Below are 43,009 nucleotides of genomic sequence, written 5' to 3' on the forward strand. Positions count from 1 at the left end.
CCGGATCCGGACTCCTGGTCCCCCGACGACGTCCGCCCCATGCGCGACGCCGTCGCCGCCCGCATCCGGGAAGAACTGCTGCAGCCATAGGGACTAACGGGCCCGACATGAAGCGAAACCAAAACCACGACACCGAGCGCGGCTGTTCACACTCAGCCGATCGCCCGGTGGTCGGTGGGACGACTGAACGCCACGGAGGTGCGGAACGCGATCGTCGATGCCGTGATCACGCCCGATGTCAAGATGCACGCCAGCACCACGAGCTGGAATCGCCCCGCCTCCAGCGGGGAAGCGCCGGCGAACACCGCGCCGACGAAGGCGCCGGGCAGTACGACGATGCCGGTGGTCCGGGTCTGGTCGATGGTGGGGATCAGGGCGGTGTGCACACTGGAGCGGGCCAACGGGGCGACGGCCTGGCGTGGTGTCGCGCCGAGCGAGAGCCAGGCCTCCACCTCGTCCCAGTGGTCGATGATCGAGGCGTCCAGCAGGCGGGAGGTCAGGGCCGCGGTGGTCATGGCGTTGCCGATCACGATGCCGCCGATGGCCAGCAGGTAGCGGGCGGAGAACTCGATCGCTCCGGTGCTGAAGACCACGGTCATCACCGCCGCCGGGCCCGCGGCGACGGCGACGGCCAGGACCGGGATCATCCGTCCGGGTGCGTGCGCCCGGCGGGCAGCCGTGTACGCCGCCGCGCCCAGCATCACCACCAGGGCGATCGCGACCAGGCGCAGGTCGGTGATCACCCCGCCGAGGATGGCGCTGAGCAGCATCAGCTGGACGGCGGCCCGCAGGATCGCCGTGACCACCTGGCGCGGCCCGGGCACGCGCAGGGCGGCGAGGCCCACGCCGGCGAGGACGGAGAGCACCGCGACGGCCAGGATCGTGGGCGCCCAGCTCTGCAGCGTGGCGGCGAGCACGGGCGCCGTCAGACCAGCAGTTCGAGCACGGGCTCGAGATACTCGCGGGTGGCCTGCTCGTCGCCGAGCAGGGTGTGCGCGACCAGCAGCCGGTCCGGTTCGACGAACCACGCCCGCTTCTCGGCCAGGGGCAGTTCGATGATCTGCAGCCGGAACGGGCGGGCCGAGCGGTCGACGTCCAGCTCACGCTCCTCGACGAGGCGCTCCAGGATGCGGTGCTGGTCCAGGGCGTCCCGGGTGTCGGCCACCTGCCGGTACTCGGCGACCCGCTCTCGTGACCACAGCAGGGCGGACCCGAAGTGGGCCTGCAGGTAGCGGCGCAGGGCCGGGCTGCCCGCGAACTCGGCGAACGAGGGCGGGGTGAGCCGGTCGACCGCGTGCTCCGCCCCGAGGCACAGGCCGTGCCACCACAGCTCCCACTCCCCGCGCAGCGCGTCGACCCCACCGGTACCGGCGGTCAGCCGATGCGGATCGGCGTGCCGGACCCCGGGCAGCAGCGGGGACAGCTGCGGGTGGCCGCACGGGCCCAGTCCCGCCGCGTCCCGGATGTACAGGGCGAGGACCAGCATGGGTGCCGTGTCCACGGTGATCGTCCATCCCGCCTGCGGCGTCGTCACGGGCACCTCGTCTTCCTCGACTGCGGTCATCTGCCGTTCTGCGGTCACCTGCCGGCTGCGGTCACCTGCAACCGTCGCCGCGCAGCCGTCGTCTCCCCCGGGCCTCCCCGGCCTTCCCGGACCGTCCCGGGCGGGGACCGTCCTCAGGATACCGAGCCGCCCGCGGGCGGGGCAGGGGAAGGCCGCGCGGGCGGTGACGTCCCCGGTGCGAGCCGGGTGCTGCCCTACGCTGGACGGATGAAGATCCTCGTCACCGGCGGCGCCGGATACATCGGCTCGCACACGGCCCTCGCCCTGCTCCAGGCGGGGCACGACGTCGTCGTGCTGGACAACCTGTCCAACTCCAGCCCGGAGTCGCTGCGCCGGGTCGGCGAGCTGGCGGGCCGGGACGTCGAACTGCACCGGGCAGACCTGACGGACCCCGGCGCGCTGGATGCGGTGTTCACCGGTGCCGGGATCGAGGCGGTCATCCACTTCGCGGGGCTGAAGGCGGTGGGCGAGTCGGTCGCCGAGCCGCTGCGGTACTACACGAACAACACGGTCGGCACCGTCAACCTGCTCACCGCCATGGACGCACACGACGTGCGGACCATCGTCTTCTCCTCCTCCGCCACCGTCTACGGCGCGACCGAGGAGGTGCCCCTGACGGAGAAGCTGCCGCTGGACGCCATCAACCCGTACGGCCGCACGAAGGAGCAGATCGAGGACATCCTGTCCGATCTCGGTGCCGCGGACAGCCGGTGGCGGATGGCCCTGCTGCGTTACTTCAACCCGGTCGGGGCTCACGAGTCCGGCCGGATCGGGGAGGACCCGACCGGGGTGCCGAACAACCTGCTGCCCTTCGTGGCGCAGGTCGCGGTCGGCCGGCGGGAGAAGGTCCGCGTGTTCGGGGACGACTACCCGACGCCAGACGGCACCGGGGTGCGGGACTACATCCACGTCGTCGACCTCGCCGCCGGGCACCTCGCCGCCCTGGACTACCTCGCCGACCGCGGCGGGGTGCATCGCTGGAACCTGGGCACCGGGCGCGGCTCCTCGGTGCTCGAGGTGATCGAGGCGTTCGGCCGGGCGGCGGGCAAGCCGGTCCCGTATGAGATCGCGCCGCGGCGTCCCGGTGACGCGGCCGTCAGTTACGCGGACCCGTCGGCAGCCCTGGCGGACCTGGGCTGGTCCGCCGGCCGGGACCTGAACACCATGTGCGCCGATCACTGGCGCTGGCAGTCACAGAACCCGAACGGCTACGCGGACGCCTGACCTTCCTTTCGCCAGCACGGCGGCGGGCTCCGGTGATTCACCTCGCCGGGGCGGAGGTGGATGTCGGTGACGCAGACGACGACGCGGTAGGGCCGGCCGGCCGCTGCGAGACGGTGACCGCCCACTGCTGATCCGTCCGCGCCGTCACCATCACGGCGAAGGCGTGCAGATTCACGGTCGGCGCCGGTGCCGCCGTCTCGAACGGGGGCACGTCGATGGTCTCCGCGACGAAGGTCGGTTCGGCGCCACGGTGACAGGGGACCTGCATGACTCGGATGGCGTAGAGGGCGACCTGGACGCTCCCGGTGCCCCGGCACGCCGCCTGCATGGTGACGAGTCCCTGGGGCACATCGCGGAACGGTACCTGGCCGACGCCGGTGCGCAGGCTCGCGGTGACCAGGACCTTCTCCCCCGGCGGCGTCGGGGCGATCAACGGGTAGACGACACCGCCACCGTCGGCACGCGCGGATTCCGTCCCGGCGCTCGTCGGCAGGGCGCCGGGTCGACCCGGCGCGACCGCGGCGGCGCTCCGGCTGTTCGACGCGGTGGTGTCCGCGGGCGGTCCCGGTGTGCAGCCGGCCAGGACGCCCGACAGGGCCGCCGCCACCACGGCCGCGATGACCGGGACCGATGCACGCCGTCGTTGCTTCCCCATGACCGGATGCTACCCGGTGGTAGGTCGTCGGTTCGGACCTACGAACGGAGCGTGGGACTTTTCTCAGGCCGGGTGCGGTACAACGGGCAGCGATGAGCCGTAACGTCGTACCCACGACGTGCGCCAGCCCGGAGCGGCGCTCCGACGAGGGAAGGGAACAGGGTGCGCGAAACGCGTCAGACCGTGTCCAGGAGGGTCGTGCTGGCCTCCGGCCTGGGGCTGGGCGCCGCAGCGGCGGCCGCCCTGTTGCAGCGCGGCCGGGTCCGGGACGGCCACCGCCACGACGACGTCGACGCCCGGTTCCAGCAGTGCGACGCCGGTCGGGCCGACCTCGTCGACCGCCGTCTCTTACCCGACCGCCACGCCCGCGCCCACGACACGCCTGCCCACGACGGGACTGCCCAGGATGCCGCCGGTCAGCGACCCGCACAACGTCTACGCCGCCGCGGGGGCGGGCATGCTGGCGCGGGCCGTGCGGGGGGACAAGCCGCTGGTCTACGTCCCTCACAGCGTCTCCGGTGACGTATGGGTCATCGATCCGGCCACCTTCAGGGTGGTGGCCAGGCACCCGGTCGGTACCGAGGTGCAGCACGTGGTGCCGTCCTGGGACCTGCGCACCCTCTACGCGATCGACGACGTCGGCAATCGCATGCTGCCGTTCGACGCCCGCACCGGACGACCCGGCAAGCTCATTCCCGCTGACGCCCCGTACAACCTGTACTTCACGCCGGACGGACGGTCCGCGATCGTGGTCGCCGAGGCGTTGCGTCAGCTCATCTGGTACGACCCCCGCACCTGGCGGAAGCAGCACGTGCTCCACGTGCCGACCTGCGCCGGCATCGACCACGCCGATTTCACCCCGGACGGCCGGACCGCCGTGTTCACGGCCGAGTTCTCGGGGCGCGTTGCCGTCGTCGACGTCGCTTCCCGTAAGCTGCTGCGCACTCTCGACATGCCACGGCGCAACACCCACATGGGGCCTCAGGACATCAGGGTCGCCCCGGACGGGTCGGTGTTCTACATCGCCGACTCCGACGAGGGCGGCCTGTGGGTGCTCGACGGGCCGGCCACCAAGGTCCGCCGTTTCATCCGGACGGGCGCCGGAGCCCATGGGCTCTACTACTCGCGTGACGCCACCCGGCTCTTCGTCAGCAACCGGCTGGAGGGCAGCATCAGTGTGTTGAACCCGTACACGGGCGCGATCCTGGCGAAGTGGCGGATCCCCGGGGGCGGCAGCCCCGACATGGGCAATCTCACCGCCGATGGCTCCCAGCTGTGGCTCTCCGGTCGCTACGACGACGTGGTCTACGTGCTCTCCACGCGGGACGGCGCACTGATCCGCAAGATCCCGGTCGGGCGGCAACCCCACGGCCTGTGCGTGTGGCCGCAGCCTGGCCGGTACTGCCTGGGCCACACCGGTCTGACCCGGTGATGGGTCGAGCCGCGATGCCCGCCAGCAGAGCCGGACGACGCCCGCTGCCGGCCCCACGGGCGGTCCTGACCCTGGTCCTGGCGCTGACACTGACCGCCTGCAGCGCCCAGGGATCGGGCCCCACCGGCACCACGGCGGCGGTGACCACATCCGCGGGGCCGGTCACCACTCCCCCGGCTTCCCCCACTTCTCCGATTGGCGCGGCTCCCCCCGCTTCCCCCACTTCTCCGACAGCGTCGCCCGCCACCACCTTCACGGCCGCGCTGGCACCGTGGCGCCTGCCCGCTCCGGTCTCCAGGGCGGTCGCCCTGCCCGACGGGAAGGATCTGCTGCTCCTCGGCGGGCTCACGACGTCGGGCACCTCAACCGCCGACGTGATCCGGGTCGATCCGGCCACCGGTCGGTCGAGCCGTACCGGGGCCCTCGTCCAGGGGGTGCACGACGCCGGCGGTGCCGTCCTGGGCGGCGAGTCCGTCATCTTCGGCGGGGGCGCCGGGTCGGTGCACGACGCCGTGCAGCGGCTCGGGTCCGGGGCGGGAGAGTCCGCCGTCGTCGGCCGGCTCCCTCATCCGCGCGCTGACCTGTCGGTCGCGACGGACTCCCGCGGCGTGGCGTACCTGGTGGGAGGCGCGGGCGGTGCCGGCCCGGACGCCACCATTCTGCGCACCAGCGACGGGAAGCTGTTCCGTCCGCTCGCCGACCTGCCGCGGCCGGTGCGCTACGCGGCGACCGCCGTCTCGGGGACGGAGCTGTGGGTGTTCGGCGGCAGCGACGGCAGCACGGCGACCTCGGCCATCCAGCGCGTGAACACCCGCACGGGCGCCGTCGCCGTCGTCGGCCACTTCCCCGTGTTCATCGAACAGGCGGTGGCGGTGGTCCTCGGCGGCACGGTGCTGATCCTCGGTGGACTGACCGACGGGCACCCCAGTTCCGCCATCTGGCGGCTGGACCCCGCCACCGGCCGAGTCACCAGGGCCGGAAGCCTCCCGGTCGCCGTGGCGATGCCCGCCGCCGTCGTCGCCGGCCGGACGGCCTACCTGCTCGGCGGTGAGGGGACCGCCGTCATGGACACGGTGATCGCGGTGCGCCCGGGCGGCGGGGCCGGGCCTCAGTCGAGCGGGTAGTTGCGCTCCGGGGCACCGACGTAGAGCTGGCGCGGGCGCCCGATCTTCGTCGTCGGGTCCTCGATCATCTCGCGCCACTGGGCGATCCAGCCCGGCAGCCGCCCGAGGGCGAACAGGACGGTGAACATCTTCTCAGGGAAGCCCATCGCCTTGTAGATCAGGCCGGTGTAGAAGTCGACGTTGGGGTAGAGCTTGCGCTCGATGAAGTAGTCGTCGGCCAGCGCCTTCTCCTCCAGGCGCTTGGCGATCTCGAGCAGTTCGTCGTTGCCGCCGAGCTTGCCGAGCAGCTCGTCCGCGGTCGCCTTGACGATCTTCGCGCGCGGATCGTAGTTCTTGTAGACGCGGTGGCCGAAGCCCATCAGCTTGACCCCGTCCTCCTTGTTCTTCACCTTCTCCATGTAGTCCTCGGGCTTGATGCCCTCGGCCTGGATCCGGCGCAGCATGTTCAGCACCGCCTCGTTGGCGCCACCGTGCAGCGGCCCGAAGAGCGCGTTGATGCCCGCGGAGACGGACGCGAAGAGGTTGGCGTTGGAGGAGCCGACGAGGCGGACGGTCGACGTCGAGCAGTTCTGCTCGTGGTCGGCGTGCAGGATCAGCAGCAGGTCCAGCGCCTTGACCAGTTCCGGGTCGAGGTCGTAGTGCTCGGTCGGCAGGCCGAAGCACATCCGCAGGAAGTTCTCGACGGAGTTCAACGAGTTGTCCGGATAGAGCATCGGCTGACCGATGCTCTTCTTGTGCGCGTAGGCGGCGATCACCGGCACCTTCGCCAGCAACCGGAACGTGGAGAGTTCGACCTGCTCCTTGTCGAACGGGTTCAGCGAGTCCTGGTAGAAGGTGGACAGCGCGGAGACGGCCGAGGAGAGCACCGGCATCGGGTGCGCGTCCCGCGGGAAACCGCCGAAGAAGCCCTTGAGGTCCTCGTGCAGCATGGTGTGCCGGCGCAGCCGGTTGTCGAACGCCGCCAGCTCGTCGGCGCTGGGCAGTTCCCCGTAGATCAGCAGGTAGGTGACCTCGAGGAACGAGGAGTGCTGGGCCAACTGTTCGATCGGGTAACCCCGGTACCGCAGGATCCCGGCGTCGCCGTCGATGAAGGTGATGGCCGACCTGGTGCCGGCGGTGTTCATGAACCCGATGTCGTAGGTGACGTCCCCGGTCGTCCGGAGCAGCTTGGACACGTCGAGCCCGGCGTTCCCCTCGGTCACGTCGACGCGCGGCAACTCCATCGAGCCGGTGCCGTAGTCCAGCGTCGCGCCGTTGCCTTCAGCCACTGTTCCTCCTCGCGAGGTGGTCGGACGCACGGCGGAAGCGTCTGGCCCGCACCGGCGTCGTGTTCGTGTCCAAGCTACCCGCCCGCGGTTCCTCCGACCGAATCGCTCTCGCCCCCACCGACCCGCCGCGACGGCGTTCCGACGGCCGGGGCCGCCGGCCACGAATCGGCGGTCAAGAACCGGCGGCGTGCAGCCGGTCGGCCGCGCCCTGCACCCGCCCGGTCGCGGCGGTCAACGCCACCCGCACGTACCGCGTGCCGGCCGTCCCGTAGAACACCCCGGGGCCGGCGACGATGCCGAGCTCGGCGAGACGCCCGACGGTCGTCCAGGCGTCCTCCCCGGCCGTGCACCACAGATACAGGCCCGCCTCGGAGTGCTCGATCCGCAGCCCGAAGGCTTCGAGCGCGGGCCGCAGGATCTCCCGCCGCCGTCGGTAGACGTCCTTCTGGGCGCTGACGTGCTCGTCGTCGTCGAGCGCGACCGTCATCACGGCCTGCACCGGCGCCGGCACGATCATCCCCGCGTGCTTGCGCGCATTGATCAGGTTCGGCATCAGCTCCGGCGCCCCCGCGAGGAACGCGGCACGGTAGCCGGCCACACTGGACTGCTTGCTCAACGAGTAGGCGACGAACAGGCCGCTGAGATCGCCGTCGGTGACGCGCGGATCCAGCAGCGACGGCACCGATTCCCCACCCCGGTGGGTGTCCCAGCGGTCCCAGCCCAGCTCGGCATAGCACTCGTCGGAGACGACGACGGCGCCCAGAGCGCGGGCCGCCGCGACGACCCGGCGGAGGTGCTCGGCGTCGATCACGGCGCCGGTCGGATTGGCCGGGGAGTTCACCCACACCATCCGCACTCGGGCGCGGACCGCCTCGTCGAGCGTGTCCAGGTCGTCCGCCGCGACCGCCTCGGCCCCGGCCAGGCGGGCACCGATCGCGTAGGTGGGGTAGGCCACCGTCGGATGGACGACGACGTCGCCGGCGCGCAATCCGAGCAGCAGGGGCAACCAGGCGACGAGTTCCTTGGAACCAACCGTGGGCAGCACGGCATCAGGTGGCAGGCCCGTGACCCCGCGGCGGCGCGCGAACCAGCGGACGACGGCCTCCCGCAGCTGGGGCGTGCCGTGGGTCGCCGGATAGCCCGGCGCGTTCGCGGCGTCGGCGAGGGCTGTCCGGATGAAGCCGGGGGTGGCGTCGACGGGAGTGCCGACGGACAGATTGACGACGCCGCCGGGGTGGCTCTCCGCGGTGGCCTGGTAGGGGGCCATCGCCTCCCAGGGGTACTCGGGCAGATCCAGCCCGAAGCCCCGGACCTCGGACGGCGCTTCCGTCACAGGTCGACGTCCTGGTTCTGCGGGGGCAGAGCGGCGATCATCGGGTGGTCGGTGTGCGTGTTGCCGAGCTTGGCGGCGCCGCCGGGCGAGCCGATCTCCTCGAAGAACTCGACGTTCGCCCTGTAGTAGTCGGCCCACTGCTCCGGGATGTCGTCCTCGTAGTAGATGGCCTCCACCGGGCAGACCGGCTCGCAGGCACCGCAGTCGACGCACTCGTCGGGGTGGATGTAGAGGGATCGTTCACCCTCGTAGATGCAGTCGACAGGACACTCCTCCACACACGCCTTGTCCTTGATGTCGACGCAGGGCTGCGCGATGACGTATGTCACGTCTGACCTCTCCTCGTGTACCGTCGGTCGCCGCCGCGTCCGCACTGGATCGACCAAAGCTCTGTTGACCGGGACGTTCGACGGCTCCCGCCAGTCTACTGCCGGCACCGGCACCGGAGATCGAGCCCGGCAGCGGCGTGACGGCGCTCACTCCGGTGGCTAGCGTGGTGTCATGAGCACCTCTCCCGCCCAGTTGCTGTCCACGCTGCCGCTCGGCACTCGCGTCGTGGTCCGCTACCGGATCGAGGCCACCGGGCACCGGGCGACGGACGCACTCGGCGAGATCGTCGGCCGGGAGATCGACACCTGCACCGTCCGCACCCGGTCCGCGGGGGACATCGCCATCCCGCTTCGCGACGTCGTCGCCGCCAAGCCGGTGCCCCCTCCCCCGGCGTCGCGCCGGCGCTGAGTGACTCTCACCCGCGTAAGGCCGGCACCTTGGCCCTCCTCCCTGCACTCCCCTGGCCCGCGCTCCCCTCGCACTCTGGCCCGAACAACGGTCCCACTGTTCGGGCTGGAGCGCCCTGGCCCGAACAAGAGCCCCACTGATCGGGCTGGGGTGCGAGATCGAGCCCGCCCTCGTCCGGCCGGCTGCGCGATCAGCGGCGGGTGTGCCGATCCAGTGTCTGGCGCACGAGCGACACGAACGCCTCCGGGTCGTGCACGACCATCTCGTAGGTGACGCGGAGCACCGGAACTCCCTGCCGGGTCAACAGGTTCCACCGCCGTCGATCCTCACGGTAGGCCCGGCGGTCGCTGTGGAACTGCGCGCCGTCCACCTCGACACCCACCGTGCCCTCCACCATCAGGTCGAGGTGGCCCACGCCGTCGATCCGGACCTGGCACTGCACGGTGAAGCCGGCGCGGCGCAGTAGACACCGGGCCAGGGTCTCGATCATCGACCCGGACTCGGGATGCACCTGATCCAGGACCCGGCTGGCCCAGGACGGCCGCGCCCCGGCGAATCTGCGTCGCAGTCCCGGCAGGCTGACCCTGCCGAGCACGACGGCCGACTCGATCAGCACGAGTGCCTCGATCTCCGGCAGACACCGGCAGCAGCTCAGCAGCGCGTCCGCCAGCTCGTAGTCGCCGCTCGTCCGATGCACCACGCAGTCCGGGAGACGGAGGCCCCGGCTCACGCCAACGTGCGGCATCGACGGATCACGCCACTTCCACAGACCCATCTGGTGGGCCAACGTGACGCAGGCGATGCGACCTCCCCGCTGCCGCAGGTCGACGACCACCGGGTCCGCCGTCGGAAGGGCCAGCAGCCCCCGATCCACCCGTACCAGATCGCCGTGCCGGACCCAGCGATCGACCGCCGCCCGCGTGGCCCCGGCGTCGCGCAACTCGCTCCACCGCACGACGCCGCCCTGGGCGGCCAGCACCTCCGACACGGTCATGGACGACATCCTCGAGCATCCGAGAGCCTTCGCTCGGGCGCCCAGATGCGACCGGTGGACGACGGAGCCCGGCACGCCCGCCTGTGGAGGGAGAAGCCGGTGCAACGTCATCGGCGACGGACGCTCGCACTCCAGCCCGATGATCGGTGCCGCTGTTCGGGTCAGAGCACTCTGGCCCAGATGGCGGCCGCACTGTTCGGGCCCCCGCGCGAGGCCAGCGCGGGCCCCCGTGCAAGGCCAGCGCGGGCCTCCGCGCGAGGCCAACTCGGGCCTCCGGGCGAGGCCCGAGCGGGCCCTCGTGCGAGGCCAGAGACGCACCCCGCACGGTGACGTCAGCACGGCAGCCGACGCATTCCCCACAGCGGTGAGAAGAACAGCGGGAGGCAGGCGGTCGCGGCGCCGACGACGCCGATCACCATGGTCGGCACGATGCCGATCGCGCCACCGAGCCAGCCACCCAGCAGCGCGCCGATGGGCATGACGCCCCAGACCAGGCATCGGATCGAGGCGTTCATCCGGCCCAGCAGCACCGGTGGGCACACCCGCTGCCGCATGCTGACCTGCAGCACGTTGTAGACCAGCACCAGCGCGGAGAAGCCGAACTCCGCCACGCAGAGCACCGCGATCTGGGACCAGGCCGTGGGCATGGCCACGGAGAGCGGCATCAGCGCCATCACCACGGCGGACGCGAGCATCGTCAGGGGCAGTGCGGTGCCCTCCCCCACCCGGTCGCCGACGCGGGCGGCCAGGGTGGCCCCGAGCACGCCACCGACCGCCCCCATCGTCATGACCAGCCCGAAGGCCGGCGCACCGAGCGCCAGCTCGCGCAGAACGAGGAGCGGGTACAGCGTCGCGGCGAGCGTGGAGAAGAAGTTCGAGATGCCGGTCGCCGTCGTGATCCTGCCGATCAGCGGGTGCCGCACCACGAAGCTCAACCCCGCCCGGATCTGCCCCACGAGTGACGCCTGCTCGGGCGGGTCCGGACGCCGTTCCCGGTCGCGCACGGTGGTCAACGCGATCGCCGAGACGAGATAGCCGACGGCCTCCGCGACGAACAGGACGGGCACACTGATCACGCTCAGCAGCACGCCGCCGATGCCGGGGCCACCGAGCCGCGCCACCTGTGCGGTCGCCTCCAGTTTCCCGTTGGCGTCCGCGACCCGGCCGGCCGGCACCAGGATCGGCACGAAACTCTGGTACCCGACGTCGAAGAAGACGGTGGCGGTGCCGACGACGGCGGCGACGGCGAGCAGGTGCCAGAAGTCCAGGGCCCCGGCCCACCCGAGCACCGGGATGGCCAGCATCGCCAGGGCGCGGACGACGTCCGCCACGATCATCGTGCGGCGTTTGCGCCACCGATCCACCCAGGCCCCGGCGGGCAGCCCGATCAGCAGGAAGGCGGCGAACTGCACGGCGTCGAGCAGCCCCACCTGGAAGGCGGTCGCGTCGAGCACGCTGACCGCGAGCACCGGCAGCGCGATCCGGCCCACACTCGCGCCGAGCTGACTGACGCCCTGGCCCGCCCAGTACCGCAGGAAGTCGCCGTCGTGCCACAGCGAACGGTCCGGCGCGGCGACGTCGGTGCTGTCATCGGGTCGCACGTCCGGCATCGGGTCCGACTCCGACGTCGATGCCGGCCGGACGTTCTCGAGTCCCATGCCGTCAGCATCAGCTACTGATTGGCAGTTGTCAATCAGTGAGTGGTGCTGACTGAATGAGGTGCATGGACGCCGACGACGAGGCCCGGACCCGGGGGCGGGCGCTGAGTTCGCCGTTGCGCATCCGCATCCTGCGGTACTGCCTGCACGAGGCCCGGACCAACAAGGAGATCGCCGAGCGGTTCGACCTGAACCCGGCGACGAGCCTGCATCACGTCCGGACGCTGGCCGACGCCGGGTTCCTGGCCGCCGAACCGGAACGACGCGGCACCAGAGGCGCCCGCGAAGTGCCCTACCTGGCCACCCGCCTGTCGTGGCGCACGCCGATGCCACCGGGCACCACCCTGGTCGACGCGTTCCTCGCCGACCTGGAGGGCGTGGCCCCGGACCAGCTCGAGACCGTCCGGCTCGGCATCAAGCTGAACGAGGCGCACCGACGCGAGCTGCTCGATCGGATCGAGGACGTCCTGCAGGAGTACGCGGCGATGCCGGCCGACGACGACGGCGAGCCCACGTCGATCTTCTTCGCCCACCACCCCGACCTGACCGCTCGCAACCGCTGAGCACCACAGCCGGGCCGTGCACGTGCGTCAGCCGGCGCCGGGCAGGCTCACCTCGAGTCGTCCGTCGACCACCCGGGTGCTGAACCGCGGCTGCGGAGCGGTGGCCGGACCGTTGACGACGGCTCCGCTGCGCAGGGAGAACGTCGACCCGTGCCACGGACAGGTGACGCAGGGTCCCTCGCCGGGCTTCGCCGTCGTCACTTCGCCCTCGTGCAGCGGCCCGGAGAGGTGACTGCACGTGTCCGCGAGGACGAAGACGGCGTCGGAGGACTCCTGCCGGAGCACGACGACGGGGACCTCACCCACCGCGCGGCGGGTCAGCGTGCCGGTCGGGAGGTCATCGACCGGTCCGAGCGAGTGCCACCCGGGTTCGACGCGGTGCGGGACGTCCTCGGCGTGATTCGGGCCGGCCGCCTGCCGGAAGGAGAGATGCCCACCGAGGAAGCCGCCGAGGCCGGCGATGCCGAGGCCGGCGAAGGAGAGCGCCTTGCCGAGGCCGTGGCGTCCGGACCGCCGGGCCAGCCACGAGACCGAGTAGAGGCCGACAGCCGTGAAGTTCGCACTGGCGTGCACCACCGCGACGCGCATCTGCTGCGGGTGCAGGGCGGCGAAGTCGGTGTAGCCGGCGGCGACGGCCGGTACCGTCGCCAGCACGCCGGCACCGACGAGGCGCCGCGAGGCGTCCTCGGACCCGGGCACCAGGTCGAGGAAGGCCGCGGAGAACCAGGCGCCGAGCGGCACCTGCACCAGCGGCGGGTGCAGCGGGTGCCCCTGCGGCACGCCGTGCAGCAGGTCGCGGAGCCATTGCGGCTTGATCAGTGCGTGGGACAACTTGTGTTCGAGGTCGACGACGGGGTCGAGCCAGGTGGCGTCCTCGAGGGCGTCGATGACGGCGATCGGAGCGACGGTCTTCATGCGGCCCTCCTGGTGAGCGTGGAAACCCTCATTCTGCCGTCTGAGCGCCGCCAGGGGAACCGTCTCCGACCGAATCAGGATCCGCTTCCCGTATATCAGCGGTGGGACCGCCGGAGGCCGCGTGCGGTGAGCAGTACGGCGACGACGGTCGCGACGCCCGCGCCGTACAGCCAGACGTTCCCCGCCAGGGCGACACCGGTCGGCCGGGCCGTCTGGGTGACGATCAGTGGGACACTGCCCCCACCGGCCAACAGCCAGTTACCGGTGAAGGCGACGGCCCCGGTGACGGCCGCTGCCCAGACGGCGCGAGTCCACAACCCGACGGCGGTCGCCGCGCTGGCGCAGAGCACGACCGCGAGCAGGGCACCCCACGGCAACGGCGTGGTGCCGGCGTACCCGACGTGCCCGTGCAGCACGGTGCCGAGCCAGCACACCAGCAGGCCGACCACCACTGCGGCGACGCCCGCCAACCACCGGGCCGGACGCGGCGTCGCGCCCGCACCGCCCGGACCGCCGGCAGCGCTGACAGCGCCCGCACCGCCGGCACCGGCCGGGGTGATCTCCCGGAACCGCTCGACCGGGGAGACGTCCTGCCAGATGCCGTTGGAGAGGGCGAAGCGGCCGCCCTCGACGACGGTCTGGGTGCCGTGCGCGGCGATCGCGGCTCGCTTCGCGTCGGCGTCGCCGGTCACCTCGACCAGCCGGCCGGTGGACGAGCCGACGTCGCCGGCGGTCACCCAGGCACGGACGGGGAACTCGCCGTCGATCTGGCGCAGCGCGGCGACGGTGACCTGGTGGGCGCGGACGTGGTCCGGATGGCCGTAGCCGCCGTCGTCGTCGTAGGTGATCACGACGTCCGGCCGGATCACCCGCAGCAGGGCGGCCAGGTCGGCCGCCGCTGCCTCGAGTGGCTGCTGGGTGAAGCTGTCGGTGGAGACCTCAGGGGCGGGCTGAGCCCGGCCGTCCTCGCCCCAGCTCATCCCGGAGTCACGGTAGGCCCGGGGCGGCGCACCTGGGTCGAGGGCGGGCGCGGTACCGAGCAGGAAGCCGCTGTGCACGCCGAGCACCCGGGTCGCGGTGGCCAGCTCCGTCAGCCGCAGCTGCGCCAGCGCGGCGCCGTCGTCGACGGACTCGGGGAGCCCGACCTGCAGGTGCCGCAGGTCCGCGGGGATGACCTCGCCGAGCTCACCGCGGGTGCAGGTGAGCAGGAGCACGCGGTGCCCGGCGTCGGCCAGGGCCGCCATCGTGCCGCCCGTGGCGATCGACTCGTCGTCGGGGTGGGCATGGACGAACAACACGGTCGCGGGCGCAGCGACCCCGGCGAGCAGGTCGGCGATACCGGAACGAGCGCCGGCCGGCTCCTTCCGCACCTGTCAGGCCCGGGCTCGGGCGCGAGCGGCCTTGAGCCGGTCGTTGACGTCGAGGATGACCTTACGGATCCGGATGGCCGCGGGGGTGATCTCCACGCACTCGTCCTCGCGGGCGAACTCGAGGGACTCCTCGAGGGTGAGCCGGCGCGGCGGCGTGAGGTTCTCGAACGAGTCCGCCGTGGAGGAGCGCATGTTGGTGAGCTTCTTCTCCTTGGTGATGTTCACGTCCATGTCGTCGGCGCGGGAGTTCTCCCCGACGATCATGCCCTCGTACACCTCGGACGTCGGCTCGACGAAGAAGCTGCCGCGCTCCTGCAGGTTGATCATCGCGAACGGGGTGACGACGCCGGCCCGGTCGGCGATCATCGAGCCGTTGGTGCGGTACTCGATCTCACCGGCCCACGGCTCGTAGCCCTCCGCGTAGGACGAGGCGATCCCTGCGCCGCGGGTGTCCGTCAGGAACCGAGTGCGGAAGCCGATCAGGCCACGGGCGGGGACGATGAACTCCATCCGGACCCAGCCGGTACCGTGGTTGGCCATGTTGACCATCCGGCCCTTGCGGGCGGCCATCAACTGGGTGACCGCGCCGAGGTACTCCTCGGGCACGTCGATGGTCATGTGCTCCATCGGTTCGTGCACCTTGCCGTCGACCGTGCGGGTGACCACCTGCGGTTTGCCGACGGTCAACTCGAAGCCCTCGCGGCGCATCTGCTCGACGAGGATGGCCAGGGCCAGTTCCCCGCGGCCCTGCACCTCCCAGGCGTCCGGGCGCTCGGTCGGCAGCACCTTCAGGGAGACGTTGCCGACCAGCTCCTTGTCGAGGCGGTCCTTGACCTGCCGGGCGGTGACCTTGGCGCCCTTGACCTTCCCGGCCAACGGCGAGGTGTTGATACCGATGGTCATGGAGATCGCCGGATCGTCGACCGTGATCAGCGGCAGCGGCCGCGGGTTCTCCAGATCCGTCAGCGTCTCGCCGATGGTGATGTCCTCGATGCCGGCGACGGCGACGATCTCGCCCGGGCCGGCGGCGTCGGTGGAGACCCGCTCGAGCGCCTTGGTGGCGAGCAGCTCGGTGACCTTGACCGTCTTCAGTTCGCCGGTGTGGCGGGCCCAGGCGACCTGCTGGCCCTTGCGCAGGGTGCCGTTGAAGATGCGCAACAGGGCGAGGCGGCCGAGGAACGGGGAGGCGTCCAGGTTGGTCACGTGCGCCTGCAGCGGGGCCTCGGGATCGTAGGACGGCGCCGGGATGTGCTCGACGATGGTGGCGAACAGCGGCTCGAGGTCCGGATTCTCCGGCGCGGTGCCGTTGGCGGGCTGCTCCAGGGACGCGGCGCCCACCTTGGCGGCGGCGTAGACGACGGGCACATTCAGGACGGCGTCCAGGTCCAGGTCCGGCACCTCGTCGGCGAGGTCCGAGGCCAGGCCCAGGAGCAGGTCCATGGACTCGCTGACCACCTCGGAGATCCGGGCGTCCGGGCGGTCGGTCTTGTTCACGACGAGGATGACCGGCAGCTTCGCGGCGAGCGCCTTGCGCAGCACGAACCGGGTCTGCGGCAGCGGACCCTCCGAGGCGTCGACGAGCAGGACGACGCCGTCGACCATCGACAGGCCCCGCTCCACCTCGCCACCGAAATCGGCGTGGCCCGGGGTGTCGATCACGTTGATGGTGATGGTCTCGTCCTTGGCGGCGGGGCCGCTGTAGAACACCGTGGTGTTCTTGGCGAGGATGGTGATCCCCTTCTCCTTCTCCAGATCACCGGAGTCCATCACCCGGTCGGCGACCTCGCCGTGGGTGGAGAAGGCACCGGTCTGCCGGAGCATGGCGTCCACCAGCGTCGTCTTGCCGTGGTCGACGTGCGCGACGATGGCGACGTTGCGCAGATCCTCACGGACGGCGCGAGTAGTGGTGACGGTCTCAGACATGCGGGATGACTCGTTTCGGTGAAAGTACGTGTTGATCCCCCCGGAGCTGACCGGGGGACAAGAATGAGTGACGAAAGTGACGACGCCCGGGCGCGGCAGGCGTACCGACGTACCATTCTAGACCCGCGAGAGGGGGGCCCGCCGTGGTCGCTGTCACGCGAGCCGGATCCCGGGCGGTGGCTTCAGTCGGTAGGGCGGTCGGCCTCGTGCTGGTGTCCGCGCTCGTCCTCACCGGCTGCGGTGGTGGAACGGGGCCGTCCGGGATCTCCGGGGCGCAATCTGTCCGTGCAACCGCCGACCGGCCGGCCACGTCGGCCGGCCCCCCGTCCGGTGGGACCTCGGCAGAGGTCCCCGGCGCGGACGGCCCGCCCCTGGTGTGCCAGCCGAGCGAGCGGTCGCCCACCCAGCTGGCCACCAATCCGTACACGGGTGGGCGGGAGCGCGTCGTCGCCGACCCGGCCCGGACGGCCATCCTGGTCGGGGATTCGCAGGCGTCGGGGGTGAAAGGCGTGCCGACGACGGCGACGTGGCCCGTGCTGGCGCTGCGCTCCCTCGGTTACCAGGTGTGCGCCCTGGTCGCCGCCGGCATGGGCTTCACCGGGGAGGCGTTGACCGGAGCGTACGCCGGCGCGCTGGCGACCCGATGGATCCCTCCGCACGGGTCGCTTCCGTTGATCGTCGTCGAAGGCGGGGGCAACGACGCGGCCGCCGGGGTGCCGCCCGGCACCGTGACCGCCGCCGCCGGCAAGCTCGTCCGCTCCCTGCGGGCGGCCCAGCCGGGCGCCCGCATCGTCGTCGTCGGGCCCCTCTCCGGGTCGTCACAGCCCGAACGACGCCGGTCCTCCCGGGCCGCGGTGGACCGGGCGCTGCAGGCGGCGGCGCCCACGTGGGGCGCCCGGTTCGTGGCCGCCCGGAACCTGCTCGACACGGGGACCGTACCCATGCTCGACGCGGTGCATCCGACCGCCGCGGGACACGCCGTGCTCGCCGGGCCGCTGGCGACCCGGCTCCGCGCGGCCGGCGTCCTCCCGGCGGCCGGCTGACTTCCCCGCCTCACCGCGCTGAGCGATGACCCGAGTTAGCCGGTTCCGCCCGAGAGACAGGCTCAAAGAGCCCGGCTTTCGGGCGAAACCGGCTAACTCGGCCCTCAGCGGGGTCGGTTTCGGGCGAAATCGGCTAACTCACGCTTGGAGGAGTCTCGGCTTCGGGCAGAACCGGCTACGCGGCGTCGGGCGGCAGGAGCAGCTTCCCGCCGGGGATCGCGTCGAGCAGGGCCCGGGTGTACTCCTGCTGCGGCGCGTCGAACACCTCGTCGGTGGTCCCGGTCTCGACCAGCCTGCCCTTCTCCATGACGCACACGCGGTCCGCGATCTGGCGGACCACGGCGAGATCGTGGGTGATGAACAGGTAGGTGAGGCCGAGCCGCTCCTGGAGTTCGGCGAGAAGGTTGAGCACCTGCGCCTGCACCAGCACATCGAGGGCGGAGACCGCCTCGTCGCAGATGATCACCTCGGGATCGAGGGCGAGGGCACGGGCGATGGCGATGCGCTGACGCTGGCCGCCCGAGAGCTCGTTCGGGTAACGCTGCATCGCCGACTGTGGCATCGCCACCTGATCGAGCAGCTCCCGGACCTTCGACTCGCGCGAGGCACGGTTTCCGACGCCGTGCGTGCGGAGGGGCTCTTCGATGGTGCGATAGATGTTGTACATCGGGTCGAGCGAGCCGTAGGGGTCCTGGAAGATCGGTTGCACCCGGCGGCGGAAGGCGAAGAGCTGACTCCGGTTCAGCGAGGCCGTGTCGACTCCGTCGAACGCGATCCTGCCGGACGTGGGTTCGAGCAGCTGGAGCACCATCTGCGCGACGGTGGACTTCCCCGACCCGGACTCCCCCACGATCGCCGTCGTCGTACCGCGGCGCACGCGGAAGCTGACGTCGTCGACCGCGGTGAAGTTGCTGCCCCGACCCAGGCCGGTCCGCAGCCGGAACACCTTGGTCAGGTTCGCGACCACGAGGGCGTCAGCGCCGGCTGCCCCGGCGCCGGCCTCGGCCGGGAGCTCGCCGGACTCGACCGCCTCCGCAGCGGTGGATTCGGCTCGGGCGGCCGCGTGGTCCTTCGCCTGCGCCGAGGTGGTCAGCAGATCCGCCGACCCGCCCTCCTGCGCCGCCTGGATGCGCCGGGACGCCAGCGAGGGGGCCTTGGCCACCAGCCGACGAGTATAGGGGTGCAGGGGGTTGCGCAGGATCTCCAGCGACGGACCCGCCTCGACCACACGGCCCTGATACATGACGACGACCTTGTCGGCCCGCTCGGCGGCGAGCCCCAGGTCGTGGGTGATCAGCAGCACGGAGGTGCCCATCTCGGTCGTCATGGTCTGCAGGTGGTCGAGGATCCGGCGCTGGACCGTGACGTCCAGGGCGGAGGTGGGTTCGTCCGCGATCAGGAGCTTCGGCGCGCACGAGAGTCCGATGGCGATCAGAGCGCGTTGCCGCATGCCGCCGGAGAACTCGTGCGGGTACTGCTTGGCCCGGCGCTCGGAGTCGGGCAGACCCGCGTCGGCCAGGACGCGGGCGATGTCCTCCGGCTTGCTCGGCTTGCCGTTGGCGCGCAACGTCTCGCGCACCTGGTAGCCGATCTTCCACACCGGGTTCAGGTTCGACATCGGATCCTGCGGAACCATGCCGATCGTGTTGCCGCGCAACTCGATCATGCGCCGTTCCGACGCCGGGGCGATGTCCTCGCCGTCGAGCAGGATCTGGCCCGAGGTGACGCGCCCGTTGCCGGGCAGCAGGCCGATGGCGGCCAGTGCCGTCGTCGACTTGCCCGAACCGGACTCCCCGACGATGGCCAGCGTCTCCCCGGGCATGATCGTCAGGTGCGCGTCACGGACGGCCCGGACCTCGCCGGCCCCGGTCGTGAACGTGATACCGAGATCCCGGATCTGCAGGATCGGGCGCCGACCCGGATCCTCGTCGTCGACGAGGGCGGGCGGGTCGGCGGTGATGGTGGTCTTCTCGGTCATCGGGTCCTGCTCTTCGGGTCGAGGGCGTCGCGCACCGCGTCGCCGAGCATGATGAAGCTCAGCACGCAGATCGACAAGGCCACGGACGGGTAGATGAGGATCGTCGGGTTGGTGCGGATGGACTGCTGCGCTGCGGCGATGTCGTGTCCCCAGGACATGACGGACTGGGGCAGCCCGATGCCGAGGAACGAGAGCGTCGCCTCCGCGACGATGAACACGCCCAGCTCGAGCGTGGCGAGCACGATCACGGGTGCGATGGCGTTCGGCAGCACGTGCCGCACCAGCGCCCCGAAGCGCGAGACCCCGAGTGATCGGGCGGCGGTGACGAAGTCGGCGTTGCGCACCTCGATCACGGCACCCCGGGTGAGCCGCGCCATCTGTGGCCAGCCGAGCAGAGCGATCACCAGCACGACCGTCCAGACGCTCTGGTTCTGGCGGAACAGCGGGAGCTGGGTGACGACGAGCGCACCGAGAACGAGCGGGAGGGCGAAGAAGATGTCGCCCAGGCGCGCCAGCACCGCATCGAGCCAACCGCCGTAGTAACCGGCGAGCGCTCCGAACGTCACCCCGATCACCAGGACGCACAGGACCGCGAGCACCCCCACGGTCAGCGACGCCTGGGTCCCGTAGATGACCCGCGAGTAGACGTCGCAGCCCTGGAACGTGAAGCCGAACGGGTGCCCGGCACGCGGACCAGCCTCGGAGTTCTCGAGCAGGCAGTTCTGGTTCGGCGGAACCTGGGTGAAGACCCCGGGGAATAGCGCGATGAAGACGAGCGCGAGGATCATCAGGGCGGAGACGATGAACAACGGCCGGCGACGCAGCTTGCGCCAGGCGTCGCTCCACAGGCTCAGCGGTGCGTCCTGGACGCGCAGGGCGTCGGTGTCACCGAGGTCGTCCTCGTCGAAGGAGGCGACGAAATGGTCGTCGAGACGGTCATGCTTCATAGCGGATCCTCGGGTCGAGCCAGGCGTACAGGAGGTCGACGAGCAGGTTCGCGAGCACGAACACCAGCACGAGGACACTCACGATCGCGACGACGGTGGGGCCTTCGCCGCGCAGGGTCGCCTGGTAGAGCTTGTTGCCCACGCCGGGCACGTTGAAGATTCCCTCGGTGACGATCGCGCCGCCCATCAGGCCGCCGAGGTTGGCACCGAGGTAGGTCACGACGGGGATCGCCGAGTTGCGCAGGATGTGCGCGAGGACCACCCGCGGGCGGGAGAGGCCCTTCGCCGTGGCGGTGCGCACGTAGTCGGCGTTCATGTTCTCGATCACCGAGGCACGGGTGAGCCGCAGGACATAGGCGAACGAGACGAGGCCGAGCACGATGGCCGGCAGAATCAGGTTCCCCCAGTTCGCCTGTCCCCCGACCGTCGGTTTGACCCAGCCCAGGGACACGCCGAAGACGAGCTGGAAGACGAAGCCGAGCACGAAGGTGGGGACGGCGATGACCACGAGGGAGGCGACCAGAACCGTCGAGTCGAAGAACCCGCCGCGGCGCAGGCCGGCGACGAGGCCGAACAGGACCCCGAAGATCGCCTGGATCGCGATCGCCTCGATCGCGAGCATCGCGGTGACCGGGAAGACCCGCGCGAGCGTCGCGGCGATCGGCTGCTGGGTGAAGTCGACGCCCAGATCCAGCGTGAACAGGCTCTTGAGGAACAGCCCGTACTGGACGAAGAACGGTTGATCGAGGTTGTACTGGGCCCGCAGCGCGTCGATGACGGCCTGCGGGGGCTGCCGATCCCCGAAGAGGGCAGCGATCGGGTCGCCCGGGAGGGCGAACACCATGAAGTAGACGAGCAGGGTGGTCCCGAGGAATACCGGGATGACCTGGAGGAGCCGTCGGAGGATGTAGCGGGTCATCGCAGTCCTCCCGAGTCCCGGGGAGAGGGACGTGTCATGCAGCAGAGCCTTCCGTGGGAATGCCGAGGGCCCGGCGGTGGCCGGGCCCTCGGCACCGATCAGTGAGCGGTGGGTGTTACTTCGCCTGGATGTCGTAGTAGAGGATCTGGCCGTTCCAGCCCGACTCCGCCTTGACCACGTTGTTGCTCCACACGATGGCGCGGTTCTGGTCCCAGAGCGGCAGGCCCGGCAGGTCCTGGAAGAGGATCTCCTGTGCCTGGTTGAACTTGGCGTTGGCCTCCTCGGTGGTCTTGGACGCGAGGCCCTCCTTGAGCAGCTTGTCGAACTGGGGGTTCGAGTACTTCTCGTAGTTGGAGGAGGCCCCCGTCGCCCACACCGGGCCCAGGAAGTTGTACAGGGACGGGTAGTCGCCCTGCCAGCCGGCGCGGGCAAGACCGGGCAGACTCTGCGACTTGCGCAGGTTCAGAAGCTCGGCGAACTTCGCGAACGGCTGGATCTGGGCCTGGATGCCCAGGTTGTTCTTGAAGTTGTTCGCGACCGCGTCGACCCATTCCTTGTTGCCGCCGTCGGTGTTCGACCCGATCAGCAGCGGCTTGGAGGCGTCGTACGGACGGATCTTGTCGGCCTGCGCCCAGAGGTCCTTGGCCTTGTTCGGATCGTAGGACAGCACCTCGCTGCCCGGGATGTCCGCCGTGAATCCGTCGATCACCGGCGGCGCGAAGCCCTTCGCCGGCGTGCGCGTCCCGCTGAAGACGACCTTCGCGATCTCCTCACGGTTGATCGCGTACGAGAGCGCCTGACGACGCAGCTTGCCGGCCTCGCCCTGGAAGTTCGGGTTGTATCCCGGGATGTTCAGGGTCGAGTTCGCCGCGACCGGCTTGGACGCGTTCCGGTCCTGGAAGTCGGTCGTGTAGGTCTTGAGCGCGTTCGAGGGCAGCACATCCGTCACATCCAGGTTGTCCGCCTGGAGGTCCGTGTAGGCCGGCCCGGGATCGGTGTAGAACTTGAACGTGATCCCACCGTTCTTGGGCGCGCGCGGTCCGGTGTAATCCGGGTTCTTCACCAGGGAGAGCGACTGGTCGTGGACCCACGAACCGGTGGCCTTGGCCATCTTGTAGGGGCCGTTGCCGACCGGGTTCTCGCCGAACGCCTTCGGGTCCTTGAGTGCCTCCGGCGGGAGCGGGTAGAACGCCGAGTACCCGAGTCGCAGGGACCAGTCCGCTTCGGGCTGGGCCAGCTTGACCTGGATGGTCGAATCGTCCTTCGCCGTGAGCCCGGACATCGTCTTGGCCGTGGGCGCGGGGGTGGACGTGGTCTTGCCGTCGGCCCCCTTCGACTCCTTCACGGCACTGACCGCGTCGTAGCCCTGAATGGACTCGAAGAAGTACCCGTTGTTCTGCAGGTTGGTGCTCAACGCGGCGAAGTTCCAGGAGTCCACGAACGTCTTCGCGGTGATGGGCTCGCCGTTGGTGAACTTGGCGCCCTGCTTGACCTTGATGGTCCAGTTCTGGGAGTCCGTCGTGTCGATGCTCTCGGCGAGCGCGTTGACCGGCTTGCCGTTCGCGTCGTAGCTGCGGAGGCCCTCGAAGAGCATCTCGACGACCCGGCCTCCGTACACCTCGTTGGTGTTGGCCGGCAGCAGCGGGTTCTGCGGCTCATTGGAGTATGCCGTGATGACCTTGTTCGGATCCGGGCTCCCTCCGGCGGCGCTGCCGCCGCCGGACCCGCCGCCGCACGCGCTCAGGGAGAGCGTGACGGCGATGGCGATTCCCAGGGTCTTGGACATGCGTGATCGACGCATTCCTGTGCTCCTTCGATGGTTCGGTGCGAGGTTCTCGTCTGAGACGAGCACCTGGGGCCACCCTCACATGTGCCTGTGACGTGGCGCATAGCCCCCACAGCCTAGCGGCATCTCGAAAGCAGAGAAAATCCGCCGCCGCTACTCCTCAGCACCGGCCGCGAGAAGCTGGGCGCGGACCTCACGCCGCTCTCGCTGTTTCTCCGGGTCCGGCAGCGGCACGGCGGCCAGCAGCCGCTGCGTGTACGCCTCCTGCGGGTTGCGCAGGATCTCGTCCCGGGTGCCCTGTTCGACGATCCGGCCCCGGTTCATCACCACGATCCGGTCCGCCAGCAGGTCGACGACGGCGAGGTCGTGGGTGACGAACAGGCACGCGAAGCCGAGTTCACGCTGCAGGTCCTGGAACAGCTCCAGCACCGTGGCCTGGACCGACACGTCGAGGGCGGACGTCGGCTCGTCGGCCACCATCAGCGCCGGCTTGAGCGCCAGCGCGCGGGCGATGCCGACGCGCTGCTTCTGACCGCCGGAGAGCTCGTGCGGGTACCGGTTGCGGTACGAGCGCGGCAACTGCACCTGGTCGAGCAGCAACTCGATCCGCTGCTGCAGATCGGCGCCCTTCGCCTCCTTGGCCAGGTAGAGCGGCTCGCCGATGCTCTCCCCGATGGGCAACCGCGGGTTCAGCGACGAGGACGGGTCCTGGAACACCATGCCCACCTTGTTCCGCAGCACCCGCAGCTGCCGCCGGTTCGCGGTGGAGATGTCCTCCCCCACCACGGTCAGGGTGCCCTCGACGATCGGCAGAAGGCCGACGGACGCGCGGCCGATGGTGGTCTTGCCCGACCCGGACTCCCCCACCAGCCCGACGACCTGGCCGGGGTAGATGGACAGGTTGGCGTCGGTGACGGCGCGGAACGCGGGCACCCGGCCGTGCTTGGGGTACTCGATGGCGACGCCGCGCAGGTCCAGCACCGGCGCCACGCCGCGCAGCCGCTCCGCCTCCGCCGCGGCGATCCGCTCCGCCTCGGCCAGGGCCCGCTGGTTCTCCTGCTCCCGTTCGGCCAGCTGGACGGCGACCGACGCGTCACCGACGTCGACGTGCGCTGAGCCGGTGAGCGCGGCGAGCAGGTCGATGTCCTGCCCGCCCGCGGTGCCCAGGTGCGGCACCGCGGCCAGCAGTTCCTGCGTGTACGGGTGCTGGGGGTCGTGGAAGACCTGGCTCGCGGACCCTGACTCGACGGTGCGGCCGTCCTTCATCACCATGATCCGGTCGGCCAGGTCGGCCACCACCCCCATGTCGTGGGTGATCAGGATGATCCCGGAATCCAGCTTGTCCTTGAGGTTGCGCATCAGGTCGAGGATCTCGGCCTGCACCGTGACGTCCAGGGCGGTGGTCGGCTCGTCGGCGAGCAGCAGCTTCGGATCACAGGAGAGCGACTGGGCGATCATCGCACGCTGCCGCTGGCCGCCCGAGAGCTGGTGCGGGTACGAGTCGAACGCCTTCCGCGGGTCCGGCATCTCCACCAGTTCGAGCATCTCGAGGGCGCGCGCCGCCGCCTGCTTCGGTGACACCTCGTTGTGCAGACGGACGGTCTCGACGATCTGGTTGCCCACGGTGAACACCGGGTTCAGCGCCGTCATCGGTTCCTGGAAGATGACCGCGATCTCGGACCCGCGCACCTGCCGCAGGGCCTGCCGGGACCCCCCCAGCAGCTCCCGCCCGGACAGGTTCACACTGCCGCGTACGACGGCGTTGACCGGCAGCAGGTCCAGCAACGCCATCGCCGTGGTCGACTTGCCCGAACCCGACTCGCCGACGATCGCGAGCACCTCCCCGCGCGCCACGTCGAAGTTCGAGTCGATGACGGCGGGCACGAGTTTCTTCTCCACGCCGAAGCTGATGTTCAGGTCCCGCACGGACAGCAGGGTGCCGCCGCGGCCCCCGCCGTCGGACGGGATTCCCGCGGACTGGGCTACGTGACTCATCGGTGTTTCCCTTCTTGACCTACCTGGCGACCGGCGGACGACGCCGGGCGCCGCTCCGCCTGACCTTCGTGCTCCGCGCGCCCCGGGTGGGTGGCAGCGGCGGATGCTGGAACGATGGGCAGATGACGACCTTCAAGGCCGGCACCAGCCGGTGGATGGCGATCGGCGCCTGGGCGGTGGCCGCCCTGATGCTGGGCTCCGCCGCGGCCGGCGGGGATGCCGGTACCGGGGCCAAGCTCGCGATCATCGCCGTCGACCTGGCGACCGCGGGCTGGTTCGCCCTGTGGCGCCCGTCCGTGACCGTCGACGACGCCCGGGTGCTGGTGCGCAACGTGTTCCGCACCGTGAGCGTGCCCTGGGCGGCACTGATCGACGTCGACACCAAGTACGCCCTGACCCTGGTGACCCCGCACCGCCGCGTGACCGCCCTCGCCGCCCCGGCGCCGGGCCGGCACACCGTGATGTGGGCGAACCGGCAGGACGTGACCGGGCTGCCCGAACGGACCTACGACTCGGTGCGTTCGATCCGGCCGGGCGACCCCACCCAGTCGCACTCCGGCGCCGCGGCTCTGCTGGTCCGCCGGCACTGGGAGCGCCTCGCCGAGGACGGTCGCATCGATCTCGGCTCCGCGGACGCGACCGCCGTCGAGGTGCGGTGGCATCCGCTGACCGTCACGACCGCCGTCGCGCTCGCGGTGGCGACCGTCGTCGTGCTCAGCGGCTGAGCCTGCCGCGCTCATTGCCCGCCGTCCCCGCGGTCACGCCGCCGCCGTGGTGCCGGGCCGTCGTCGTCCAGCTCGAGCCGCGTGTTCTGGCCACCCTCGCCCGGGTTGGACTGGTACAGGATCGAGGACCGCTCGTCCTCGGCGGCATCCCGTTCGCTTCGGGACGTTGAACTGAGCGAACGGTTGTCGTCGATGGCTTCTCGTTGGAGCTCCTCGACCGCCGTCCGGGTGCCGATCGCGTACTGGCCGAAGGCCCCGGTGGACGATTGGCCGCTGAGCATGGCCGCCGCCCCCAGTCGCTTGATCGTCCGCAGGGAGAACTTCTTCTGCCGCGGGTCGAAGGCGTCCCGCAGGCCGTCGCCGATGAAGTTGATGCACAGACAGATCACCACGATGAACAGGCCCGGCCACCAGAACAGCCACGGCCGGGTGGCGAACGCGGCCTGGTTCTGGCTGATCAGCGAACCCAGCGAGATATCGGGCGCCCGGACGCCGAGACCGAGGTAGCTCAGCGCCGTCTCGGTGAGGATGGCGGCGCTCATCAGCAGCGTCAGGTTGACGGTGATGACGCCGACCGTGTTCGGCAGGATGTGCTTGAAGATGATCCGGGCGTTGGACGCGCCGGCGATCCGGGCGGCGTCCACGAACTCCCGCTCCCGCAGGGACAGGAACTCGGCCCGCACCAGTCGGCCCAGCAGCATCCAGGTGACCAGACCGAGGAAGACGCCGAGGACGAGCACGCCGTTCTGGCCGCCGGCCCGGCCCACGATGGCCGCGGCGATCAGCGTCGGGATCACGATGAAGACGTCGGTCAGCCGCATCAGCACCGCCTCCACCCAGCCGCGGAAGAAGCCGGCGAGGGAGCCGACCATGATGCCGATCAGACCCGCCAGGATGCCGATGGTGAACATGATGAACAGCGAGATCTGGGTGCCGCGCATGGTCATGGCGAACAGGTCGCGGCCGACCCGGTCCTGCCCGAAGGGGTGCTCGCCGAACGCGAACGGCAACTGCCACGTCGGGGCGCCGCCGTTCACCAGTTCGGGGGTGTCGGTGTAGCTGTAACGCCACCAGCCGGGGATGGGTCCGATGCCCTGGGAGGTCACCGCGAGCACGACGATGATCAGGAAGACGACGATCGAGGCGACCGCGGCGGTGTGAGCGAGGAACTTCTTGGCCACGATCCGGCCCTGGCTCAGGCCCTTGGTGGCCTCCTCGGCGGGAACCGGGTTCTCGGTGCGGTCCGGAGGGGTCTGCGTCTCGGTGCGGCTCATGAGGAAATCCTTGGTGATGGTCTTCTGGTGGCCTGCGTCGTGCCGGTGGCCCACGCCCGGTGGGCGGCGCGAATCACGTCAGCCTCACCCTCGGGTCGAGCAGGGAGTAGGCGATGTCGGCGAGCAGGTTGAACAGCACGGTGGTGATACCGACGATGATGAACACCGCCATCACCGGGTTGGGGTCGCTGCGGAGGATCCCGTCGATGAACAGCGTGCCCATGCCCGTGAACGAGAACACCCGTTCGGTGATGACGGCGCCACCGATCAGGGCGCCCAGATCAGCGGCGACCACGGTGGCCAGCGGGATGAGGGCGTTGCGGAAGGCGTGTCGGACGACGACGCTGCGTTCGTTCACGCCCTTGGCCCGCGCGGTGCGCACGTAGTCCTGGTTCATCACCTCGAGCATCGAGGCCCGGGAGAACCGGGTGTAGGACGCCAGGGAGATGAGGATGAGCGCGATCGTGGGCAGCAGCAGGTGGGTGTACTTGTCCAGGCCGGTGAACCAGAAGTCGCCGTTCAGGTTCGGCGTCTGGGACCCGATGGTGGCAACCGGGCGGCCGTGCACCAGCGGTGAGTTGTAGTAGGCCGGCCAGGACTGCATGAACCGGTCGATGAGCACCAGTCCCGAGGTGACGAACGCGGTCAGGACGGCCGCGCGCATGTTCTGGGCCCGGTCGTAGCCGCCCGCGAACCAGCCGATCACGAGAGCGATGACGATCGCCGCGGCGCCGAGCATGAGCACCGTCGGCAGGTTGCCGTTGGCGTTGAGGATCGGCTGGACGACGAAGTAGGACACGACGCCGATCGCCGCGGTGATCAGGGCTGCGATCAGGGCGCGGCGGTTGCGCAGTCCGGCGACCAGGGCGGTGAACCCGATGGCCAGGCCGAACGCGCACAGCGCGATCATCACCGGTCCGATGCCGGGGTTGGCGAACCAGTCGGTGACCACCAGGACCGTGAGGATCGCGGCGGTCGCGACGGCCGCGACGACGAAGGCGATCAGCCGTCGCTTCCAGGAGCCCGGGATGATCAGGTACCACAACACTCCCATCAGCACGGCCAGCACCACCGTCGTCGTGACGGAGATGGTGGGACTGGCGAGGAAGTTGTTGAAACCGATGGCGCCGAATTCCTTCAGGAGCACCGCGACCCAGAACACGGGCAGGGAGAAGAAGAGGAACGTGACGAACGTGACGGTGTAGTCCAGCCCGCTGTACTGGCGCAGGGCCGTGACGATACCGACGGTGACACCGATCACGATGGCGAGGAGGAACGCGACGGTGACGAACTGCAGCGTGTTGCCGGCGGCTGAGCCCAGCAGGCCGGTCACCTCCTGGCCCTTGATGTTGGCGCCGAGGTCGCAGGCGCTGGGCAGGACGCACTTGACGGCACCACCGAGCCACAGGAAGTAGCGCAGCACCGGCGGCACGTCGAGCTGCAGCTGCTGCTTGACCGCGTTCATCTGCGCTTCTCGGGTGGGACTGTTGCTGGCGCGCAGCTCCGCCAGGGGATCGCCGCCGAAGTACGCCATCAGCAGGTAGACGAGGAACGAGGCGCCGAGCAGGATCAGCACTGCGGCAAACAGGCGCCGGAGGATGTAGGGGAACATCGAGACCTTCGAGGTCAGACCGGGATGGCCGGTGGGGAGGGTGTCGCGTCGTCGGTAGCTCGAGTCCACCGACCGGAAGGGGAATCACCGTCGGTTGCGGACAGAGGCACCAGGACAGACTTCAGTCCTGGTGCCTCTGTGCATCCGGCAACCTCGAGCGGTGTCGAACTACTGGCGGCCTACTTGACCGCCCAGTCCCACACGTCCCACCAGACGCCGTACTGGTTGGGCTGGTAGTTCACGCCACCGGTCACCCGGCTGCTGAACGCTTCCACGCCGACGCTCTGGAACAGCGGCGGCCCGTACATGGAGTCCCAGATCAGCTTGTCGATCTGCACCTGCAGCGCCTCTTGCTTCGCCGGGTCGGTGGTCGTCACCAGTTCGGCCATCAGCTTGTCGGCCTCCGGGTTGGAGAACTTGCTGAAGTTCGAGGACTGCCCGGTACCGTACAGCTGCGGCACACCGGAGACGCCGACACCCGGCTGGATCCAGCCGAAGATCGTCACGTCGTATGACCCGTCACCGAGTTTGCTGCTCCACTGGTTCGCCGGCGCACCGTTGTTGACCACCTTGAAGCCGGCCTCGGTGGCGGACTTGGCGATCAGCGTGTAGGCGTCGACCCGGTTCGGGTTGTCCTTGCTGTACATGATGCGGACGGTCGGGGTCCGTCCGGCGAGCAGCTTCTTGGCGCCCGCGATGTCGACGTCCTGGAACTTCTTCGACCCGTTGTTCTCCACCGACTTGGCGTAGCCCTCCTGGGCCGGCACGAAGAGGTAGGAGTCGAGCACCTTGGCGTCGGGCTTCATCTTGGTGATGATCGCGTCGAGGATCGCCTTGCGCGGGATCGTCTTCATGAACGCCTCGCGCAGGGTCTTGTCCTTGAAGGTGCCGTACTGGTTGATGTCGACGTGGTCGAACGCCAACTGGTCGCCCTTCTGCACCTGCACACCCTGGATGTTGTCCAGTGCGGTGAGCGTGTCCGCCGACGCCTGCGGGGCGGCGATGTCCACCTCGCCGTTCTGCAGGGCCTGGATCTGCGCCTGGGTGTCACCGATGGTGCGCATCACGATGGTGTCGACCTTCGGGATGTTGCCCCAGGTGTAGTCGGGGTTCTTCTTCAGGGTCACCGACTGGTTCTCGGTCACCGCGGAGACGACGAACGGACCGTTGGAGAGGTAGAGACTCGGATCGGACGGCAGCGTGGTGGTGTCGAAGCCCTTGTTGTAGAAGTCCGCCACCTTCTTCAGCTGCGCGTTGGTGGCGACGGGCTTGGCCGGATCACCCTTGGACATGCCCTTCATCAGGTTCGTCAGCGCCTTGGCGTCGGCCAGGCCGCCCTTCTTGGCGACGACGTTCGCGGGAACCTCGGGTCCGCTGAACGCCGTCTCCCAGTCCGCATACGGCGTCGTGTAGTTGATCGTGAAGGACTTGTTGTCGCTGCTGACCTCGGGGAACGTCGACTTGTTCAGGCCGGTGGTGCTGCCCGCGTAGGTGAAGTACTGGCTGCCCTTGGTGACCTTGCCGGAGTCGTCGTACGTGGCGTCGTCGTAGTAGCCGGAGTAGACCGCCCAGGCGAGGACGTAGTCGTCGGCGGTGACCGGCGTGCCGTCGGACCACTTGACCCCGTCGTTGATCGTGTACTTGATCGTCAGCGGGTTGTCCGAGACCTTCTCGTACTTGCCGAACTTCTCGTTCTTGACGATCTTGAGGTTGTTGTCGATGTAGTTGAAGCCCGAGTGCGTGGCCAACCAGATCTTGCCGTTGATGTCCGAGTTGCCGGTGGCCGTGGACTGGTTGAACGAACTGAAGCCGTTCACCTCGGCGACCGTGATCTGGCCGCCGCCACTAGCCGCCGAGCCTGACGCGGAGTTGCTTCCTCCGCCGGTGTTGCCACCGCAGGCACTGAGCACGAGCGCCGCGATCGCAGCCGCCCCCACCATTTTGGAAATACGCGCTACACGCATTCCGCCTCCCTCATGGATTCTAAGAGTGACCCGCAACACACTGCCCCGGGCTGACGGTCACACTACCCTACCGAGCGGTACGTGGTGTGCCTCACATGTGGCACCACAGTAGTGGGGTCTTGCCTCCCCGATGCCTCCTGCGAGGAATCGACGGCGCGTCGTTACGAACTTGTGACCCAGCGGGAGTGTCGGTGGTCGGGGCTACGCTGGCCCGCATGAGCGAACAGACGAACCAGCCCGAGCAGAACCTGCCCGCAGCCGGAGGGTCCGACGACACCGGTAGCGGCGGTGACCGGCCCACCCTCGGTGCGAGCACCCCGCAGCCGGGCACCACGGAGAAGGACCCCGGGCAGTGGGTGACCGGGGACGAACCGATGACCGGTGCTCAGCGCAGCTACCTCGACACTCTGGCTCGGCAGGCCGGGGAGGAACTGCCGGCGGACCTGACCAAGGCGCAGGCCTCCGAGCACATCGACCGGCTGCAGGGCGAGACCGGCCGGGGCGACTCGGGCAGCTGACGATGTCGCGGCGGGCCGGGCGGGCGGTGCCGTCCGGTCAGCGGCCGCCGCCTGAACGAATCACCGTGCGATGCCCGGCGTCCAGCCGCCGCGTCCAGCCGCGTCCGTCCAGATGCTCGAGCAGCGGAATCACGACCCGGCGCGTGGTGCGCAGCGCCTGCCGGGCGTCGCTCGTCGTGAACGGCTGGGCGAGACGGGCCAGTGTCCGCATCGCCAGCGCCGGCGCCGTCGGCAACAGCACGATGCCGTCCCGCAAGCGGATGATCCTCCCGGCGCGTTCGGCCGCGGCCAGGTCCCGCGTCGTCAGCCGCAATGCACTGAGGTCGTGCGCCTCCGGCGCGTTGAACGGGTTCTCGGCCAGCTGCTCGACCACCCGGGCGACCGCGGCCTCGGCGGCGCCGAGGTCACCGCTGCTGCCGGGCAGCCGGATCCGACCGGCCTCCTGCTCGAGGCCCGCTGCGGTGATCACCGGGTCGAGCGGGACGCCGGCGGGCAGGGCGAGCAGGTCCCGCGCGGCGCCGTGGGTGAGACCACCGGCGAGCGGGTCGGTCTCGTGCCGGGAGGCCACGGCGGCACGTAGCCGCTGCTGCCAACCGGCCAGCACCGGGGCGTGCACCCACCACTGTCCCAGCGCCACCACGTCGGACGGCGGGTCCTGCTGCGCCGAGGCGATCACGCCGAGCCGGTGCAGGTGGGCCGCGGTCACCGCACCGCGCGCCGCCACCTCGGCGAGCGGATCCCCGCCCGGCGTCATCGTGATCAGCCGGGCGGCCCAGCGGGCGCTGTCGCCGCGGCGGCGGAAGGCGGGCGGGTCCGCGTCCAGCAGCAGCACACCGCCGAGCAGCCGGTGGGCGCCCGGGTCGCGCAGCACCATCCGGTCGCCCGGCACCAGCGGGAGGGACCGGGACAACGCCAGCCACGCGTGGTCGTCGTCGAAGGAGCGGAGCCGGGCGGGCACCGCGGCCGTGCCGACATGCACCACCACCCGGTCCGGTGCCTCGCCGAGCGGCGAGCCGCTCGTGCGCCGCACGCCGACGGTGTCCGCCACCGGCCACGCGCCCGGCGTCACCAGCGCGTCCCCGCGGCCGACGTCGGACGGCGTCACCCCGCGCAGATTGAGTGCCACCCGGCTCACCGGGCCGACCGTCTCGCGGGGCTCGTCACGGCTCTGCAGGCCACGGACCTGAACGGTCCGGGTGCGCTCGCCGCAGATCGCGTCCAGCCGGTCACCGACCGCGACGGTGCCGGACGGCAGCGTGCCGGTGACCACGGTCCCCGCGCCCGTGATGGAGAAGGCCCGGTCCACCCACAGCCGCAGTCGGCCGGTCGTCGTCGGTTCCCCATTGGCGGCGAGGACGTCGTCGAGGGTGGTGCGCAGCTCGTCCAGGCCCGTGCCGTCGACCGCGCTGACGACGACCACCGGCGCATCCCGCAGACCCGTACCGGACAGCTCGGTCCGAGCCTGCTGCAGCGTGTCCGACACCCGACCGTGGGCGCGGTCGGCCCGCGTGATCACCAGGATCCCCCGGTCGATGCCCAGGGCCGCCACCGCGTCCCGGTGGTCGCTGGACTGGGCCTGCCAGCCTTCGTCGGCGGCGACCACGAACAGCACCACCGGGGTCGGACCGATGCCGGCCAGCATGTTGCCGAGGAACCGCTCGTGACCGGGGACGTCGACGAAGGCGATCTCCCGGCCCGACGGCAGCACGGTCCAGGCGAAGCCCAGGTCGATGGTCAGGCCACGCCGTCGTTCCTCCTCCCATCGGTCCGGTTCCATCCCGGTCAGGGCCCGGACGAGCGTGCTCTTGCCGTGGTCGACGTGACCGGCGGTGGCGACGACCGCGGTGGGGTGGCTCGAGCCGGAGGCCGATCCGGAGGGAGATGCCGTCATGCCGTCGGTGTCGTCATGCCGTTGGTGCCGCCGGTGCTACCACCGGGCGACGTGGCCGTGGCGGACGACGCGGCGAGCGCGACGTGGACCGCAGCGAGCAGCCGTTCGTCGTCCGCTTCCGGGATGCACCGCAGATCCAGCAGGCAGGCTCCGTCGTGCACACGCGGAAGCACGGCCGGACTCCCGGTACGCAGGTGCACGGCGATCGCCTCGTCCAGCCGCACCGCCCAGCCGGGCAGGGGCAGGCCGGGCGCTCCTCCCCCGCCGACCCGGCCGTCGTGCGGGACGACGGGCGCGTTCACCGCCGCAGCGATCCGCTCGGCGCGTTCGCGCAACCGGGTGGGATCGGCGTGCACGGACCGGCCGACCGGTACGGCGCCACCGGCCACGGTGGCCTCCAGCGCGGCCAGGGTCAGCTTGTCGGCGCGGACGGCCCGGGCCAGGGGGTGCCGGGACAGCTGCGCGACCAGGTCCGCCCGGCCGAGCAGCAGGCCCGCCTGCGGGCCGCCGAGCAGCTTGTCCCCGCTGGCCGTGACCAGATGGGCACCGGCGGCCAAGGTGGTCGCGGCGTCCGGCTCGTCCGGCAGTGCCGCGTCGGGGGCGAGCAGGCCGCTGCCGATGTCGGCGACGAGCGGCACGCCGTGGCCGGCCGCGAGCGCCGCGAGGTCGTCCATCGGGGCGCCGGAGGTGAACCCCTGGACCCGGAAGTTGCTCGGGTGCACCTTGAGGATGCAACCGGTGTCGGGGCCGAGGGCGTCCGCGTAGTCGCGCAGGTGCGTGCGGTTGGTCGTGCCGACCTCGCGCAACCGGGCCCCGGTCGAGGCGATCAGGTCCGGGAGCCGGAAGCCGGCGCCGATCTCGACCAGTTCGCCGCGACTGATGACCACCTCGCGCCCCGCGGCGAGCGCGGTGGTCGCGAGCACGAGGGCGGCGGCGCCGTTGTTGACCACGAGGGCGTCCTCGGCGGCCGGGCAGGCGGCGAGCAGCGCCGACCGGGCGCCGGACCCGCGACGCGACCGGACGCCGGTGGTCAGGTCGAGTTCGATGTCGACGTAGCCGGTGGCCGCGACGACCGCCGCGACCGCCGCCTCGCTCAGCGGGGCGCGGCCGAGGTTGGTGTGCACGACGACGCCGGTCGCGTTCAGCACCGGTCGCAGGCTCGCGGCGCTGCGTTCCTGCGCCGCCGCGCTGACCGCGTCCGCCACCCGATCGGGAGCCAGCTCTCCGCGGCGTGCACGCTGCTGGACCTCGCGCACGAGGGACAGCAGCACCGCCTCGCTCAATCGGGCGCGCGCCCGCTCGACGGCGGGCAGGGCCAGGAGGCGGTCGGTGCGTGGGATCAGGCGACGCGGGTCGACCTGCTCCACCACCGTTGCTCCTCTGCCCTTGGTCCTCGCGTTGCTGGCCGGCGCCGTCGTTCAGTGGCGCCGTAGCTCGTTGGCGGAGGCGGACGGGAATCGAACCCGCCAGACCGAGCTGCTCGGTCTCACCGGTTTTGAAGACCGGGGGGCCCACCAGGACCCGGACGCCTCCGTCCCCCAATCTAGCGAATGCCGGCCGGGTCACGGTCCACGTCACCGCACGCGGCCGTCCGTTCCTCGACCGTCGCGTCCGTCACCCCGTCCCGTCGCAGCCTCTGCAGCCCGGGTGGCTACGCTGACGTCATGACCGGTACGCGCCCCGACGTCTCGTCGACCCTGCCCCAGCTGCCGGAGCCGGCCGTCCGGCTGACCGGCTACGCCCACGGCGGCGGATGCGCGTGCAAGATCCCGCCCGGTGAACTGGAGGACGCGGTGCGGGGGTTGACCGGGCAGTCGGGCGAGAACGTGCTCGTCGGGCTCGACGACGGCGACGACGCCGCCGCGGTGCTGGTTCGAGAGGGCCTCGCGGTGCTCTCGACGGCGGATTTCTTCACCCCCGTGGTCGACGACGCCTACGACTGGGGCCGGATCGCGGCGGCGAATGCGCTCTCGGACGTGTACGCGATGGGCGGCCGACCGGTAGTGGCGATCAACCTTGTCGGCTGGCCGCGGGACGTGCTGCCGCTGACGCTGATGACCGAGGTGCTCGAGGGTGGCCTCGCGGTCGCGGCGGAGGCGGGCTGCCCGGTGATCGGCGGCCACTCGATCGACGATCCGGAGCCCAAGTACGGGATGGCGGTGACCGGCGTCGCCGACCCCGACCGCCTGCTCCGCAACGACGCCGCCGCTCCCGGCCTGCCCTTGACGCTGACCAAACCGATCGGCGTCGGGCTGCTGAACAACCGCCACAAGAGCACCGGCGAGGTGTTCGACGCCGCGATCGCCACCATGACGGCGCTCAACCGCGACGCAGCCGAGGCGGCGCTCGCCGCCGGGGTGCGGGCCGCCACCGACGTCACCGGGTTCGGTCTGCTCGGTCACCTGTTCAAGATGCTGCGGGCCTCCGGGGTCGGCGCCGTGATCGAGGCGTCCGCGGTACCCGTGGTCGACGGCGCCCGGGAGGCCCTGCGCGACGGTTTCGTCTCCGGCGGCACCCGGCGCAATCTCGACTGGGTGGAACCTCAGCTGCGGCCCGGTCCGGGGATCGGCGAGGACGAATTGTTGCTGCTCGCCGACGCCCAGACCTCCGGGGGCCTGCTCGTCGTCGGGGAACTGCCGGGCCATCCCGTCATCGGGCACACCGTCGCCGGGTCCGGTATCCAGATCCGTTGACCTCTACCCCGCACCGCGCATCTCGCACTCCAGCCCGAACAAGGAGGCCACTGTTCGGGCCCTGGCGCCTGAGCCCGAACAAGGGCGCCACTGTGCGGGCTCCCGTGCGAGCCCCGACCAGGCCCAGCCCCGGGAGACGGGCGCCGGATAGGTAGTGCGGCGGATCCGTCAGCTGGCGGTGGTGATCGCGTCGTCGGTGACCCCGGCGGCCTGCCGGGCGGCCAGGCGACGCTTCTGCGGCTCGATCGTGTACCGCGGGTCCTTCGCCGACGCGATGCCCGCGTGCAGGAACGCGAACCGGGTCAGCGCGGAGGCGGTCAGCAGGGCACCGCCGGAGAGCACGGCCACCAAGCGGTTGCGCCCGCCGATGGCCGCGCCCAGGCCGCCGAGCACGGTCAGCCGCTCGCTCCAGGCCAGCAGGGCTCCGGGCCGGCCCTGCCGCAGCGGCTCGGCGACGACGGGGTCCATCCGGCGTTCCATCGTCCGGACGCCGATGATGTCGCCGGCGACACCGATCACGGCGAGGACGCGTGCGGGCCCGGTCTGCGTCACGGGCGTCGTGATCATGGCCAGGCCACCGGCCGCGAGGGCCGCGGAACTGACGAACACGAACGGCAACTCGTCCTTGGCGGCGTTCCATGTCGGGGTCGCGGTGTCCGAGAGCAGGACCGCGGTGTAGGCGGCCAGGGGGCCTGCGAAGACGGCAGCTTCGACCCCGGCCGGACCTTCCACCGCGCGCAGCAACGGCCGCAAGGGACCCAGCGGCAACCGCTCGCCCGTCATCCGGTCGACCTCGGCGGCCGACGCCACCCCGATCCCCGTACCGAAGGCGCTGAGGATCCAGGAGCCGACGCTCATCGGCGACGTCACTTTGAAGGTACGGAGCATGTTCAGGAACCGCTCGGGCCGGCCGAGGTCACGGACCAGGGCGGCACCGCCGACCACGACGGCGGCCAGCGCACCCAGTCGAGCGTTGCGGCGCAGCGTGGGCAGGCCGGTCAGCTGCCCACCGAACGCCAGCAGCCCGGAGCCGCCGGCCACGCCGCCGAGGAACAAGTAGGCCGCGACGTCGTCCCCCCAGGGCGCGGGTTTGACCACGGGACGCCCGTAGTAGGAGGTGAACTCGACGTCGGGCACCATTGACATCTCGTTGTTGCCCTCGGCACCGCCCCTGCCGGCGCGCCGTCGGTTCCCGCCGCGGCGCTCCCGCCGAGGGCGCGCCTGCTCGGGCGGCCGATAGCTGTCGAAGGTCGACGTGCTCATCGACGGCCGCCCAGGAAGGCCAGCGCCGTCGCCGCCACCATCCCCGCCACGGCCAGGCCGGCCTGCTTGTACATCCGCGGCAGGTCCGCGGTGGGCACCCTCGGGTCCGGCGGCAGCCCGTAGACCTCGGGCTCGTCGAGCAGCAGGAACACGGAGCCGGTGCCGCCGACACCGTCGAGCTCGTTGGCGCCGTAGAGCCGCGCCTCGGTGCGGCCCTGAGCGTGCAACTCGGCCACGCGGTCCCGCGCCGTGGCGACCATGTCGTCGTGGTCGCCGTACTTGATCGACGTCGTCGGGCAGGCCTGGGCGCACGCGGGCGTCTGATCCTCGAGCATCCGGTCGTAGCACAGGGTGCATTTCTGGGCGACGCCGGTCTTCGGATCCTCGCCGTGCGTCGCGACGCGGGTCGAGGCCTTCTTGCCGACCCGCTTCTTCAGCTCGTCCGGCGGCCCGTTGCGGTCCCCGGCGACCAGGACGGTCCCGTCCTGGCGCCGCTCGATCACCCCGAACGGGCAACCGGCCACGCACGTGCCGCACCCGTTGCACACGTCGTCCTGCACCACCACGGTGCCGTACTCGGTGCGGAACAACGCACCCGTGGGGCAGACGTCCAGGCAGCCGGCGTGCGTGCAGTGCTTGCAGACGTCCGAGGACATGAGCCAGCGGAACTGTTCCGTGTCCGGCGGGGTGACGTCATCGGGATCGGGCTTGACCGGGGCGCCGATCTTCGGCATCCCGAGGGAGACGAGAGCGCGCCCGGACTGCCGCGCCTCCGCGATCCGCTCCTGGCCCTGTTCGACGAACGCGACGTGCCGCCAGGTGCTGGCCCCGAGGCCCCCGGTGTTGTCGTACGAGTTGCCGGACAGCTGGAGGTCGCCGTCCTGCGGGTTGTGGTTCCACTCCTTGCACGCCACCTCGCACGCTTTGCAGCCGATGCAGATGGAGGTGTCGGTGAAGAATCCGCGGCGCTCGGGATGGTGCTCTCCGTACGCGTCGGTGGTGGGGTCGGTCGGTCCGGCCAGCTGGCCCATCAGTGCTCCTTCGTCGCGCCGTCGTCCGGACCACCATCGTCCGGACCGCCGTCGTCCGTGCTGCCGCCCGTACTCTCAATTGTGTCGGGGACCGCGACGGTGAATCGCTCGTTGCCGGTCTCGGTGGTCACCCCGGCGCGGGCGCGGTACTCCTCGATCAGGCCGAGCAGGGCGGCACCGCGGGGGCGTCGACCGGGCTGGATGTCGCAGACGCCCGTCTTCGAGTCCTGGATCTGCGTGTTCGGGTCCAGCGTCACGTCGAGCAGGTCGTTCGTGCCGTCGCCCGTCACGATGGCACCCTGACCGCCCGTGCCCCAGTGGTAGGGCAGGCCGATCTGGTGCACGGTGTGACCGCCGACGGTCAGCGGGGTCATCCGCTCCGTGACCAGGACCTTCGCCTCGATGGCACCGCGCGCCGAGACGATGGTCGCCCAGCCGTCCGGTTCGAGTCCGCGCTCGGCGGCCAGTTCCGGGGACACCTCGCAGAACATCTCCGGTTGCAGTTCCGCCAAGTAGGGCAGCCATCGGCTCATCCCGCCGGCGGTGTGGTGCTCGGTCAGCCGGTAGGTGGTGAACGCGTACGGGTAGACGTCTGCGCCCGGCTTGTCCGCGCTCGGCGCCGAGAAGTTGTCCCGACGGGGGAAGAGCACGCGCGAGGGGTTGGTCTGCTGGGCGTACAACGCGTTCACTACGCGGGATTCCTGGGGCTCGTAGTGCGTGGGCAGCGGCCCGTCGAGCAACCCCTTGGGCGCGTACAACCACCCCTTGCCGTCGGCCTGCATGACGAACGGATCGTCACCGGCCAGCGCGTCCGGTCCCCCGAGATCGGGGTCGGGGGTGCTCCCGGGGGCCCGGTCCACCGGGAAGTCCGGGACGTCCTCGCCGACCCATTTGTTCTGCTCCTCGTCCCACCAGATGTACTTCTTCCGCTCGCTCCAGGGCTTGCCGGCGGGATCCGCGGACGCCCGGTTGTACAGGATCCTGCGGTTCGCCGGCCACGCCCAGCCCCACTCCAGCGCCGTCGGGCCCTGTTCGCGGCCGGGCTTGCGGTCCGCGGCGTGGTTGACCCCGTCCGCGTACACGCCGGTGTAGATCCAGCAGCCGCCCGACGTCGACCCGTCCGCCCGCATCTGGGTGTAGGCGGACAGGGGCTTGCCGGCGTCCGGCCCGGTCAGGTGGTAGCCGTTGATCTCGGCCAGCACCGCCTCGGGGTCCGGGTCACCGTGCTCGTCGGTCGGGTAGTCCCAGGTCAGGTCCAGCAGCGGGCGATCGCGTTCGTCGGTCGAGCCGGCCAGTCGTGCCCGGATCCGCTTGCCCAGTTCGTAGAAGAACTGCAGCTCGCTCTGGCAGTCCCCGGGCGGTGCGACGGCCTGGTGGCGCCACTGCAGCAGCCGCTGCGTCTGGGTGAAGGACCCGGCCTTCTCGACGTGGCTGGCGGCCGGCAGGAAGAACACCTCGGTCTCGATGTCCTCTGTGCGCAGTTCCCCGGTGGCGATCTCCGGCCCGTCCTTCCACCAGGTCGCCGACTCGATCAGGCTCAGGTCCCGCACCACCAGCCACTTCAGGTGCGACATCGCCATCCGCTGCATCCGGCCGTTGGAGGTGCCGACGGCCGGGTTCTGGCCGAGGATGAAGAACCCGTCGACGTCGTCGTCGAGCATCGCCGTCGCGGTCTGGAAGGTGCCGTGGGCACCGTTGATCCGGGGGAGGTAGTCGAACGCCCAGGTGTTCTCGGCCGTGGCGGCGTCCCCCCACCAGGCCTTGAGCAGGCTGATCGCGTAGGCGTCCGATTCCGTCCAGAAGCCCTTCTGCTTCTTGCTGGCGATGCCTGCGATGTAGTCGTCGAACGTGTCGTGCACGCCCGCGCTGGGCATCGGCAGGTAGCCGGGCAGCAGGTTGAACAGCGTCGGGATGTCCGTGGATCCCTGAATGCTGGCGTGCCCGCGCAGCGCCATGATGCCGCCGCCGGGCCGGCCGACGTTGCCGAGCAACAGCTGCAGGATGGCGGCGGTACGGATGTACTGGGCCCCGGTGCCGTGCTGGGTCCAGCCGACGGCGTAGGCGAAGCAGGTGGTCCGGTCGCGGCGGGAGTTCTCCGTGATGGCGCGGGCCAGGTAGTCGAAGTCCGCCGGGTCGATGCCGCACATCTGCTGCACCATCTCCGGGGTGTACCGGGCGTAGTGCCGCTTGAGGATCTGGAACACCGTGTTCGGGTCCTGCAGCGTGTCGTCCCGACGGACGTTGGCGTGCTCCAGGGGCGGGCCGCCGCTGCCGTGCTGGTCGCCGGCGGCCCGGGCCGACGCCTCGGAGCCGTGCCGTTCGCTGCTGTGGGTGCCCGAGACCGGGCCACCACCGTCCGCCTCGGCGTAGGCCCAGGTGGACGTGTCGTAGTGGCCGGTCTTCGGGTCGATGCCGGAGAACAGGCCGCCGAGGTCCTCGGCGTCGCGGTAGTCCTCGTTCACCACGGAGGCGGCGTTGGTGTACGCGAGGACGTACTCCTTGAACCACAGGTCGTTGCTGAGCACGAAGTTGATCAACGCGCCCAGCAGCACGATGTCCGAACCGGCCCGGATCGGGATGTGCTTGTCGGCGACCGCCGAGGTGCGGGTGAACCGCGGGTCGACGTGGATCACCTTCGCACCGCGCGCCTGCGCTTCGGCGACCCACTGGAAGCCGACCGGATGGCACTCGGCCATGTTCGATCCCTGGATCACGATGCAGTCGGCGTTGGCCATGTCCTGCAGGTACTGTGTGGCGCCGCCACGTCCGAACGAGGTTCCCAGACTGGGAACCGTGCTGGAGTGTCAAATACGCGCCTGGTTCTCCACCTGGACGGCGCCCGCGGCTGTGAAGAGCTTCTTGATCAGGTAGTTCTCTTCGTTGTCCAGCGTGGCCCCGCCGAGTGAGGCGACCTTCATGGTGCGGCGCAGCAGGTGACCCTGCTCGTCGGTCTGCTGCCAGTCGTGGCGGCGAGCGGCGATGAACCGGTCGGCGATCATGTCGACCGCGGTGTCCAGGTCGAGGCGCTGCCAGTCGGTGGCCCGCGGCGCCCGGTAGAGCACCTCCGTCTGCCGACCCGGCGCGTTCACCAGCTGCTCACTGGCCGATCCCTTGGGGCACAGCCGACCCCGCGAGATGGGCGAATCCGGGTCGCCCTCGATCTGCACGACCTTCTCGTCCTTGACGTAGACCCGCTGGCCGCAGCCGACGGCGCAGTACGGGCAGATGCTCTGCACCACGCGGTCGGCCGTCGTCGTGCGCGGCTTCAGCGACTCGGTGCGGGCCGATGTCACCGCGGGTCCGCGGCCGAGCCAGTCACCGGAGGCGATCTGCCGGACCGCCGGCCAGCCGAGGAACCTGCGCGCCGTCATGGTGCGAGGCTAACCCATGTCTGGGCGGGAGGCGAGCACCCGGTCACGAGCTTCGACGACATCGTCGTCAGCAGGCTTGTCATGGTCGCGTGGACGCGGGCACGGGGACAGCCTCGCCGTCCTGCTCCCGTTCCATCTGCGCCACGAAGTCTCGCTTGCCGGCCTGCCAGGCGTCCTCGTTCTGCCCGGTGCGCCAGTACCCGGAGATGGATACCCGCTCGCGCGGCAGGCCCTGCTCCACCAGCAGGAACCGCCGCAGGTCCTTGATCATCTCGGCGTTGCCGTGCACGAAGGCCCGGACATCGCCGGGAAGGCCGACTCGTCACCGACGAGCAGGTGGTCGGCCGCCGCCGGGTCCGCGGAATCCGATGGTGTCCCCGGGTCGCGCGGACGCTGCCCACGGACCGGCGAGCCCCTCGTCACCATGCACCACGACGTCGAGGTGCATCTCCCCCCGCGCCAGGTCCAGCCGGCGGATCGTGTAGCTCCGGGTGACCGGTCACTGCTCCCGCGGGAGCTGCTGCTGGATGCGCTCCGGGTCGAAGGGCCAGGCGTAGCCGGCGCCGCGCGGGGCGAACAGTAGCTTGACGTAGCTGTCGGTGTGCGCCAGCGGCTCGATCGTGGCCAGGTCCGGGCCCGCCAGGTGCACCCGGACCAGGTCGCGGGTGAGCCATTCGCTGCCGGTGACGGTGGCGGCGCGCGTCACGCGCGGGCGACGGGGACGGGTCGGTGCGGGCATGGGATCAGGCTATCGGCGGCGAGGCGGTACACGAGCCGAGGTGGACAGGCGTCTGTCCGCAGACTCGGACCGGCCGGTGGTCGCCGCCTTGCTCGACCACCGCCGAGGTGGGCGGGGACCCGGAACGGCGGCGCACCTGGTGGTGCTTCCGGTGAAAGCCAGAGCATTGACGCAATAATGTCACCCATGTTTGAAATAGATACAAGTACCGCTTCCGCGGCATTCGCCGGTACAAGCGCCGTGGCCGCAATCGTGACCGCCGGAATCGCCGGCTGGTCGCTGATCGGGGCCTACCGCGACAGCCGGGATCGCACAAGGCCGGTAGTGACGGCCAGGCTTCGCATTGGCGGCTCATCCCAGATGAGGGTGTAGTTGGCGTTGGCGTGGCGGTCCCGGGATAGACGTCGAGGTCTCCCGAGGATGAAGGTTCCTATACGCTGCATCCGAGAGACCTCGACTTGTCTGACGCTACCGTCGGCGAGCGCTCTGGCGCGTTCGC

Annotated in this window: 32 protein-coding genes, 1 tRNA gene and 3 pseudogenes; 9 read left to right on the plus strand and 27 right to left on the minus strand. The window is 70.6% G+C overall.

Annotated features, from left to right (window positions below):
* Positions 1-152: 152 nt before the first annotated feature.
* Together BKD30_RS12750 and BKD30_RS12755 are read right to left on the minus strand one after the other, a co-directional pair.
* Positions 153-917: an ABC transporter permease gene (locus tag BKD30_RS12750; protein ID WP_235861694.1), complete on the minus strand. Its 765-nt coding sequence runs from the start codon at positions 915-917 to the stop codon at positions 153-155.
* Between the two features lie 8 nt (positions 918-925).
* The gene (locus BKD30_RS12755) at positions 926-1,564 is read right to left on the minus strand and encodes a hypothetical protein (protein ID WP_076705203.1); all 639 of its coding nucleotides are present in this window, start codon (positions 1,562-1,564) and stop codon (positions 926-928) included.
* Positions 1,565-1,771: 207 nt separating this feature from the next.
* Between BKD30_RS12755 and galE the strand changes: the two genes are divergently transcribed.
* Entirely contained in the window at positions 1,772-2,788 is a 1,017-nt protein-coding gene (gene galE, locus BKD30_RS12760) for a UDP-glucose 4-epimerase GalE (RefSeq protein WP_076705158.1), read from the plus strand.
* 37 nt (positions 2,789-2,825) lie between these two features.
* Here galE and BKD30_RS12765 read toward each other — a convergent pair whose 3' ends face one another.
* Positions 2,826-3,443, minus strand: a complete 618-nt coding sequence (locus tag BKD30_RS12765; RefSeq protein ID WP_076705159.1) for a hypothetical protein — start codon at positions 3,441-3,443, stop codon at positions 2,826-2,828.
* Between the two features lie 406 nt (positions 3,444-3,849).
* Here BKD30_RS12765 and BKD30_RS12770 point away from each other — a divergent pair, with 406 nt between their 5' ends.
* Together BKD30_RS12770 and BKD30_RS12775 are read left to right on the plus strand one after the other, a co-directional pair.
* Positions 3,850-4,875 carry a YncE family protein gene (locus tag BKD30_RS12770; protein ID WP_143588193.1) on the plus strand — a complete coding sequence of 342 codons (1,026 nt, stop codon included), beginning with the start codon at positions 3,850-3,852 and terminating at the stop codon, positions 4,873-4,875.
* 14 nt (positions 4,876-4,889) lie between these two features.
* Positions 4,890-5,999 carry a kelch repeat-containing protein gene (locus tag BKD30_RS12775; RefSeq protein ID WP_076705160.1) on the plus strand — a complete coding sequence of 370 codons (1,110 nt, stop codon included), beginning with the start codon at positions 4,890-4,892 and terminating at the stop codon, positions 5,997-5,999.
* Here the strand turns inward: BKD30_RS12775 and BKD30_RS12780 are convergent.
* The 3 genes from BKD30_RS12780 to fdxA form a co-directional block, all read right to left on the minus strand.
* Positions 5,984-7,222 carry a citrate synthase gene (locus BKD30_RS12780; protein WP_235861699.1) on the minus strand — a complete coding sequence of 413 codons (1,239 nt, stop codon included), beginning with the start codon at positions 7,220-7,222 and terminating at the stop codon, positions 5,984-5,986. The genes BKD30_RS12775 and BKD30_RS12780 overlap by 16 nt on opposite strands.
* Before the next feature lie 217 nt (positions 7,223-7,439).
* The gene (dapC, locus tag BKD30_RS12785) at positions 7,440-8,600 is read right to left on the minus strand and encodes a succinyldiaminopimelate transaminase (RefSeq protein ID WP_076705164.1); all 1,161 of its coding nucleotides are present in this window, start codon (positions 8,598-8,600) and stop codon (positions 7,440-7,442) included.
* Positions 8,597-8,929, minus strand: a complete 333-nt coding sequence (gene fdxA / locus BKD30_RS16400) for a ferredoxin (RefSeq protein WP_076705167.1) — start codon at positions 8,927-8,929, stop codon at positions 8,597-8,599. The genes dapC and fdxA overlap by 4 nt, the downstream gene beginning before the upstream one ends.
* Positions 8,930-9,101: 172 nt before the next feature.
* Between fdxA and BKD30_RS12795 the strand changes: the two genes are divergently transcribed.
* Positions 9,102-9,338: a putative acetyltransferase gene (locus BKD30_RS12795; RefSeq protein WP_076705169.1), complete on the plus strand. Its 237-nt coding sequence runs from the start codon at positions 9,102-9,104 to the stop codon at positions 9,336-9,338.
* A gap of 190 nt (positions 9,339-9,528) precedes the next feature.
* Here BKD30_RS12795 and BKD30_RS12800 read toward each other — a convergent pair whose 3' ends face one another.
* Entirely contained in the window at positions 9,529-10,332 is an 804-nt protein-coding gene (locus BKD30_RS12800; RefSeq protein ID WP_076705171.1) for a type IV toxin-antitoxin system AbiEi family antitoxin domain-containing protein, read from the minus strand.
* Positions 10,333-10,664: 332 nt separating this feature from the next.
* A complete protein-coding gene (locus BKD30_RS12805) occupies positions 10,665-11,990 on the minus strand; it encodes an MFS transporter (RefSeq protein ID WP_235861696.1) in 1,326 nt (441 codons plus the stop codon).
* Positions 11,991-12,055: 65 nt separating this feature from the next.
* Here BKD30_RS12805 and BKD30_RS12810 point away from each other — a divergent pair, with 65 nt between their 5' ends.
* Complete coding sequence (locus tag BKD30_RS12810; protein WP_076705173.1) at positions 12,056-12,553, plus strand: ArsR/SmtB family transcription factor; 498 nt, start codon at positions 12,056-12,058, stop codon at positions 12,551-12,553.
* A gap of 27 nt (positions 12,554-12,580) precedes the next feature.
* On the opposite strand, the gene BKD30_RS12815 is transcribed toward BKD30_RS12810, so the two are convergent.
* From BKD30_RS12815 to typA, 3 genes are all read right to left on the minus strand, one after another.
* Positions 12,581-13,468, minus strand: coding sequence for a Rieske 2Fe-2S domain-containing protein (locus tag BKD30_RS12815; RefSeq protein ID WP_076705176.1), 888 nt, complete (start codon positions 13,466-13,468; stop codon positions 12,581-12,583).
* A 95-nt stretch (positions 13,469-13,563) separates the two neighbouring features.
* Positions 13,564-14,838, minus strand: a complete 1,275-nt coding sequence (locus BKD30_RS12820; RefSeq protein ID WP_143588194.1) for a PIG-L family deacetylase — start codon at positions 14,836-14,838, stop codon at positions 13,564-13,566.
* Positions 14,839-14,841: 3 nt separating this feature from the next.
* Positions 14,842-16,761, minus strand: coding sequence for a translational GTPase TypA (typA, locus tag BKD30_RS12825; protein ID WP_076705178.1), 1,920 nt, complete (start codon positions 16,759-16,761; stop codon positions 14,842-14,844).
* 374 nt (positions 16,762-17,135) lie between these two features.
* On the opposite strand from typA, the gene BKD30_RS12830 reads away from it, so the two are divergent.
* Complete coding sequence (locus tag BKD30_RS12830) at positions 17,136-17,804, plus strand: SGNH/GDSL hydrolase family protein (protein ID WP_159440581.1); 669 nt, start codon at positions 17,136-17,138, stop codon at positions 17,802-17,804.
* Positions 17,805-17,979: 175 nt separating this feature from the next.
* On the opposite strand, the gene BKD30_RS12835 is transcribed toward BKD30_RS12830, so the two are convergent.
* From BKD30_RS12835 to BKD30_RS12855, 5 genes are all read right to left on the minus strand, one after another.
* Positions 17,980-19,764 carry a dipeptide ABC transporter ATP-binding protein gene (locus BKD30_RS12835; RefSeq protein ID WP_456243294.1) on the minus strand — a complete coding sequence of 595 codons (1,785 nt, stop codon included), beginning with the start codon at positions 19,762-19,764 and terminating at the stop codon, positions 17,980-17,982.
* 14 nt (positions 19,765-19,778) lie between these two features.
* On the minus strand, positions 19,779-20,729 hold the full coding sequence (locus BKD30_RS12840; protein WP_076705185.1) for an ABC transporter permease: 951 nt from the start codon (positions 20,727-20,729) through the stop codon (positions 19,779-19,781).
* Complete coding sequence (locus BKD30_RS12845; RefSeq protein WP_076705187.1) at positions 20,719-21,648, minus strand: ABC transporter permease; 930 nt, start codon at positions 21,646-21,648, stop codon at positions 20,719-20,721. Before BKD30_RS12845 ends, BKD30_RS12840 begins: the two co-directional genes overlap by 11 nt.
* Before the next feature lie 115 nt (positions 21,649-21,763).
* Entirely contained in the window at positions 21,764-23,449 is a 1,686-nt protein-coding gene (locus BKD30_RS12850; RefSeq protein ID WP_076705189.1) for a peptide ABC transporter substrate-binding protein, read from the minus strand.
* Positions 23,450-23,587: 138 nt separating this feature from the next.
* Positions 23,588-25,429 (minus strand): ABC transporter ATP-binding protein, encoded by a 1,842-nt coding sequence (locus tag BKD30_RS12855; protein ID WP_076705191.1) that lies wholly within the window; start codon positions 25,427-25,429, stop codon positions 23,588-23,590.
* A gap of 122 nt (positions 25,430-25,551) precedes the next feature.
* Between BKD30_RS12855 and BKD30_RS12860 the strand changes: the two genes are divergently transcribed.
* Positions 25,552-26,154 (plus strand): PH domain-containing protein, encoded by a 603-nt coding sequence (locus BKD30_RS12860; RefSeq protein WP_076705211.1) that lies wholly within the window; start codon positions 25,552-25,554, stop codon positions 26,152-26,154.
* A gap of 269 nt (positions 26,155-26,423) precedes the next feature.
* On the opposite strand, the pseudogene BKD30_RS12865 reads toward BKD30_RS12860, so the two are convergent.
* From BKD30_RS12865 to BKD30_RS12875, 3 genes and pseudogenes are all read right to left on the minus strand, one after another.
* Positions 26,424-27,428 (minus strand): annotated as a pseudogene (locus BKD30_RS12865) (ABC transporter permease); the annotation flags it as partial.
* Positions 27,429-27,501: 73 nt separating this feature from the next.
* Entirely contained in the window at positions 27,502-29,040 is a 1,539-nt protein-coding gene (locus BKD30_RS12870; protein WP_076705212.1) for an ABC transporter permease, read from the minus strand.
* 179 nt (positions 29,041-29,219) lie between these two features.
* Complete coding sequence (locus BKD30_RS12875) at positions 29,220-30,857, minus strand: ABC transporter family substrate-binding protein (protein ID WP_328586916.1); 1,638 nt, start codon at positions 30,855-30,857, stop codon at positions 29,220-29,222.
* 362 nt (positions 30,858-31,219) lie between these two features.
* Between BKD30_RS12875 and BKD30_RS12880 the strand changes: the two genes are divergently transcribed.
* Positions 31,220-31,522: a DUF3072 domain-containing protein gene (locus BKD30_RS12880; RefSeq protein WP_076705214.1), complete on the plus strand. Its 303-nt coding sequence runs from the start codon at positions 31,220-31,222 to the stop codon at positions 31,520-31,522.
* Between the two features lie 37 nt (positions 31,523-31,559).
* On the opposite strand, the gene selB is transcribed toward BKD30_RS12880, so the two are convergent.
* From selB to BKD30_RS12895, 3 genes are all read right to left on the minus strand, one after another.
* A complete protein-coding gene (gene selB, locus BKD30_RS12885; protein ID WP_076705196.1) occupies positions 31,560-33,413 on the minus strand; it encodes a selenocysteine-specific translation elongation factor in 1,854 nt (617 codons plus the stop codon).
* Positions 33,410-34,780, minus strand: a complete 1,371-nt coding sequence (gene selA / locus BKD30_RS12890) for an L-seryl-tRNA(Sec) selenium transferase (RefSeq protein ID WP_076705216.1) — start codon at positions 34,778-34,780, stop codon at positions 33,410-33,412. Before selA ends, selB begins: the two co-directional genes overlap by 4 nt.
* A 71-nt stretch (positions 34,781-34,851) precedes the next feature.
* Positions 34,852-34,946: transfer RNA gene (locus BKD30_RS12895), tRNA-Sec, on the minus strand.
* A 131-nt stretch (positions 34,947-35,077) separates the two neighbouring features.
* Between BKD30_RS12895 and selD the strand changes: the two genes are divergently transcribed.
* Entirely contained in the window at positions 35,078-36,106 is a 1,029-nt protein-coding gene (gene selD / locus BKD30_RS12900; protein WP_076705219.1) for a selenide, water dikinase SelD, read from the plus strand.
* A gap of 168 nt (positions 36,107-36,274) precedes the next feature.
* On the opposite strand, the gene nrfD is transcribed toward selD, so the two are convergent.
* The 5 genes and pseudogenes from nrfD to BKD30_RS16780 all read right to left on the minus strand — a co-directional run bounded on the left by nrfD (position 36,275) and on the right by BKD30_RS16780 (position 42,510).
* Entirely contained in the window at positions 36,275-37,369 is a 1,095-nt protein-coding gene (gene nrfD, locus BKD30_RS12905) for an NrfD/PsrC family molybdoenzyme membrane anchor subunit (protein WP_076705197.1), read from the minus strand.
* Positions 37,366-38,400, minus strand: coding sequence for a 4Fe-4S dicluster domain-containing protein (locus BKD30_RS12910; RefSeq protein WP_076705198.1), 1,035 nt, complete (start codon positions 38,398-38,400; stop codon positions 37,366-37,368). Before BKD30_RS12910 ends, nrfD begins: the two co-directional genes overlap by 4 nt.
* A complete protein-coding gene (gene fdh / locus BKD30_RS12915; RefSeq protein WP_143588196.1) occupies positions 38,400-41,771 on the minus strand; it encodes a formate dehydrogenase in 3,372 nt (1,123 codons plus the stop codon). The genes BKD30_RS12910 and fdh overlap by 1 nt, the downstream gene beginning before the upstream one ends.
* Before the next feature lie 79 nt (positions 41,772-41,850).
* Positions 41,851-42,069 (minus strand): annotated as a pseudogene (locus tag BKD30_RS16775) (SIP domain-containing protein); the annotation flags it as partial.
* 24 nt (positions 42,070-42,093) lie between these two features.
* Positions 42,094-42,510 (minus strand): annotated as a pseudogene (locus tag BKD30_RS16780) (siderophore-interacting protein).
* Between the last annotated feature and the right edge of the window lie 499 nt (positions 42,511-43,009).

It is taken from the genome of Tersicoccus phoenicis, assembly GCF_001968835.1.
In the GTDB taxonomy this organism is placed as follows: Bacteria; Actinomycetota; Actinomycetes; order Actinomycetales; family Micrococcaceae; genus Tersicoccus; species Tersicoccus phoenicis.

Coding starts and splice junctions, on each gene's coding strand:
- BKD30_RS12855 (WP_076705191.1), bottom strand. CDS start 25,429: ATGAGTCACGTAGCCCAGTCCGCGGGAATCCCGTCCGACGGCGGGGGC.
- BKD30_RS12860 (WP_076705211.1), top strand. CDS start 25,552: ATGACGACCTTCAAGGCCGGCACCAGCCGGTGGATGGCGATCGGCGCC.
- BKD30_RS12910 (WP_076705198.1), bottom strand. CDS start 38,400: ATGGGCCAGCTGGCCGGACCGACCGACCCCACCACCGACGCGTACGGA.
- BKD30_RS12765 (WP_076705159.1), bottom strand. CDS start 3,443: ATGGGGAAGCAACGACGGCGTGCATCGGTCCCGGTCATCGCGGCCGTG.
- galE (WP_076705158.1), top strand. CDS start 1,772: ATGAAGATCCTCGTCACCGGCGGCGCCGGATACATCGGCTCGCACACG.
- BKD30_RS12880 (WP_076705214.1), top strand. CDS start 31,220: ATGAGCGAACAGACGAACCAGCCCGAGCAGAACCTGCCCGCAGCCGGA.
- nrfD (WP_076705197.1), bottom strand. CDS start 37,369: ATGAGCACGTCGACCTTCGACAGCTATCGGCCGCCCGAGCAGGCGCGC.
- BKD30_RS12805 (WP_235861696.1), bottom strand. CDS start 11,990: ATGGGACTCGAGAACGTCCGGCCGGCATCGACGTCGGAGTCGGACCCG.
- BKD30_RS12775 (WP_076705160.1), top strand. CDS start 4,890: ATGCCCGCCAGCAGAGCCGGACGACGCCCGCTGCCGGCCCCACGGGCG.
- typA (WP_076705178.1), bottom strand. CDS start 16,761: ATGTCTGAGACCGTCACCACTACTCGCGCCGTCCGTGAGGATCTGCGC.
- BKD30_RS12850 (WP_076705189.1), bottom strand. CDS start 23,449: ATGCGTCGATCACGCATGTCCAAGACCCTGGGAATCGCCATCGCCGTC.
- selD (WP_076705219.1), top strand. CDS start 35,078: ATGACCGGTACGCGCCCCGACGTCTCGTCGACCCTGCCCCAGCTGCCG.
- BKD30_RS12840 (WP_076705185.1), bottom strand. CDS start 20,729: ATGAAGCATGACCGTCTCGACGACCATTTCGTCGCCTCCTTCGACGAG.
- BKD30_RS12800 (WP_076705171.1), bottom strand. CDS start 10,332: ATGACCGTGTCGGAGGTGCTGGCCGCCCAGGGCGGCGTCGTGCGGTGG.
- BKD30_RS12795 (WP_076705169.1), top strand. CDS start 9,102: ATGAGCACCTCTCCCGCCCAGTTGCTGTCCACGCTGCCGCTCGGCACT.
- BKD30_RS12810 (WP_076705173.1), top strand. CDS start 12,056: ATGGACGCCGACGACGAGGCCCGGACCCGGGGGCGGGCGCTGAGTTCG.
- BKD30_RS12845 (WP_076705187.1), bottom strand. CDS start 21,648: ATGACCCGCTACATCCTCCGACGGCTCCTCCAGGTCATCCCGGTATTC.
- BKD30_RS12780 (WP_235861699.1), bottom strand. CDS start 7,222: ATGGAGTTGCCGCGCGTCGACGTGACCGAGGGGAACGCCGGGCTCGAC.
- BKD30_RS12870 (WP_076705212.1), bottom strand. CDS start 29,040: ATGTTCCCCTACATCCTCCGGCGCCTGTTTGCCGCAGTGCTGATCCTG.
- selB (WP_076705196.1), bottom strand. CDS start 33,413: ATGACGGCATCTCCCTCCGGATCGGCCTCCGGCTCGAGCCACCCCACC.
- BKD30_RS12815 (WP_076705176.1), bottom strand. CDS start 13,468: ATGAAGACCGTCGCTCCGATCGCCGTCATCGACGCCCTCGAGGACGCC.
- BKD30_RS12770 (WP_143588193.1), top strand. CDS start 3,850: ATGCCGCCGGTCAGCGACCCGCACAACGTCTACGCCGCCGCGGGGGCG.
- BKD30_RS12755 (WP_076705203.1), bottom strand. CDS start 1,564: ATGACCGCAGTCGAGGAAGACGAGGTGCCCGTGACGACGCCGCAGGCG.